The organism is Pseudomonas gingeri, assembly GCF_013385425.1.
Classification (GTDB): Bacteria; Pseudomonadota; Gammaproteobacteria; order Pseudomonadales; family Pseudomonadaceae; genus Aquipseudomonas; species Aquipseudomonas gingeri_D.
The window spans coordinates 56947-113712 of record NZ_JACAQA010000011.1 but is presented as its reverse complement, the minus strand read 5'-3'; the positions used below and the strand labels follow the sequence as shown (position 1 = coordinate 113712).

The 56766-nt window shown below is 62.9% G+C and carries 55 protein-coding genes and 1 pseudogene (2 of these 56 cut by a window edge); 35 read left to right on the top strand and 21 right to left on the bottom strand.

The genetic code is table 11. The features are described from left to right. Together HX830_RS16935 and HX830_RS16930 are read left to right on the top strand one after the other, a co-directional pair. A protein-coding gene (locus tag HX830_RS16935; protein WP_177101366.1) for a zinc-binding alcohol dehydrogenase family protein crosses the window boundary here: on the top strand, nucleotides 1-420 show its final stretch. 594 nt of this gene lie to the left of the window's left edge; only the last 420 of its 1014 coding nucleotides appear in the window; the start codon falls outside the window, past its left edge; the stop codon is at nucleotides 418-420. Between the two features lie 144 nt (nucleotides 421-564). Further along, on the top strand, nucleotides 565-744 hold the full coding sequence (locus HX830_RS16930; RefSeq protein WP_177101364.1) for a hypothetical protein: 180 nt from the start codon (nucleotides 565-567) through the stop codon (nucleotides 742-744). A gap of 15 nt (nucleotides 745-759) precedes the next feature. Here the strand turns inward: HX830_RS16930 and HX830_RS16925 are convergent, their stop codons facing one another. Beyond that, complete coding sequence (locus tag HX830_RS16925) at nucleotides 760-1947, bottom strand: multidrug effflux MFS transporter (protein ID WP_152741617.1); 1188 nt, start codon at nucleotides 1945-1947, stop codon at nucleotides 760-762. A 101-nt stretch (nucleotides 1948-2048) separates the two neighbouring features. After that, nucleotides 2049-2249: a heavy-metal-associated domain-containing protein gene (locus tag HX830_RS16920; protein ID WP_103496996.1), complete on the bottom strand. Its 201-nt coding sequence runs from the start codon at nucleotides 2247-2249 to the stop codon at nucleotides 2049-2051. A gap of 148 nt (nucleotides 2250-2397) precedes the next feature. Here HX830_RS16920 and HX830_RS16915 point away from each other — a divergent pair, with 148 nt between their 5' ends. From HX830_RS16915 to cueR, 3 genes are all read left to right on the top strand, one after another. Next, complete coding sequence (locus HX830_RS16915; RefSeq protein WP_103496997.1) at nucleotides 2398-2784, top strand: hypothetical protein; 387 nt, start codon at nucleotides 2398-2400, stop codon at nucleotides 2782-2784. A 63-nt stretch (nucleotides 2785-2847) separates the two neighbouring features. Continuing rightward, a complete protein-coding gene (locus HX830_RS16910; protein ID WP_177101362.1) occupies nucleotides 2848-5235 on the top strand; it encodes a heavy metal translocating P-type ATPase in 2388 nt (795 codons plus the stop codon). Nucleotides 5236-5245: 10 nt separating this feature from the next. After that, a complete protein-coding gene (gene cueR, locus HX830_RS16905) occupies nucleotides 5246-5647 on the top strand; it encodes a Cu(I)-responsive transcriptional regulator (protein WP_177101360.1) in 402 nt (133 codons plus the stop codon). Nucleotides 5648-5683: 36 nt separating this feature from the next. Here the strand turns inward: cueR and HX830_RS16900 are convergent, their stop codons facing one another. Further along, nucleotides 5684-6580 carry a PA4780 family RIO1-like protein kinase gene (locus tag HX830_RS16900; protein WP_100944321.1) on the bottom strand — a complete coding sequence of 299 codons (897 nt, stop codon included), beginning with the start codon at nucleotides 6578-6580 and terminating at the stop codon, nucleotides 5684-5686. Nucleotides 6581-7015: 435 nt separating this feature from the next. Here HX830_RS16900 and HX830_RS32540 point away from each other — a divergent pair. Both HX830_RS32540 and HX830_RS32535 read left to right on the top strand, forming a co-directional pair. Beyond that, nucleotides 7016-8104 (top strand): annotated as a pseudogene (locus tag HX830_RS32540) (cache domain-containing protein); the annotation flags it as partial. 90 nt (nucleotides 8105-8194) lie between these two features. Then, on the top strand, nucleotides 8195-8962 hold the full coding sequence (locus tag HX830_RS32535; protein WP_370868300.1) for a methyl-accepting chemotaxis protein: 768 nt from the start codon (nucleotides 8195-8197) through the stop codon (nucleotides 8960-8962). Nucleotides 8963-9094: 132 nt separating this feature from the next. Here HX830_RS32535 and HX830_RS16890 read toward each other — a convergent pair whose 3' ends face one another. Beyond that, on the bottom strand, nucleotides 9095-9886 hold the full coding sequence (locus HX830_RS16890; RefSeq protein ID WP_103497744.1) for an AraC family transcriptional regulator: 792 nt from the start codon (nucleotides 9884-9886) through the stop codon (nucleotides 9095-9097). Between the two features lie 202 nt (nucleotides 9887-10088). On the opposite strand from HX830_RS16890, the gene HX830_RS16885 reads away from it, so the two are divergent. Both HX830_RS16885 and HX830_RS16880 read left to right on the top strand, forming a co-directional pair. Further along, nucleotides 10089-10943, top strand: coding sequence for a MaoC family dehydratase (locus tag HX830_RS16885; RefSeq protein WP_152741612.1), 855 nt, complete (start codon nucleotides 10089-10091; stop codon nucleotides 10941-10943). A 400-nt stretch (nucleotides 10944-11343) separates the two neighbouring features. Continuing rightward, nucleotides 11344-11673 (top strand): hypothetical protein, encoded by a 330-nt coding sequence (locus HX830_RS16880; RefSeq protein ID WP_152741611.1) that lies wholly within the window; start codon nucleotides 11344-11346, stop codon nucleotides 11671-11673. Between the two features lie 173 nt (nucleotides 11674-11846). On the opposite strand, the gene HX830_RS16875 is transcribed toward HX830_RS16880, so the two are convergent. Next, entirely contained in the window at nucleotides 11847-12335 is a 489-nt protein-coding gene (locus tag HX830_RS16875; protein WP_177101356.1) for an Hcp family type VI secretion system effector, read from the bottom strand. 191 nt (nucleotides 12336-12526) lie between these two features. Between HX830_RS16875 and HX830_RS32735 the strand changes: the two genes are divergently transcribed. From HX830_RS32735 to HX830_RS16840, 7 genes are all read left to right on the top strand, one after another. Further along, nucleotides 12527-13438: an NAD synthetase gene (locus tag HX830_RS32735; protein WP_256350536.1), complete on the top strand. Its 912-nt coding sequence runs from the start codon at nucleotides 12527-12529 to the stop codon at nucleotides 13436-13438. Further along, on the top strand, nucleotides 13435-13893 hold the full coding sequence (locus tag HX830_RS16865; RefSeq protein WP_256350535.1) for a hypothetical protein: 459 nt from the start codon (nucleotides 13435-13437) through the stop codon (nucleotides 13891-13893). Before HX830_RS32735 ends, HX830_RS16865 begins: the two co-directional genes overlap by 4 nt. A gap of 132 nt (nucleotides 13894-14025) precedes the next feature. Next, nucleotides 14026-14331, top strand: a complete 306-nt coding sequence (locus tag HX830_RS16860) for a MazG-like family protein (protein WP_100944316.1) — start codon at nucleotides 14026-14028, stop codon at nucleotides 14329-14331. After that, nucleotides 14328-15077 (top strand): methyltransferase domain-containing protein, encoded by a 750-nt coding sequence (locus tag HX830_RS16855; RefSeq protein WP_152741607.1) that lies wholly within the window; start codon nucleotides 14328-14330, stop codon nucleotides 15075-15077. The genes HX830_RS16860 and HX830_RS16855 overlap by 4 nt, the downstream gene beginning before the upstream one ends. A gap of 14 nt (nucleotides 15078-15091) precedes the next feature. Continuing rightward, nucleotides 15092-15688 (top strand): DUF4136 domain-containing protein, encoded by a 597-nt coding sequence (locus tag HX830_RS16850; RefSeq protein WP_103497749.1) that lies wholly within the window; start codon nucleotides 15092-15094, stop codon nucleotides 15686-15688. Nucleotides 15689-15708: 20 nt separating this feature from the next. Next, a complete protein-coding gene (locus HX830_RS16845) occupies nucleotides 15709-16269 on the top strand; it encodes a DUF4136 domain-containing protein (RefSeq protein WP_177101352.1) in 561 nt (186 codons plus the stop codon). Between the two features lie 143 nt (nucleotides 16270-16412). Then, nucleotides 16413-18269: a pilus assembly protein TadG-related protein gene (locus HX830_RS16840; RefSeq protein ID WP_177101350.1), complete on the top strand. Its 1857-nt coding sequence runs from the start codon at nucleotides 16413-16415 to the stop codon at nucleotides 18267-18269. Here HX830_RS16840 and HX830_RS16835 read toward each other — a convergent pair. Next, entirely contained in the window at nucleotides 18177-21005 is a 2829-nt protein-coding gene (locus HX830_RS16835; RefSeq protein ID WP_177101348.1) for a PAS domain-containing sensor histidine kinase, read from the bottom strand. The genes HX830_RS16840 and HX830_RS16835 overlap by 93 nt on opposite strands. Beyond that, nucleotides 21002-21448, bottom strand: a complete 447-nt coding sequence (locus HX830_RS16830) for a TadE/TadG family type IV pilus assembly protein (RefSeq protein ID WP_103497756.1) — start codon at nucleotides 21446-21448, stop codon at nucleotides 21002-21004. Before HX830_RS16830 ends, HX830_RS16835 begins: the two co-directional genes overlap by 4 nt. 75 nt (nucleotides 21449-21523) lie before the next feature. Here HX830_RS16830 and HX830_RS16825 point away from each other — a divergent pair, with 75 nt between their 5' ends. Next, nucleotides 21524-21994: a prepilin peptidase gene (locus HX830_RS16825; RefSeq protein ID WP_177101346.1), complete on the top strand. Its 471-nt coding sequence runs from the start codon at nucleotides 21524-21526 to the stop codon at nucleotides 21992-21994. Nucleotides 21995-22111: 117 nt separating this feature from the next. Next, on the top strand, nucleotides 22112-22885 hold the full coding sequence (locus HX830_RS16820) for a response regulator transcription factor (protein WP_177101344.1): 774 nt from the start codon (nucleotides 22112-22114) through the stop codon (nucleotides 22883-22885). Nucleotides 22886-22973: 88 nt separating this feature from the next. On the opposite strand, the gene HX830_RS16815 is transcribed toward HX830_RS16820, so the two are convergent. Genes HX830_RS16815 through cpaB form a run of 8 tightly spaced genes read right to left on the bottom strand, consistent with a single transcriptional unit; the run spans nucleotide 22974 to nucleotide 30439 of the window. Then, nucleotides 22974-23240 (bottom strand): DUF3613 domain-containing protein, encoded by a 267-nt coding sequence (locus tag HX830_RS16815; protein ID WP_177101342.1) that lies wholly within the window; start codon nucleotides 23238-23240, stop codon nucleotides 22974-22976. A 21-nt stretch (nucleotides 23241-23261) separates the two neighbouring features. Next, a complete protein-coding gene (locus HX830_RS16810; RefSeq protein ID WP_177101340.1) occupies nucleotides 23262-23996 on the bottom strand; it encodes a tetratricopeptide repeat protein in 735 nt (244 codons plus the stop codon). Between the two features lie 11 nt (nucleotides 23997-24007). Continuing rightward, the gene (locus HX830_RS16805; RefSeq protein ID WP_177101338.1) at nucleotides 24008-24895 is read right to left on the bottom strand and encodes a type II secretion system F family protein; all 888 of its coding nucleotides are present in this window, start codon (nucleotides 24893-24895) and stop codon (nucleotides 24008-24010) included. A 1-nt stretch (nucleotide 24896) separates the two neighbouring features. After that, nucleotides 24897-25784 carry a type II secretion system F family protein gene (locus HX830_RS16800; protein ID WP_177101336.1) on the bottom strand — a complete coding sequence of 296 codons (888 nt, stop codon included), beginning with the start codon at nucleotides 25782-25784 and terminating at the stop codon, nucleotides 24897-24899. 12 nt (nucleotides 25785-25796) lie between these two features. Beyond that, nucleotides 25797-27068, bottom strand: a complete 1272-nt coding sequence (locus tag HX830_RS16795) for a CpaF family protein (RefSeq protein WP_177101334.1) — start codon at nucleotides 27066-27068, stop codon at nucleotides 25797-25799. Next, the gene (locus tag HX830_RS16790; RefSeq protein ID WP_177101332.1) at nucleotides 27068-28255 is read right to left on the bottom strand and encodes an AAA family ATPase; all 1188 of its coding nucleotides are present in this window, start codon (nucleotides 28253-28255) and stop codon (nucleotides 27068-27070) included. Before HX830_RS16790 ends, HX830_RS16795 begins: the two co-directional genes overlap by 1 nt. Further along, on the bottom strand, nucleotides 28252-29448 hold the full coding sequence (locus HX830_RS16785) for a type II and III secretion system protein family protein (RefSeq protein WP_248769329.1): 1197 nt from the start codon (nucleotides 29446-29448) through the stop codon (nucleotides 28252-28254). Before HX830_RS16785 ends, HX830_RS16790 begins: the two co-directional genes overlap by 4 nt. Nucleotides 29449-29500: 52 nt before the next feature. Continuing rightward, the gene (gene cpaB, locus HX830_RS16780) at nucleotides 29501-30439 is read right to left on the bottom strand and encodes a Flp pilus assembly protein CpaB (RefSeq protein WP_177101328.1); all 939 of its coding nucleotides are present in this window, start codon (nucleotides 30437-30439) and stop codon (nucleotides 29501-29503) included. Nucleotides 30440-30744: 305 nt separating this feature from the next. On the opposite strand from cpaB, the gene HX830_RS16775 reads away from it, so the two are divergent. From HX830_RS16775 to HX830_RS16760, 4 genes are all read left to right on the top strand, one after another. After that, on the top strand, nucleotides 30745-30936 hold the full coding sequence (locus HX830_RS16775; RefSeq protein ID WP_103497771.1) for a Flp family type IVb pilin: 192 nt from the start codon (nucleotides 30745-30747) through the stop codon (nucleotides 30934-30936). A gap of 71 nt (nucleotides 30937-31007) precedes the next feature. After that, nucleotides 31008-31424: a response regulator gene (locus tag HX830_RS16770; protein WP_100944299.1), complete on the top strand. Its 417-nt coding sequence runs from the start codon at nucleotides 31008-31010 to the stop codon at nucleotides 31422-31424. Between the two features lie 89 nt (nucleotides 31425-31513). Next, the gene (locus HX830_RS16765) at nucleotides 31514-31807 is read left to right on the top strand and encodes a hypothetical protein (protein WP_103497772.1); all 294 of its coding nucleotides are present in this window, start codon (nucleotides 31514-31516) and stop codon (nucleotides 31805-31807) included. Between the two features lie 33 nt (nucleotides 31808-31840). After that, nucleotides 31841-33190 carry an MATE family efflux transporter gene (locus HX830_RS16760; protein ID WP_103497773.1) on the top strand — a complete coding sequence of 450 codons (1350 nt, stop codon included), beginning with the start codon at nucleotides 31841-31843 and terminating at the stop codon, nucleotides 33188-33190. A 14-nt stretch (nucleotides 33191-33204) separates the two neighbouring features. Here the strand turns inward: HX830_RS16760 and HX830_RS16755 are convergent, their stop codons facing one another. The 6 genes from HX830_RS16755 to HX830_RS16730 form a co-directional block, all read right to left on the bottom strand. After that, a complete protein-coding gene (locus HX830_RS16755; RefSeq protein ID WP_177101326.1) occupies nucleotides 33205-33993 on the bottom strand; it encodes a DUF4123 domain-containing protein in 789 nt (262 codons plus the stop codon). Then, complete coding sequence (locus tag HX830_RS16750; RefSeq protein ID WP_177101324.1) at nucleotides 33990-35333, bottom strand: contractile injection system protein, VgrG/Pvc8 family; 1344 nt, start codon at nucleotides 35331-35333, stop codon at nucleotides 33990-33992. The genes HX830_RS16755 and HX830_RS16750 overlap by 4 nt, the downstream gene beginning before the upstream one ends. A gap of 246 nt (nucleotides 35334-35579) precedes the next feature. Then, the gene (speA, locus tag HX830_RS16745; protein ID WP_100944292.1) at nucleotides 35580-37493 is read right to left on the bottom strand and encodes an arginine decarboxylase; all 1914 of its coding nucleotides are present in this window, start codon (nucleotides 37491-37493) and stop codon (nucleotides 35580-35582) included. Between the two features lie 227 nt (nucleotides 37494-37720). After that, on the bottom strand, nucleotides 37721-38092 hold the full coding sequence (locus HX830_RS16740; protein WP_103497777.1) for a translation initiation factor Sui1: 372 nt from the start codon (nucleotides 38090-38092) through the stop codon (nucleotides 37721-37723). Nucleotides 38093-38297: 205 nt separating this feature from the next. Next, complete coding sequence (locus tag HX830_RS16735) at nucleotides 38298-38825, bottom strand: NUDIX hydrolase (RefSeq protein WP_103497778.1); 528 nt, start codon at nucleotides 38823-38825, stop codon at nucleotides 38298-38300. 3 nt (nucleotides 38826-38828) lie between these two features. Beyond that, a complete protein-coding gene (locus HX830_RS16730; protein ID WP_103497779.1) occupies nucleotides 38829-39896 on the bottom strand; it encodes a DUF2333 family protein in 1068 nt (355 codons plus the stop codon). Between the two features lie 306 nt (nucleotides 39897-40202). On the opposite strand from HX830_RS16730, the gene HX830_RS16725 reads away from it, so the two are divergent. From HX830_RS16725 to HX830_RS16665, 13 genes are all read left to right on the top strand, one after another. Next, nucleotides 40203-41864 carry a response regulator gene (locus tag HX830_RS16725; RefSeq protein WP_177101322.1) on the top strand — a complete coding sequence of 554 codons (1662 nt, stop codon included), beginning with the start codon at nucleotides 40203-40205 and terminating at the stop codon, nucleotides 41862-41864. A gap of 55 nt (nucleotides 41865-41919) precedes the next feature. Next, on the top strand, nucleotides 41920-43881 hold the full coding sequence (locus HX830_RS16720; RefSeq protein ID WP_177101320.1) for a methyl-accepting chemotaxis protein: 1962 nt from the start codon (nucleotides 41920-41922) through the stop codon (nucleotides 43879-43881). Between the two features lie 267 nt (nucleotides 43882-44148). Further along, a complete protein-coding gene (aroQ, locus tag HX830_RS16715; protein WP_103497785.1) occupies nucleotides 44149-44604 on the top strand; it encodes a type II 3-dehydroquinate dehydratase in 456 nt (151 codons plus the stop codon). Nucleotides 44605-44628: 24 nt separating this feature from the next. After that, nucleotides 44629-45087, top strand: coding sequence for an acetyl-CoA carboxylase biotin carboxyl carrier protein (gene accB / locus HX830_RS16710; RefSeq protein ID WP_100944285.1), 459 nt, complete (start codon nucleotides 44629-44631; stop codon nucleotides 45085-45087). 17 nt (nucleotides 45088-45104) lie between these two features. After that, on the top strand, nucleotides 45105-46463 hold the full coding sequence (accC, locus tag HX830_RS16705; RefSeq protein ID WP_177101318.1) for an acetyl-CoA carboxylase biotin carboxylase subunit: 1359 nt from the start codon (nucleotides 45105-45107) through the stop codon (nucleotides 46461-46463). Nucleotides 46464-46809: 346 nt separating this feature from the next. Next, a complete protein-coding gene (prmA, locus tag HX830_RS16700; RefSeq protein WP_177101316.1) occupies nucleotides 46810-47688 on the top strand; it encodes a 50S ribosomal protein L11 methyltransferase in 879 nt (292 codons plus the stop codon). A 30-nt stretch (nucleotides 47689-47718) separates the two neighbouring features. Continuing rightward, nucleotides 47719-49032, top strand: coding sequence for a DUF3426 domain-containing protein (locus tag HX830_RS16695; protein ID WP_177101314.1), 1314 nt, complete (start codon nucleotides 47719-47721; stop codon nucleotides 49030-49032). A 176-nt stretch (nucleotides 49033-49208) separates the two neighbouring features. After that, nucleotides 49209-50222: a tRNA dihydrouridine synthase DusB gene (gene dusB, locus HX830_RS16690; RefSeq protein WP_103497791.1), complete on the top strand. Its 1014-nt coding sequence runs from the start codon at nucleotides 49209-49211 to the stop codon at nucleotides 50220-50222. Next, complete coding sequence (gene fis, locus HX830_RS16685) at nucleotides 50219-50539, top strand: DNA-binding transcriptional regulator Fis (protein ID WP_003186237.1); 321 nt, start codon at nucleotides 50219-50221, stop codon at nucleotides 50537-50539. The genes dusB and fis overlap by 4 nt, the downstream gene beginning before the upstream one ends. Nucleotides 50540-50620: 81 nt before the next feature. Further along, nucleotides 50621-52228, top strand: coding sequence for a bifunctional phosphoribosylaminoimidazolecarboxamide formyltransferase/IMP cyclohydrolase (purH, locus tag HX830_RS16680; protein ID WP_103497792.1), 1608 nt, complete (start codon nucleotides 50621-50623; stop codon nucleotides 52226-52228). A gap of 152 nt (nucleotides 52229-52380) precedes the next feature. Continuing rightward, entirely contained in the window at nucleotides 52381-53676 is a 1296-nt protein-coding gene (gene purD / locus HX830_RS16675; protein WP_103497794.1) for a phosphoribosylamine--glycine ligase, read from the top strand. A 99-nt stretch (nucleotides 53677-53775) separates the two neighbouring features. After that, nucleotides 53776-56568, top strand: coding sequence for a response regulator (locus HX830_RS16670; protein WP_177101312.1), 2793 nt, complete (start codon nucleotides 53776-53778; stop codon nucleotides 56566-56568). 116 nt (nucleotides 56569-56684) lie between these two features. After that, a protein-coding gene (locus HX830_RS16665; protein ID WP_152741591.1) for a MarC family protein crosses the window boundary here: on the top strand, nucleotides 56685-56766 show its 5' portion. Its footprint extends 515 nt past the window's final position; the window shows 82 of its 597 coding nt (coding positions 1-82); it begins with the start codon at nucleotides 56685-56687; its stop codon lies beyond the right edge, outside the window.

Here is a 56766-nt window from a genome sequence, read left to right as displayed (position 1 = left end):
GTGATCGATCACAGCCTGCCGCTGAGCGAAGAACTCAAGGCCCATGGCCAGGTGCACGTGACCCACGTCGCCAGCCTGACCCAGACCGACAGCCACCTCGACCAGCTGGTCGAAGCCCTCAAGCCCCAGGGCAAGCTGGCGCTGATCGACGACCCGAAAAGCCTCGATATCAGCAAGCTCAAGCGCAAGAGCCTGTCGTTGCACTGGGAGTTCATGTACACCCGTTCGATGTTCGAGACAGACGACATGATCGAACAGCACAACCTGCTCAACCGCGTCGCCGAACTGATCGATGCCGGTGTGTTGAAAACCACGGTGGGCGAGCACTTCGGCCAGATCAATGCCGCCAACCTGCGCCGTGCCCATGGGGTTCTGGAAAGCGGCAAGGCCAAGGGCAAGATCGTGCTGGAAGGGTTCTGAGCAACCACCAGTCAGATGATTGAGCCTGGTCATCTAAAAGCAGGAAATCAGCGCTACACTCGTACCCTCACTGCTGTTTTGGTTTTATCGCAGTCATTTTCAAGCAACAGAGAATGAGCCGTTACCAACAGGAGGAAGTGCGCAATGAATATACTGCTTAAAGAACTGACCAGGCCCCACGGCAATCAATGGCAGGTCCGCCTGGACCAGCACGTGGTGACCTTCCGTAGCGAAGCTGAAGCCCGTGCCTTTGTCGCCACTCTGCAAAGCAGGCTGCTGGCCCCCCACGCTTTCCCCGAACACAGGCAACGCGCCGTCGGTTAATCCCGCGTCGGGAACCTAGCCCTGGATGACTCGTGCGTTGTGTACGCGGCGAGTCGACATGGCCAGCGTGACCACCAGCACACCGCACAAGCTGATGACCAGGGCCATCGGCACGGCGCTGCCATCGTGCAACACGCCGACCAATGAGGCGGCGGCGGCCGCCACGCCGAACTGCAGGCAACCCAGGGTTGCCGATGCGCTGCCGGCGCGCGCGCCCTGGCCGTTCATGGCACAGGCCGAAGCATTGGGCAAAATACAGCCCAGGCTGGAAATACAGATGAACAGCGGCACCAGCAACGGCCACAGCTGTTGCGGGTGCAGGCTGCTGATCGCCAGCAGCGTCAGGCCGGCCACCAGGTAGACCCACACCGCGCGGACCAGCAGAAAGGCCGGGCCACGCTTGGCCAGCAGGCGCGCATTGACCTGCGCGGTCAGGATGAAGCCCGCGGCGTTGGTGCCGAACAACCAGCCGTAGTGCTCGGCCGGTACGCCATAAAGCTTGATGAACACGAACGGCGAACCGGCGATATAGGCAAACATCCCGGCAATCGCGATGCCGCCGGTCAGGGCGTGGCCGAGGAACAGGCGGTCGCCCAGCAAGCGGCCGTATTGGCGCAGCGCCCCCGACAACGGCGGACGTGGCTGATTGGCCGGCAGGCTCTCGGGCAGGCCGAGAATCACAGCGATGGCCGCCAGGGCACTGAAGATCGTCAGGGCGACAAAAATCGAATGCCAGCCATAGAGGTTGACCAGCACGCCGCCGAGCATCGGCGCCAGGATCGGTGCCAGTCCCACCACCAGCATCAGCTGTGAGAAGACCTTGGCCGACCCCACCGCGTCGCATTTGTCGCTGACCACCGCCCGGGAAATCACCATCCCGGCGCAGCCGCCCAGGGCCTGGACGAAACGCGCGGCAATCAACCAGTCCAGGCTCGGGGCAAAGGAACAGGCCAGGGACGCGACGGTGAACAGCGCCACCCCCACCAGCAATGGCACCCGCCGACCGAAACGATCGGCTACTGGCCCGTAGGCCAACTGGCCGATGGAAAGGCCGAGGAAATACACCGCCAGGGTCAGCTGGATATGTTTTTCATCGGTCCCGAAGGCAGTAGCCATGGCCGGAAAGCCCGGCAGGTAGAAGTCGATGGCCAGGGGCGCGAAGGCGCTCAGGGCGCCAAGAATCAGGATGGTTCGCAGGTTCATCAGGTGTCCAGAGAGGATCGACGCGGGCGCCTAGTCTAGCGGCGCGAGGAGGCCTTGAACAATCTGATAGGTCGCTAACTATTAAAAAAACCGAATCCGCGTCAACCGGCCAGCTTCGCCTCATAACCTTCTTCGCTGATGGCGCTGAGCACTTCCTCCGCCGACAGCCGGCTGCTGACACCGACTTCCTTCGTCGCCAGGTCGACCCGCACCTCGGCCGCCGGATCGCGGGCCTGGACCGCCTGGGTAATGGCCCGTACACAGTGACCGCAGGACATACCCTGGACATTGAAGACTTGCATGACACAGCTCCTTTCATGGGGGAATATGGGCAGTCTCAAGCTTGCCACCGTGGCAAGGTCAAGTTCCTGACGACACTGCCGGGCTGGCATTTAACGCAAGCCTGCGCCAAGCTTCGGCATCGACGATCAAACCGTAGGAGATTCAGCCATGCGCTGGTCAGCATTCAGCCTGTTCGGCCTTCTCAGCATTTTCGGTGCGAGCCCTTTCGCCAGTGCGGCCGGAGAGAACTATGCCGTCCTGATCATTTCGCGCGAGCGCCTGGAAGTCTCCACTTCCTGCGAGATCGGCATCTATCTGCAGGATCAACTGTCCGGCCGTCTCTTCCAGGAGCAGTCCAGCTCCTTCAACCTGCCGCCAGGCAATGTCTCGATCCGCTTGAAATTCCTGCCCGGACAGACCCCAGGCTGCGAAGCCGGCATGCTGACCACCCCCGAGCAGGTGATCAAACTCAACGGCGGCGATGTGCGCAAGTTCTCCATCGTCGGCGGCCCGGAAGGCCTGCGCCTGAAACAGGCACCGCTGGGTTATCAATAAGGGCTTGACCTTGCCAAGGGGGCAAGGTTGATCCTTGGGGCAACTTCTCCAGGAGTATTGCCCATGCTCGCCTCCACCCTCTTCGACCTGCCGATCGCCGGCATGACCTGCGCCAGTTGCGCCGGCCGTGTCGAACGCGCCCTGAGCAAGGTCGCCGGCGCCAGTGCCGTCAGCGTCAACCTCGCCACCGAACAGGCCCGCGTCCAGGCCCCCGCCGATAGCCTGCCGGCGCTGCTGCGCGCCGTCGAGCAGGCCGGTTACAGCGTGCCCACCCACAGCCTGGAACTGGAGATCGGCGGTATGACCTGCGCTTCCTGCGCCGGCCGGGTCGAGCGGGCCTTGAGCAAGGTGTCCGGCGTGCAGAACGTGAGTGTCAACCTGGCCAGCGAACGGGCCCATCTGGATCTGCTGGGCCAAGTCGACTCCAGCGTGCTGATCGCCGCGGTCACCGGCGCCGGCTACCGCGCCAGCCTGCGGCAAAGCGAGGCCGCCGTCGCCCAGGACCAGCAACGACGCCTGCACCGCGAACGCCTGTCCCTGCTGCTGGCGATCGCCCTGGCCCTGCCGCTGGTGGTGCCGATGCTGGCCCAACCGCTGGGTTACCACTGGATGCTTCCGGCCTGGCTGCAATGGGCCCTGGCCACGCCGGTACAGTTCATCTTCGGCGCGCGCTTCTATGTCGCCGCCTGGAAAGCCGTCAAGGCCGGGGCCGGCAATATGGACCTGCTGGTCGCCCTCGGCACCAGCGCCGGTTATGGCCTGAGCCTGTATCAGTGGGCCAACGCCGCGCCCGGCAGCATGCCCCATCTGTACTTCGAAGCCTCGGCGGTGGTGATCGCCCTGGTGCTGCTCGGCAAATACCTGGAAAGCCGCGCCAAGCGCCAGACCGCCAGCGCCATCCGCGCCCTGGAAGCCTTGCGTCCGGAGCGGGCGATCCAGGTGATCGACGGCCGCGAGCAGGACGTGGCCATCAGTGCCCTGCGTCTCGATGACCTGGTACTGGTCAAACCCGGCGAACGCTTTCCGGTGGACGGCGAAGTGGTCGAGGGCCGCAGCCACGCCGATGAAGCCCTGATCAGCGGCGAAAGCCTGCCGGTGCCCAAGCAGCCCGGCGACCCGGTCACTGGCGGGGCCATCAACGGCGAAGGGCGGTTGCTGGTGAAAACCCGGGCGCTGGGTGCCGAGACCGTACTGGCGCGGATCATCCGCCTGGTGGAAGACGCCCAGGCCGGCAAGGCGCCGATCCAGAAACTGGTGGACAAGGTCAGCCAGGTGTTTGTCCCGACCGTTCTGTTGCTGGCCCTGGCGACGCTGATCGGCTGGTGGCTGCACGGCGCGCCGCTGGAGACCGCGCTGATCAATGCGGTGGCGGTGCTGGTGATTGCCTGCCCCTGCGCCCTGGGCCTGGCGACTCCGACGGCGATCATGGCCGGCACCGGCGTGGCCGCGCGCCATGGCATTCTGATCAAGGACGCCGAGGCCCTGGAGCGCGCCCATGAAGTCAGCGCCGTGGTCTTCGACAAGACCGGCACCCTGACTTCCGGCGCACCGCGCATCGCCCACCTGATCACCACGGCCGGTGACGACGACAACGCGTTGCAACTGGCCGGCGCCCTCCAGCGCGGCAGCGAGCATCCCCTGGCCAAGGCGGTGCTGGACGCTTGCGCGGAACGCGGCCTGGTCCTGGCGGATGTCAGTGACAGCCGGGCGCTGAGTGGACGCGGTATCGCCGGGCGCCTCGGCGAACGCGCCCTGGCCCTGGGCAATCAGCGCCTGCTGGATGAAAGCGGCCTGAACGCAGGCGCATTGGCCGAGTCCGCGAGCGCCTGGGAAGCCGAAGGTCGGACCTTGTCCTGGTTGATCGAACAAAGCCCGCAACCACGGGTGCTTGGCCTGTTCGCCTTCGGTGACACCCTCAAGCACGGCGCCCTGCAAGCCATCGCACAGCTCAAGGCCCGGCAGATCAGCTGCCACCTGCTGACCGGCGACAACCGTGGCAGCGCCAGGGTGGTCGCCGAGGCCCTGGGTATCGACGATGTTCACGCCCAGGTGCTGCCGGCGGACAAGGCCGCCATCGTCGCCGAGTTGAAGCGCAACGGTGTGGTGGCAATGGTCGGCGACGGCATCAACGACGCCCCGGCACTGGCCGCCGCCGATATCGGCATTGCCATGGGTGGCGGCACCGATGTCGCCATGCACGCGGCGGGCATCACCCTGATGCGCGGCGATCCGCGACTGGTGCCGGCTGCGCTGGAGATCAGCCGCAAGACCTATGGGAAAATCCGCCAGAATCTGTTCTGGGCCTTCGTCTATAACCTGATCGGCATTCCCCTGGCCGCCTTCGGCCTGCTCAATCCGGTACTGGCCGGTGCGGCCATGGCCTTGTCCAGTGTCAGCGTGGTAAGCAATGCCTTGCTGCTCAAGACCTGGAAACCCAAAGACCTCGACTGAAGGAGTTGTCATGAATATCGGCCAAGCAGCCCGCCAGAGCGGCCTGAGCGCGAAGATGATCCGTTATTACGAGTCCATCGGCCTGCTCAAGGCCGCCAGCCGCACGGACAGCGGCTACCGTGTGTACAGTGCGCAGGACTTGCACACCCTGGCCTTTATCAAACGTTCCCGGGACCTGGGTTTCTCCCTGGAGGAAGTCGGCAAGCTGCTGACCCTCTGGCAGGACCGCCAGCGCGCCAGTGCCGACGTCAAGGCCCTGGCCCGCCAGCATATCGAGGAATTGAGCCGCAAGATCGAAGAACTGGCCAGCCTGCGCGACACCTTGCAGGACCTGGTGGAGCACTGCCACGGCGACCAGCGGCCCGATTGCCCGATCCTCAAGGACCTGGCATCGGGCGGTTGCTGCCATTAAAAAATCCGGCCGAGGCCGGATTCTTCATTCAAGCGATCACTGCTGCATCCACGGCGGAGGCGGCTCTTCAGCCTTGCTCGGCGGTTTGTCATCCGCCGCGCGGATTGCCTGCCGGCGCTCCTCCTCGAAACGTGCCGCTTCGATCTCGCGCATCACGCTGCCGACATCCGCCAGTTCTTCCGGATCGTCGAACTCACCCGTCAGAATGCTGCCCGGATGCAAGGTGCCGGCTTCGAACAACGCCCACATTTCCTTGGCATAACGGGTGTCCCGCAGCTCCGGAGCGAAACGCCCGAAGTACGAGGCCATGTTGCCGACGTCCCGCTCCAGCATGCTGAAGGCGTGGTTGTTGCCCGCCGCATCCACCGCCTGGGGCAGGTCGATGATCACCGGGCCCTGTGGCGTCAACAGCACGTTGAACTCCGACAGGTCACCGTGCACCAGACCGGTACACAACATCAGGACGATCTGGGAAATCAGGAACGCGTGATACTCGCGCGCCTGATCCGGCTCCAGCACCACATCGTTGAGGCGCGGTGCGGCATCGCCGTACTCGTCCGCCACCAACTCCATCAGCAGCACGCCTTCCAGGAAGTCGAACGGCTTGGGCACCCGTACGCCAGCGCTGGCCAGACGGAACAACGCCGCCACTTCCGCGTTCTGCCAAGCGTCCTCGGTCTCCTTGCGACCGAACTTGGAGCCCTTGGCCATGGCGCGGGCCTGCCGGCTGTTACGCACCTTGCGGCCTTCCTGATACTCGGCCGCCTGACGAAAACTTCGTTTATTCGCCTCCTTGTAGACCTTGGCGCAACGTAGCTCGTTGCCACAGCGCACCACATAAACCGCTGCCTCTTTGCCACTCATGAGTGGGCGCAGCACCTCGTCGACCAGACCGTCCTCGATCAGGGGTTCAATGCGTTTTGGAGTCTTCATCAGCTTTTATTGTGGGTCCTTTATTGCCAAACACGCGAATGTCACTCGTTATACGGCAATCCTCTCACAGCGGGGAGAGGATGCCGACCTCGAATACTCTCCAATGCACTCAATGTGCCAGATTATTCCGACGAACCGGACAGATGAAAGCCGCGACTCCAAAGAATAGCTGACGATTATCAAGCTATTGTTCACGCAGCACCTTGCCTTTTCTGACCGAGGCCGACAGCCTGATGCTCAGAAAAAATCAGAATATTCGCCCTGTACCTCAACTTTTTTCCGCGCCGGCCGAAGCGCTCTAGGACAAAGGCGTTTTTGTCGGACAATCATTACGCCGCCAGCGAAACGGATTTTCGGCACCACTTTCACAGCTGCCCTATACCGACCACACGTGATCAGCACGTCTGGGGTCTACAAGAAAAATCTGGAGCGCGGATGAACATCAAGCAAAAGTTGACCTGGGCGTTTGCAATCGTCGCCTGTTTGCCGGTGGTGCTGGTTGCCACCCTGGTGGTACTGAACCTGCGCAGTGAAGCCCGCAGCAACTTTGTCGATGGCAGTGGCCGGGAGATCCGCCAGGTCAGCAACGCCATGCAGCTGTTTTTTGACGGCGTCAGCCAGAACGTCGAATACCTGACAACCCAGCCGCTGATAAAAAATTCCGATGGTGTGCTCAAGAGCTACATGAGCGCCGATGCAGCGCAAACGCCTCTCAACGAGCAGGACAAACAGATCTACGACCTGCTTGAGGGCATGAGACTGGCCCATCCGGCCTATTCCTATGTGTCCTACGGCGTTGGCAACGGCGGCTACGTCTCCACCCCAGCCGACCCGAAACTGGCCAGCTACGACCCACGTGTCCGTCCCTGGTACAAGACCGCGATCGCCAATCCCGGCAAGACCCTGCGGACCTCCGCCTACTACTGGGCTGCCGACGACGCCGTGATGATCGGTACCGTGCGCACCGTGGACAACAAGCTGGGCTCCCAGGGTGGTGTCATCGGTGTCGACGTGACCCTCAAGCAGCTCACCGAGATCGTCAAGCAGATCAAGCTCGGTGAAAGCGGCTACCTGATGCTGATGGAGAACAGTGGCAACCTGCTGGTGGACCCCAAGCAGCCTGAGCACAACTTCAAGGCCCTGGGCAGTCTCGGCAGCGGTTATGCGGACCTGGCCAAGGCCGGCAAGGGCCTGGTGGAAGTCGATATCAACGGCGAACACTACATGGCCAATGTCTGGCCGTCCGAGCAGTTGGGTTGGACCTTTATCGGTCTGATCAAACAAAGCGAAGTGATGGCCTCGGCCAACCAGTTGACCTGGCTGGTGGCAATCATCGCCGCCGTGCTCGCGGTGATCTTCGCCATTGTCGGCGCCAGCTTCGCCAGCCTTATCGTGCGGCCGATCCGCAGCGTGGCCAGCGGCCTGGAAGGCATCGCCCAGGGTGAAGGCGACCTGACCCAGAACCTGCAGATCCGTGGCAGCGACGAAACCGCGCAACTGGCGAACTGGTTCAACCAGTTCCTTGGTGCGATCCGCAGCCTGATCCAGCACATCGGTCAGTCGGCGAACAAGATTCTCGATTCGTCGCGTAATTCCACCCGGGTCTCCGGGGACATGGCCGACGCCGCCGGGCGCCAGCGCGAAGCGGTGGATATGGTGTCGACCGCCTTCCACGAGATGGTCGCCACCGCCAACGAAGTCGCCCGCTCCTGCAGCCAGGCCGCCGAATCGGCCGACAGCGGCCAGCGCCAGGCCCGCGAAGGCCAGCAACAGATCGATGCGGCGGTGAGCAGCGTCGACCAGTTGAGCCATGAAATTTCCCAGTCGGCCCAGTCGATGCAGCAATTGGAGACCGACAGCAACAATATCCAGTCGATTCTCGGCACCATCCGCTCGATCGCCGAGCAGACCAACCTGCTGGCACTCAACGCCGCCATCGAAGCGGCCCGGGCCGGTGAGCAAGGCCGTGGTTTTGCGGTGGTCGCCGACGAAGTGCGGGCCCTGGCCAAGCGCACCGCCGACTCCACGGCGGAGATCGACGGCCTGCTGGGCAATCTGGCCAAGCGCACCAGTCAGGTCGCCCAACAGATGCACGCCAGCCTTGAGGTATCGCAGGAATCGGTGAACCGTATCGGCCTGGCACGCACCAGTTTCGGGCAGATCCGCGAGTCGGTGGACGTGATCCGCGACATGAACACCCAGATCGCCACGGCGGCGGAAGAACAGCACCACGTGGCCGAAGACATCAACCGGCATATCAGCCAGATCCATGGCGATGCGCAGTTGGTGGCGGAACTGGCGAACTCAGCGCGGCTCGATTCCCAGGGTCTGGCGGGGCTGTCCAGTGAGCTGGATGCGTTGGTCAAGCGCTTCCGGACCTGATCAGATCTTGAGCACGCCGCATAACCTGTAGGAGCCTGGCTTGCCAGCGAAGAGGCCCTTGAGGCCGCCAAAAGCTTCGCGGGCAAGCCCTGCTCCTACAGGTGGGTGGTGTTCTTGAGTCTGTTGCGGTACTCAGTGGCGGAACAGTTCTCCCGGCGTATAACCGAACAAGCCCTTGAACGCGGCGATAAACGCCGACGTCGAGTCATAACCACAGGACAGCGCGGCCCGGGTCACGCTGTCCCCCGCCTCCAACGTCCCCAGCGACGAGAGCAATCGGGCACGCTGGCGCCAGCCCCGAAAACTCAAGCCGGTCTCACGCTGAAACAACCGCATCAAGGTTTTTTCCGACATGCCCAGGCGCTCGGCCCACTGCCCCAGGGTCACCCCCAGCTCCGGGTTTTCAATCAACTCGTTGCACAAGTCGAGCAAGCGCGAATGACGCGGCAGCGGTAGCGAAAACCCCACCTCCGGCAGCCCCGCCAACTGATCCAGCAACACCTGCACCAAACGCCCCTCGCTGCCGCCCTGCTCGGGATAATCGGCCGGCAACAGGCAGAAACTCTTGATCAGCTCCCGGGCCAGCGGCGTGACCTCCAGCACCCGGCAACGCGACGGTGCCCACTGGCAATCCTCGCGGCGCACATACAGGCTGCGCATTTCCGCGCGCATCGAGGTCACCACCTCATGCTCCAGCCCCGCCGGAATCCAGACACCCCATTGCGGCGGCGCAAAGAAGCTGCCCTCGGCGGTATGCACCCCCAGCACCCCGCTGATGGCATAGGAAAACTGCACCCAGTCATGCCGGTGACGTGGCGTCCACGACCCGGCACTCAGGCTCTCGGCCCGGGCATACAACGGGCGCGGCAGGGACGCCAGCTGCGGAATCTGTCGTTGGGGACCACGTTGTCCGTTAGTCGGCATGAATAGACCTTGTATCGCAAGACAGCTTTCAGGCTGCGACCTTAGGCCAAGCCATCGTTTCTGACAATGCCGCGGGCCATCAGCGCCCGACAGCGGTTCGCTTCTAGCACCAAAGCAACACGGCGCAACGAATAAACCCTATTCTGTGCGAGATACAGCCTATAAACATGAAAGTTTTTTCCCACAAACAAAGCGACTGCTCATGCCCGTGAACTGGCAATACCTGACCGCCGCGCCGAGCTTGCCCGCGCTGTACCTGCGCGCCGCGACACGACGCATCATCGCGGGCCAACACTTGCCTGACCAGGGGCTACGCAGTTGGGTGACCGTCGATGAACGGCGCCTGGCCGCTTATCGCCGGGTCTGCGGCTTTGCCGAGGGCAGCCCGATGCCGGCGACCTATCCCCATGTGCTGGCCTTGCCCCTGCAACTGCAGTTGCTGACGGCCAAGGAGTTTCCCTTTCCGCTGCCGGGCCTGGTTCACCTGAACAACCGTATCCGCCTGCTGCGGCCCCTGGGCGGCATGGGCAATCTGCGGATCGGTGTGCAGGTGCGTAACCTGCAGCCTCATGTCCAGGGCGCGACCTTCGATCTGCTCACCGAGATCGACGATGCCCTCGGGCCGCTTTGGGAGGCCGAAAGCCGGCTGCTCTGCCGGGGCGTCACCCTGGACGCCAAGCCACCACGGAAAACCAAGGCCCCGGTCCCGCCCTTGACCGAGCTGACGCACTGGCAGGTTCCGGTGGATATCGGTCGGCGCTACGCCAGGGTTTCCGGCGACTACAACCCGATCCACCTGACGGCCCTGAGCGCCCGCCTGTTCGGTTTCCCCCGGCCCATTGCCCATGGCCTGTGGAACAAGGCCCGGATCCTCGCGGCCCTGCGCGAGCACCTGCCGAGCGCCAATATCGAGATCGAGGTGGCGTTCAGAAGACCGGTACGCCTGCCCGGCGAAGTCGGCCTGTGGGTCAGTGCACCGGGCTCGAACGGCGCGTTCAAATTGTCCGGTGCCAAGGGACTGGAACATCTGAGCGGTCGTTGGCGACCTATCACCTGACAGACCGCTCTCATCGGAACGTCGCATCCCCTACCCTCGTTTTTTTCTTCGTATCTCTATTCTTCCTGATCTGCCCCCCTTACTGACCGACGGACATCTGAAGATACAACCCCCTGCTTGAGGGGCGGTTGCGCTTTGCCCGCCCTGACGTCTATGATCGGATCGTCGTTGCCAATTCAACGACTAGACCTTGGCCGGTCGATGAGAAAAGGCGCACAGGCGCCCACCATCCGAATTGCAGGCGCCTTTTTTGTGCCCGCACATTCGTGTAATGGCGGCTGTGCGTGGGACACCTTCGGGTGTGCCGGGTCCTTTTCCCCGGTCGGCCAACCCGCGTACAGCTGCCACCCGTCTTCGCTTGGCCGCGAAAGGTGTCAGCGCCACCGAGAAGGAATTTCAGATGGGCTACCTACCGCTAACTCCGACCTGCACTAACCGTCATATTCTCTTCATCAACACCCACGCTTCGATCGTGGATTTGCATGCCTATGGCAGCGAGCGCATGCGCGCCGGCAAGGACATGATCGATAGTCTGTCCTGCATGTCCCTCAGAAAAATCGACGACGAAGACTTGAGCCATTTCATTCAGGGCGCTGCCTTGCTGCTGCGTGATGGATATGACATTTGGAAAGTGGTCGAGACGAGGACAATGGAGGCTGTGCGCAATGGTAGATTGACCTCTATCGCTCCAGGTGGAGACTCTAATACCGGAGTAGAGACCGTTGTCTAAATGACTGTAAAGTCAATTCAGCACGGTAACCTGAGTCATGTTGCCGTGCTGAAACTGTTGAGTTGTAGGTAGAGCTATGTGAGAAGTCAGGCCCATCCACTGCATCTGAAAATGAGATCGGTGATCAGGAATTCGGCTCTCCCAAAGATGCCCTGCAACGTGGCCAACAGCTGTTAAATCTTTACGTTCTCACGAATATTCCAGCCGTACTTGATAGCGCCGCCGTCCTTGCCGCCATCGGCTTTTTGCGGCTGATAGCTGACCTCGACCTTGGCGAAATTCAGCGATACATCCTCATGCAAGGTGTCTGCGCCCTGGTCGCCGCCGGTAGAGTAGGACGCCACCATGACTTCCTTCAGTGTGATCACCAGATATTCAACCGGGTTGGTGCCACCGGCCTTGCGTACGGTGAGCGTCGCCTCGGGATAGTGCTTTCCGCTGGAGCAGGCCGCCATCAGGTTGGGCGACGATTTATCCATGGACTTGCCGAAAGACAGATTGTTGATACTGACCTTACCCGAGCCGCCGCCGCTACCGGTGTGCATGGAGCCGGACTGGTTCATGCCCCATTGAATCGATTTTATGTCGATCTCATCCCGATGTTGCTGGTCTTTGGATTCACCTTTGATATCACCCAGCTTTAAAAACATATCGGTTGCCATACCCACTCCCTGTCATTGATTCACGCCGGATTGGCGCCGGAAGGCACTTTCTTCGTAAGCGCGTGCCTTGAGCAAGGTGTTGAGTAGTGAAAGGGAAATGACCTGCTTTATTAACTCGCAAGTCCTACATTTTCGGATGATTGAGCTGCTTATGCTCCCTGATCGTGATAACAGGTCAGGGAGGGGCCGGGATGATTTCCGAATTTTTAAAAAGCGGTGTGCCCAACGCGCACAACAATGCTCGTCAACGTGTGGAGAGCAAAGTCGATTTGCCACGACTGTTCCGAGCCATTGATATGGATCCGACGATTGCCGGTGCTGGCGTGGTGTACATCGAAAGTGACTTCACGGTGGTGACGCTGCGGGAGTTCCGGGTGATTTGCAGCATCGTGCCGAAGAAGGTCGTATTGCGTGAGGCGCCCAGGCATATAGCACCGTTGGAGTTTGTCCGGTCGCTGGAGACGCAGCCACGGGAGTCGCGACTGGTGATGGAGGTGATCAATACCTCTTTGTCGTGTGCCGGCGCCATTCTTGGATGGACTGCGGCGTTTAGTGGGACCGTCGCAGTTCCGTTTACCGCGGGCGCGAGTCTGGCAGTTGCCAGTATTGGTGCGACAGCCGCCACTGCCAGTACTGTGCAATGCGTGGTGGGTGTTGCGAGGACCTATTACGAACTCAACGACCCTGCTGCTAACGATGCCATGGATAATGAGGAATGGTATCGCTACGCAATGCCAGTATTGGATGCCGCCTCCTTGCTGGGAGCAGGTGCTTCTACCCTGACAACACTGAGGTTGTTGCAGGCCAGAAAGGCGTCGACCGGCAGAAGTTGGTACGAGTTGTCAAAAGGTCTGACTCGCCAACAGAGAAGCGCACTGACTAAAGAACTGCTCAGTCTGAAAGACCCTCGTTTGAGTAATAAGCTGTTGAAGCTTCGCCAGCGTTCAGGGGCGTTGGTCAAACGCTATACAGCGACCGAGATCAATCACGCCACAGTGACTCAAATTCGTGACGCCTTGGGCGCAACCATGGGTTTTACAAGCAGTGCCTTGTCCGGAAATATACGAACGCTCGCGCTTGGCTTGTATGAGGGCCTTGAATGATGGACCACCAAGACTCATTGAGTGCGTTTTTGGCTCGTTATTTTCCAACGTTTATCTGTGCTTTTTTTCTCGCTTGCTTTTCGCTTGGCGGCGCCATTTCATTGGTGTCCAGTAGTTACTTTCGCGGTGACCCCGAGCGGGCTCGCTATGCTTTTCTGGCCGCACTGGTTCTGGGATTGCTTTTGGCGTTTAGCCACTTTGCCATGATCAGAGGGCGCAAGTGGGGCATTTCTATCATCGTGGGATTCTATCTGCTTGGCTTTCTTGCAGTCCTTTCTACCTTCGGCTACAGGCCGCATTTGGGCGCCTATGTGAGCGCTTTGCTGTTGCCGTTACTGGGACTTTTGCTAGTCAACAGCAAGCGCCACCGCGAAATGCGCGGTGTGCTCGTCACGATCCGTCAGCAACGAGAAGAACTTCATCGGCTCCACAAACGTCGTGGAAGGCGCCGCTGATCGCGGCTAAGCAGCGCTCGCCTGGCCGACCTGACGAATATTTCATCGGCTCCTGGTGTTATCCCTACAGCAAGGCCCTTGCTTCCCGTTCTTATCCACCGGAAGCTAGACGCCTTGAAGGAGAACACCCGCATGAACCTCGACGAACTGACCCAACGCCTGCACGGCATCCGCGATCGCAACGACTGGAAAACTTTCCACAGCCCGAAAAACCTGGCCATGGCCGCCAGCGTGGAGATGGCCGAACTGGTGGAGATTTTCCAATGGCTCAGCGAGGATCAATCGCGCCAGTTGCCACCGGAAAAGCTCGCCCATGCCGGACAGGAAGTCGGCGATATCGTCCTCTACCTGCTCCTGCTGTGCAGCGAACTGGGGTTGGACATGAACGAAGTGGTCCGCGCCAAGCTGGCCGACAGCGAACGGCGCTTCGCCCAATGAGCGACCGTCATTTCGACCAGTTGGCGACCCGTTTCGCCGAAAAAATCTACGGCGGGGCCAAGGGCGCGATCCGCCTCGCCGTGCTCCAGGCCGACCTGACCGAGAGCCTGCCGCAGCGCCCGTTGCGGGTGCTGGATATCGGCGCGGGCCTGGGCCATATGTCATTGTGGCTGGCCGAACGCGGTCATCAGGTGACCCTCGCCGAACCCGCCGAACCGATGCTCGAGGGCGCACGCCTGCGCTTTGCCGAGGCCGGACAAAACGCGACCTTTATCCAGGCACCGTGGCAGGAACTGCTCGGCCAGCTCACCGAACCCTATGACCTGGTGCTCTGCCACGCCGTGCTTGAATGGCTGGCCGAACCCCATGCAATCCTGCCGGTGCTGCACCAGCTGTGCAAGCCCGATGGCTGGCTGTCCCTGGCCTTCTACAACCGCGATGCACTGATCTATCGCAACTTGCTCAAGGGCCATTTCCGCAAGATGCGCAAGAACGACATGGCCGGCGAAAAGCAGAGCCTGACCCCGCAACAACCCCTTGATCCACGGGAATTGGCGGCGCAACTTGAAGGTCTGTGGCGGATCGAAACCCAGAGCGGCGTGCGGGTTTTCCACGACTACATGCCGGTTGAATTCCAGGCCCGCGCCACCCTGGCGGACCTGCTGGAAATGGAACTGGCCCACCGTCGCCATCCCGGTTTTGCCGGACTGGGACGTTACCTGCACTGGATCTGCCGTCCGGTCTGAATACGGAGGATGCAATGAGTCGCCGTTTTTGTCTGCTAGCGCTGTGCCTGGGGATGGCTGCCTGCCAGAGCAACAACCCCTACACCAGCAGTTCCATGCCCCTGCCGCCGGCCCCGGCGCAGGTCGCCCATGGCCCGGACCTGAGCGCCTACCCGGCGCCACCACGCGACTATGGACGCTACCGAACCTGGGCCTGGAGCAATGACCGGCTGCCCGCCGGCACCACCTGGGCCGATCCGGCGCAGTTGGCCGAAGTGGTCGGCAATGCCCTCGAACAGCAGGGCTTGCGGCCACGCCGCGATACGGCACCGCCGGACCTGCGGGTCAGCGCCGACCTGCATGTGGAGAAACGCCTGCGCCAGGTCCAGGAAGACTACGGTTATGCCGGCGGCCCTTATGGCTACCGCTATGGCATGTACCCCAGCGCCCCGATCGTGCGCACCTACGAGGTGCAAGTGCTCGTGGTGCGTATCAGCCTGTTCGACGCCGGCACCGGCCAACCGGTCTGGAGCGCCAGCGCCGAAACCGGCACCCAGGGCAATCAGCTCGAACGCGCGGATGCCTTGCGCGAGGCCGTGAGCAAAGCCCTGGCCAGCTATCCACCCAGCTAGACCCCCTCCGGAGAAAAATCATGTTCCGCCGTCTCGCTTTAGTGGTTTTTGCCGTGCTGCTCAGCGCCTGCGAAACCACCCGGGTCAACCATGACTTCGACGCCAGTCGCGACTTCGCCGGCTACCGCAGCTGGAGCTGGAAAGAACCCGCGTTGCAGTACCGACCCGACGATCCGCGAATCAAGAGCGACCTCACCGAACAGCGGATTCGCCAGGCGGTCGGCGAGCAGTTGGACCAGCGCGGCTTGCGCCCGGTCATGGCCGGCGGCAAGGCCGATGTGAAGGTCCAGGCGTACCTGATCGTCGACAACCGCCAGCAGCAGGTGAGCACCAGCTACGGCGGCGGTTGGGGTGGCCCTTGGCAAGGCGGTTTCTGGGGCGGCCCGGGCTACACCGAAACCCGTAGCGTCGACTATCAGGTCGCGACGATCCAGATCGACCTGCTCGATGGCAAGGACGGCAAGCTGGTCTGGCGTGGAAGCGCCGAACAGATGGTCAACAACGGTTCGACACCCGCCGAGCGCAGCGCGGCGATCAACCAGGCGGTGGCCAAGTTGATGAGCGCGTATCCGCCGAAATAGTCGTTCGCCGCAACATTCCCGCCCCTGTAGCGCGTCGACCGACGGCGCCTGCAGGGGCCCTATCGAATCGCCTAACCTTGGCTACACTGGCAGACAACACTGGAAAGTAAGCGCTCGGCCAGCGGCCGGCAAGGGAGTGCTCGATGTCTTTCCCCGGTCGCGTCGTCGGTTTTCGTGGCCCGTCCGGGCAACGCGGGGCGATTGGCCTGATGGCGGCCCTTACCCTCGGCCTGGCCCTGCTCCTGATGGTGGTGGTGGTCGATACCGGCCGGCTCTACCTCGAACAACGCAAATTGCAACGGATCGCCGACGGTTCGGCGCTGGAAGCGGTGAGCCGCGCGGGGACCTGCCTGCCCGGCCTGAGCGCCGCCAGCTACGCGACCCAAAGCGCCAGCCGCAACGCCTTCACGGTCGGCACCGGCAACACCTTGACCACGACCTGCGGCACCCTGGTGACCGGGGCCAATAACCTGCGCACCTTTGCCGTGGATGCCACGCAATCCTCGGCCATCAAGGTAGTCGCCACCCATGCCGTGCCCACCAGCATCGCTGCCGGGATCTACTCCCTGGTGTCGCCCGGCACCTTCAATCCGAATACCCAATTGACTGCAACGGCGGTGGCCGCGACGCCCTTGCCGCCCACCGCGCAATTGAGCATCCGCAGCACCGTCGCCAATGTGAACCTGCTCAACGGGGTCATGGGGCCCTTGCTCGGCGGTTCGATCAATATCACCGCGGCCGGCTGGAACGGCCTGCTCAGCACCAACATCAGCCTGCTCGGCTACCTGCAGCAACTGGCCATCGACCTTAACGTGACAGCCGGTAACTACACCCAATTGCTCGCCACCAATGCCACCGTCACGCAGTTGATCCAGACCGCTATCACCGTCTCCCAGGCCAATGGCGCGAGCGCCGACGTGCTGACCGCGCTGGGTAACCTGAAAGTCGCCGCGCAAACGGCCGGAAGCATCAAACTGGGGAGTTTTCTCAACCTGTCGACGCTCACGCCGACCTCGGTACTGAATGCCAATCTGCAGCTGTTCCAACTGCTCCAGGCGATTGTCGAGGTGGCCAATAACCAGAACGGCCTGGCGGTGAATCTGCCCGTCAGCCTGCTGGGCTTGGGAGTGGGGGCGACGGTGCAGACCAAGGTGATTCAAGCACCGCAGTTCTCCGCGATCGGCAACCCGGCCCTCGCCGCGCTCAACCCGACAGGCCCCAATGGCATCTATGTGCGCACGGCACAGATCCGCACACTGGTGACCCTTGATCTGTCATTGGTGACCAATTTATTGAGTGTAGTGACAGGGCTGCTTTCAGCCGGTACCGGACTGCTGGGACTGACTCTGCATGTACTTCCCAATCCAACCCTGGACATCAGCCTTGAAGCCGGTGGCGGCAGCAGCTATGTCACGGGCTACACCTGCGCCAGCGACACCAATAAAAGCCTGTCCATCAGCGCCACCACCGATACCGCCTACCTGCGGGTGGGCAATATCAATTCGGACTGGGCGACCAACACCACACCGCTGACCGTAACACCCTTCACGTTGGTATCCATCGGCACGGCAACGGCACCTTTTTCCGCCGGCGGCGCATCCCTGATGATCAGCAGCCCGGCGCTGCAAACAACCGGCACCAATACCTTTATCAATCCACCCGATGTCAATGTGACGCCAACGCCCGCCTATCCGCCCTACACCCTGTCGATGTCCAATCCCATCGCCAGCCTGGCTCAATCCGTCAATGGCATACAGCTGACGACCTATCCACCGACTTACACCGCCCCAACGCTCCTGACAGCGGTTTTCACGCTCCTCACGACGACCCTCAACGGCGTGATCAGCACTCTGGCCTCAACCCTGAGCGGCCTGCTCAGCCCCCTGCTGGACAGCCTGATCAACACGCTATTGGCGGGGCTGGGGATCACTGTCGGACAGATTTCCGTCGACGGCCACCTCACCTGCGGCCAGACCGGCAAGGCCTACCTGGTGATCTGAAGCGATCGGCAGTTCCACACAGAACCGCGCCCCGGCCTCGCCATTGCGTACGCTGAGGCGCCCGCCCATGTTCTCGACAATCCCGTAGCTCACCGACAAGCCCAACCCGGTGCCGACGCCTATCGGCTTGGTGGTGAAGAAGGGTTCGAAGATCCGCTCCAGCAACCGCGGATCGATGCCGCCGCCGTTATCCTCGACAAACAAACGCACCGCCCGCTCATCACGTTCGGCGGTCAGCGCAATCCAGGGCTCGAAATCGCGGTTCTTCTCACGCTTGCTCAACAAGGCATCCCGGGCATTGACCATCAGGTTGATCAGCACCTGCTCCAACTGGTCGACAAAACCCCGCACCTGCACCTCGAACCCGATGGGCGCCACCCGCAGCTCCACGCCCTTGCCCTTCATTCCCTCGCTGAGCAACGACAAGGTGCCTTCCACCGCCTGCGCCGGATTGAACGGCGCCTGCTCGATTTCCGAACGGCGGCCGAACACCCGCATATGATCGACCACCCGCGCCGCCCTCTGGACCTGGGCGTCGATGCGATTGAGCTTGTCCTGCAAATAGTCGACCTGCACATCGCCATTGCCCAGGCGCTTGAGCACATTGACGATGGCCATGCGCATGACGTTCAGCGGCTGGTTGATCTCATGGGCCAGGCCGGTAGCCATTTCCCCCAGGGTGGCCATCTTCGCGCTCTGGGTCAGTTGCTGCTGGGAACGCCGCACCTCGGTGTTATCACGTCCCACCGCCTGCACCTCGACCAGTCGGCCTTGCGCGTCAAACACCCCGCGATCCGACCAGACCCACCAGGCATGCTCGCGTCCGGGCAATTGCAGGCTGATTTCCGCCGTACTCACCGGGAACTCCGGAGTCAGCAAGGACAGACGCTGGACAAACGCCGCGCGCTGCTCGGGCGACAGCCATTTGCCCAGGTTGGCCCCCGGCAATTGCTCGGGCGAACACTCCAGATAGACCGCGAGCGGCTTGTTGCCGAAGGTCAGGGTCAGGTCCGGGCGGTAACGACAGATCATCGCCGGCGAATCTTCCACCAGGATGCGATAGCGCTCCTCGCTCTTCTCGATCTGCTCGGCGGCCAGGGTCGCTTCCGTGATGTCCAGCCACAGCCCCACCGCTTCCACCGGCAAGCCGAGGTCATCACGCAACAGCCGGGCCTCATCCAGCATCCAGTGATAGACACCGCCCTTGTCCCGGAGCCGATAACGGCAACTGACGTTGCTTTCACGCAGCAACTGGCGGGTACGCTCGAAATAACGGTCGCGATCCTCGGGATGAATCCACTGCGCCAGGCTGCCATCGGCACAGTCGGCCAGGGTCCAGCCCAGCAGCGGCAACAGGCTGTCGCTGAAGAACACCGGCTGCAAGGCACCCTCGACATAACGCTGTACATAGATCACCGCCGGCGAGCTGGCAATCAGGTTGTCCAGCCGAGCATGGGCGGCGGCGGCGGCCTGCTCCTGATTCTTGACGTCACTGATGTCGAGCATGAAACCAATGATCCGCAAGCTGTCACCAACACCCAGCACCTGACCCTGCAGGCGATACCACTGAGGGGCCTGCTGCGGGTCCTCGGCATGCCGGCGGACACAGAGCAGCAGCGCCTTGCCCTGCTGCAAGTCGTACATGCGGCTGGACAGTTCCTGGCGGTCGGCGGCGTGGAACAACCCCAGCCAACCTTCCAGCGACACCACCCCGTGCAACGCTTCAAGCCCCAACTCCTGCACCAGTTGCGGGGCCAGTTGCAGTTCGTCGAGGGACGGCGTCCACTCCCACCAGCCGGTGCCCAACAAACCTTGCAGCACCTCCAGGCGCTCCAGTTGATGGTGATGAACCTGCTGGCGCAAGCGCGCCAGCAACGGCGCCGCCAGGGCCGCTGCCAGTTGCAGCCAGTCACGGTCGTCCAACTGCGTTGCGCGCTGACGGGCCGGGTAAAAACCGGCGAGCAACCACGCCGCCACCCCATGGTCATCACAAAAAGGAATAAGCAAGCCATCGGCGTTGCCCATCACCCCTTGCAGACGCAGATGCTCACTGAGGCCTTGTTGCGCGTTGAAGTACAGCGGCACCATGCCGCTGAGGCTGTCCAGGCCACTGCCCAGGGCCTGGCCGGTCTGCCACAGGGCCGGAGCGTCATGGGCCCGATACTGACTGTGCACCGTCCACTGCTGTTGATGTTCGTCAAGCAGCGCCAGGGCAACACAGGGAATCCGCCAGCGCTGGGACAGGCCCTGCAACTGCTCGTTCAGCACCTGGGGCAGACGTGCCAGGCTGCACAGGCGCAATTGTTCGCTCATCTGCCCGGCGACCTGCTGCAGCTGCTCACGCAACGATGAGCGCAGGTTGTGCTCAAGCAGGTCGCCGATGTCCAGGGCCTGCAACCACCAGCCGGGATTGCCGGGCTGGACCCAGGCGCGGGTATGCAGGACTTGCCCGGCCGGTCCACTGAAGTCCAGGTCGAGGCTCTGGCCGAGCCAATCCGCCGGCACGCCTTCGACAGACAAGCGACTGGAGAGCAGCAACAGGTTACGCAACTCACAGCCTGCCGCCTGCGGCGCCAGGTCATGACGCAAGGGACCGTCGACGCTCAAGACCCGGCCCTCGTCATCGAGCCGCAGCAGCAAGCCGAAGGCCGGGGCGGGCAAGTGGCGCATGGGCTCGGGCGGCGACTCACTGCCGCGCCCCAGCAAGCGCCCGAACAGCTTGTCCCCTGCGCTCAAAATTGCAGACTCGAGATGACCGTCAGGTTCGCGGGAAGGCTGGGCACCGTGCCGATGCCAGGTAACACCAGAAACGGCAGGACATTACGCAGTTGGGATGTCGGGTACGTGATGGTGACCGTCAGGATACCGCCCGAGTAGAGCGCCGTAATATTGTTGGCGGCGGTGAAGTTGAAGCTGCTGGGAATCCAGGTCAACCGGTTGGCGGCCGCCTGGACGGCGGTGGTCTGGACCAGAGCGGTATAGCCACTTCCGGCCGCCACCGGGTCGACCGCCACGCTACTGCGCAAGGCCTCGGCCGTCGCTTCATGGAACGACTGCACCATCAGCAGCGGCAGGCAGTAGCTGACCATGCCATAGAACACCGCGAAAAAAATCAGGAACACGAGGGCGAACTCGATGGCGGCGGCGCCTTTTTGCTTTCGGGGGAGGCTGGGGCTCATGGCAAGGTCTACCCTGACAACTGCACGTTGCTATCAGCATAGAATCATTCGCCGGGAAGAGACGTTTTTTAGCCCATGCACAGCCTTGTCCTAGCGGCCTGGTTCGCACTCTGTGCCACCCAGGACCTGCGCCACCGGCAAATCGCCAACGGCCTGACCCTCGGCAGCGCGGTGCTTGCCCTGATCTATCTGCTCTGGACCGGCAGCACCTGGCTGGGAGCGCCTGCCGCCCAGGGCGGCATCGCCTTGCTCCTGGCCCTGCTGCTGACCTTGCCCGGCTACGCCACCCGACGCATGGGTGCCGCAGACGTCAAGCTGTTGTCGGCGCTGGCACTGGCCAGCGAGCCGTCGACCCTGCTCGGCACCTTTATCGGCGCCGGCGCCGCGATGCTGCTCTGGCACTGGCTGGCCCCCCGAGTGTGGCCATTACTGGGGCAAGGAACGCAGGCAAGCCTGCACCACCTGGCCCCGGAAACCTTGGGCAAACGCCCTTTCGCGCCATTCCTGCTGATTGGCCTGCTTGGCATGTCGATCAACTCCCTTTAGTAGTAGCACTATGTACAGAGTGGCAAAGTGCGTCTACTTTTGAGGAACAAGCCCTGCGAAACTGCGCGCGTGGGCAAGGAGCTCGTAGTCATTGGCTGGTAGAGCATGGAGTCGCGCGTGAACAAGCTTGTCTCACAAGTAAAAGTACTGGTGGTGGATGACCAACCACCGATCGTCGAAGAAATCTGCGAGTTTCTCGAAAGCAACGGCTACCGTTGCGTCCCTTGCCTGTCCAGTCGGCAGGCGCTTGAAGGTTTCAGCGAAGACAGCGAGATCGGCCTGGTGCTCTGCGACCTGCAGATGCCGGAGCTGGACGGCATCGAACTGGTGCGCCGGCTGCAACAGATCGCCGGGAAACATCGGGCTTTCGAGGCCATCATGCTCACCGGACGGGCCGACAAGCAGGACGTGATCAAGGCGTTGCGCGCCGGTATCGCCGACTACTACCAGAAGCCCGTGGATCTGCACGAACTGCTCGAGGGCATCCATCGCCAGGACAAGGCACTCGCCGAGCGCAAACGCACCGACAGCCTCGGGCATCTGAACCAGAAGCTGCAGTTCCTCGCCGAATCCATCGACGACCTGTACCAGGACCTGAACAGAATCCGGAGCGGTTCGCCTGCCGACAGCAGCGAGGAAGCCGATCCCGACTCGGTACAGATCCTGCCCGAAATCGTCAGCCAGCTATCGCCGCGCCAACTGGACGTCGCGCGGCTGGTGGGCAAGGGCCAGACCAACTACCAGATCGCCTGTGAGCTGGGCATTACCGAAAACACGGTGAAACTCTATGTGTCCCAGGTGCTGCGCCTGACCCATATGCACAACCGCACCCAACTGGCACTGGCCTTGTCGCCCGCCAGGGTCGGCCACAGAGGGATCACCGAGCACTGATCCCGCCAGGCATCCGCTTGCCAGCGATAACGATGTTGTATTCACCGCCGCCATCGCCACCAAGCCCTGCTGCTTGCATCCTGTCCGCTTAATTGCTCTTCAACGACCCGCCGGCATCCTGCTTGAAAAATTCCGGAATCGGATGTTTGTAGCTGTCCAGCCAGCGTTGCAGGCTTTGCTCGCGTTCGCTCGGCGTGGCGACCTGGGGCGTCGAGCTCTGCTGCTTTCCCGCCACCTGTAGCTGCAACCAGTTTTCCGTCTCCTTCTGATAGGGCGAAGACGGTCTCTGCTCTACCGCCTGGACCGCCAACGACAGTAGCAGGCACCCCACGCCACAGAGTTTGTATGGTTTCATCCCGACCTCCTTGATGTCGATTCAACGCACGCTTGCCGCAGCGGCAGGCGCCTCTTCCCTTGCCGCCACCCGGTCACTGGCGGGCCGGCTACCCGCTCCGCCGCCGCTCTTGAGCTGCTGCGCCCGGGCCTGGGCCTCGCTGAACTGCCCGGGGCTCAGGTTCATCCGGGTGACCAGCTCAGCGGCCTGGCTCCAGTTGTCCTGATAAAGCAACAAGCTCACCAGGTTCACCGACGCCAAGGGATCGGACTGCTTGAGTTCGATGGCGGTAAGAAACTCGAAACGGGCATCCTCCAGTCGCAATTGGTTGAGATAGACCACCCCCAGGTCGTTGCGGATCTTCTCGTCGGTCGGCGCCAGGCGCGCCGCCCGCTGCAAATGCGCCATGGCCTGACCGTTGTCGTTGCGCGCCGCCGCCAGTTGCCCGAGGCCATGCTCACCTTCGGCCGCGAGGCAAGTCCCGAGCAGGCTGCGATACAGCGGCTCGGCTTCGCTACGGCCCAACTGCCGATAGACCCGGGCCTTGCGCAAGCGCACGGCGTCGAGGCTTTCCGGCAGGTTCTGCAGGTTGGCCAGGCTGGCGTGCAGCTTGCCCTCATTGGCCATGTCATCGGCCAGGTTCAGGGACAACTCCTGGTCGGCGTCCGGTTTGGCGCAACTGCCCCCGGTCCCCATCAGTGCGGTCCAGGGCGCACGACCATCCCCGGCACAACCGGCCAGCGTCAGAAACGCCACCGCGGCAATCAATACCTTCATCCAACCACTCCCTAGGATGCGCCAAACGCCTTGGCCAGGGCGGTAAAACCCGGCCCCGCCAGGACAATCAACAATGCTGGAAACAGAAACACCATCATCACCACGGACATCTTTGCCGACAGTTTGGAGATGTACTCCTGCTGACGGGTCAAGCGCCGGTCATCGAGCAATTGCTTGAGGGCCAGCAACGACTTCATCGCCCCACCGCCCTGGTGGATCAACTGATGGAGGATCACGCAGATATCGTCGAACTCGTCCACCTCCAACAGGCCGGCCACCTTGTTCAACTCCTCTCCCAACTCCAGCCCCGAATCGACCCGCGCCAGTACCAGGCGCAGCTCCCCGGTCACCACCGGCAGCAGCTCCCGGCCCTCCTGGGAGAGCACCCGCAAGGCCTGTTCCACCGCCATGCCCGACTCGAACAGGATGCGCAGCAACGGAATGAAGGTCGATATCTCCTGGACCACCTGCTTCTGCCGACGCCGAGCCAGCACCACCAACAGTCGCTTGGGAAACAGATAGCCACCGGCCAGGGCCAGGAAAGGCGCGATCCAGGGCGAGGTGGTGTCAGGGAAGAGCACCCCTTCCAGCAGTGACACTATTCCCAGCGCCAGCACCGGAGTGGCGATCTGGCTGGCGGCAAACAACGAACGCTGGCTGGCCTTGCGCCAACCCACACGATTGAGCAGCACCAGGGTTTCGTTATCCATGCTGATCAAGTGCTGGCCGAAACGGGATTCGCCCAAACGACGCAGCAGGTTGCCGAAACGGTTGTCGCGACTCATATGACCTTGCAGACGCCGGGTCACGGCACGCTTGCACCGACGTCGCTGCATCCATTGGCCAGCCGCCAGGGTCAAGGCGGCGAAGAGCAGCAGGGCACTGGCCAGGATCGTCATCTCACACGCTCCGCAACATGCGCCAAAGCGCCAGGCAACCGAACACCTGTAACCCGAAGGCCATCAGCAGCATATGCTGGCCACTGTTGTCCTCCCACATGTGCATCAGGTAGCCCGGGTTGGAGACCAGGAAGAAGCCCGCCATGCCCACTGGCAGCAACGCCAGCACCACGGCGGTCATGCGGGTTTCCCCGGTCATCGCCCGCAGTTGCCGGTCACCCTGCTCGCGTTCGCGAATCAGCTTGATCAGGTTTTCCAGCAACTCGCTGGCGTTGCCGCCATACCGGTGGTTGACCTTCAAGCCCAGGGCCAGGAAACGGAACTCGTCGCGCTCATAGAATTGGGCAAAGTCGTGCACGGCGTCCGACAGGCTGACCCCCAGCTCGACATTGCGTCGTACCCGCCCCATGGCCTCGCGCAGCGGATCGGTTGAGGCCTCGACACCGCCCATAAGCGCATCGGCCAGGGTTCGCCCCGACTTGAGACTGCGCACGGCGTGATCAAGCGCCGAAGGCAGTTGCTCGACCATCCGCCGCAAACGACGCCGATAGCGCCAGGCCAGATACAGACGCAAGGCCAGGGGCGGCAGTACCAGCATCAGCAACAGCCCCATGCCAGCGGCCTGCACAGCGCCGAGCACCACCAGCAGCGCCCAGATCCCCAGCCACAAGCCTTGCCGCTCGCCGGGGCGATTCAGGCCGGCGCGCACAAACAGCCGATCCAGGTGGTTCTTCGTGGTGTGGGTCGTCGGCGCCAGGACCGGCTGCCCTTGGCCCAGGCGGCTCAGTACCCGTTCATGACCGGTCTTGCGCAGGCTGATGTAGAACAAACGCATCGACAGCCCCAGCAATACCAGGCTGATCAACCAGAGCAACAGGGGAATTAACATCGGCGCCCCTCCTCAACCGAAGGACAAGGGCGAGTCACGGCGCAGCTTCTCACCGCCCGGGTTCACCGCCTCGCGCAGGAAACCAAAGCCGTTGCGCCGATCCAGGCGAAACAGGGTATTGGTGACATAGATGTCCTCGCGCACATCCAGCACCTCCACCACTTCGCTGACACAACGACGGCCGTCGGGCAGGCGGGTCAACTGGATCACTACATCGAGTGCCGCGCAGATCATCTGGCGCAGGGTCTTTTCGCCGATCTGCCGTCCCGTCAGACCCACCAGGGTTTCCAGGCGCAGCAAGGCATCCTGGGCGTTGTTCGCATGCACGGTGCTCATTGAGCCGTCGTGGCCGGTGTTCATCGCCGTCAGCACGTCGAGCACCTCCACACCACGAATCTCACCGAGGATGATCCGGTCGGGACGCATCCGCAGGGCGTTGCGGATCAGGTCGCTGGACTTCACTTCGCCATGCCCCTCGGCATTCGGCGGTCGGGTTTCCAGGCGCACGACATGGGGGTGATTGAGTTGCAGCTCGGCCACATCCTCGATGGTGACCAGTCGCTCATGGGGGTTGATCAACTGGCTGAGGATATTCAGCAGGGTGGTCTTGCCGGTGCCGGTACCACCGCTGATCAGGATATTGCAGCGCTTGCCCACGGCCAGCTGGAGAAACTCGAAAATCGACTGGTCGATGGTCTGCATCGCCATCAGGTCGCTGCTCTTGAGCATGTCCTTGCGAAATTTCCGTACCGACAGGCACGGACCGTCGAGGGCGATCGGCGGAATAATGGCATTGACCCGGCTGCCATCGGGCATCCGCGCATCGACCATCGGCGAGGACTCGTCCAGGCGCCGACCCAGGGGCGCGAGAATCCGCTGGATAACCCGCTCCACGTGATGATCGTCGATAAACCGCAGGTCGCTCTGGTACAGGACACCGTCGCGTTCGATAAACACCCGGTGCGGGCCGTTGACCAGGATCTCGGTCACCGAACTGTCGCGCAGCAGGACCTCCAGCGGCCCGAAACCGGTAAGCTCGTCGACGATCTCCTCCGCCAGCCGTTCCATCTCATACCGCGACACTGCCAGGTGCAGCCGCGAGACATACTCGCCGACCTTGTCGATGACAAACTGTGCCAGGGCCTGGCGCGAGCCTTCCAGCAGGTTTTTCCCCGACTCCTCGATGGCATCGATGATGTAGCGGTGCAGCACCAGTTTCAGGCCGTCATGATCGCTATTGCCAGTCCCGCCGCGGGACTGCCCGCCGAACAGTTTCTCCGCCATTACTTATGCCCCCAGAGGCGATTGAACCAGCCTTCGGAGGTCTTGGTCAGGCCCTGGGAACGTTTCGCCAGGCGTTCGCCGAGGGCTTTCAGGCCCTGGGTCAGGGCTTCCCGGGGCGACAGCTCGAACAGCGTCTGGCCCTGGTTCTTCGCATTCAGGCGAACGTCCGGGTTGTAGGGCAGCACGGCAATCACTTCCAGGCCGAACGTCTTGCTCAGGGTTTCCGAGTCGGGCGAAACACCGCGCAGGTAGCGGTCGACCAGCAATCGGGCGTGATCGAGCTTCATGCCTTTTTCCCGCCAGAGATTGAGCACCGCGAGGCTGCGCCGGCAATCGAGCACATTCTGATCGGTATACCAGAGCAACTTGTCGCAGTGGCTGACAAAGGTCCGCAAGGCCTCACTGTCGGGCTGCCCCACCAGGTTGACGACGATATACTGGAAATGTTGGCGCAGGGCACTGAGCAGCATGTACAACTCCGCCGCACTGGTGCGTTTGAGGGGTTCGTCGGTGCTGGAGTAGGCGAGGATGCGCAGGCCCCCTTCAGCACTGGTAAAGGCGCTGTCCATCAGGGTCGCGTCGAGGCGGCGCAGATGGCGCAGGGCATCGCCGAAATGGAACGAACTTTCCAGGCCCAGTAGCGCCAGGCTGTCGCCCCGGGGCAGGCCCAGGTCCAGCAACAGGGTCTGCTGGCCGCTCTTCTGCACCACCAGCGCCAGATGGCTGGCGAGCAAGGCGCCCTCGGCATTGCCCTGGGCGCCATACAACACGGTGAAACCACCCAGTTCCGCACTTGGGGTCACCGCCGGCAGGCGTTTACTCAGACGCCGCACCAGGCCGGCCACTTCGCTGGAGCGCGAACCGTAGGCAACAAAATCCCGCGCACCGGCGCGCATCGCATTGAGTACCAACTGGTTATCCATGCCGTCGCCGAGGGCGACGATCGCCAGCATCGGCTTGGCTTCCAGTACCCCTTCGATCAAGGCGCTCTGGGCCACCAGGCTTTCCCGGTCCAGGCCGACAAAGATCAGGCTGGCAAAGGTGACATCCACCAGCGAGAGCAACTCGTCGAGGCTGCCGCCGGCGCTGACCACCTGCCCCAGGGGCGCCAGCGCGCCCTGCAGCCACTCCAGATCAGTGCTGTTGCGGGTGATTGCCAGAAAGGTCTGGCTCAGGCTCTGGCTCATTTTGATAACCCGCTGCGGCGATCGTAGTTGCCGTTATCGAGGAAGAACAGGCGGAACCAGTTCGGATCGTATTCGCGCAATTTTTCCCCCGGCAGGCTGGGCAACCGGGCATCCGCCGCCAGGGGCTGGACCAGGTGCGGCGTGACGATCATCAACAGCTCCTGCTCCTCGCGCTTCATGCTCGAGTTGCGAAAAAACGCCCCCAGCACTGGAATGTCGCCCAGGCCCGGCAGCTTGTTGATCTGCGAACTGTTGCTGGTGCTGATCAGGCCGCTGATGACAAAACTCTCGCCATCGGCCAGGGAAATGCTGGTGTCGGTGCGGCGGATCGTCAATGCGGGTACCGGCGTACCGGAAATGGTCACGGCGTTGCTGTAGTCCAGCGCACTGACCTCGGGCGCCACTTTCAGGGCGATACGGTTGCGAGCGATCACCGTCGGGGTCAGGGTCAGGCGAATACCGAACTCCTTGTACTCGATCGAGACAGTGTTGCTGCCAGAACTCGGCACCGGAATCGGGATCTCGCCGCCGGCGAGGAAACTCGCGCTCTGCCCGCTCAAGGCCACCAGGCTCGGACGCGCCAGGGTGTAGGCGAAGCCGCTGCCTTCCAGGGCATTGATCAAGGCCTTGACTCGCCCGCCGCCGAAACCGATGTTGAAGCTGGTGTTGTCCGGTGACAGTCCACCGGAGACCGCGCCGGTGCTGGCATTGGTCAGTACCGTGCCCGGGGAGCCGAACAGGTAGTTGCCACCCTGACCAAAAATCGCTGTCCCCGCCTCCTTGAGCTTGGTCCGATTGACTTCGACAAAACGAATATCGGTCTGCACCTGGATCGGCAGGGACGGGTCCATCGAGGGCGACAAGGATGTCGCGGTCAAGCTCGCCGTGGCCTTGCCCTGGACGAACACCATGCTCTGGCGCGGCTCGCTGGCGCAGGCGGTCCAGACCATCAGGCTGGTGGCGCCGGGGGCCATGCCGGTGAGCAGGAACGCATTGTTGCCGTTGGGGTGCACATCGGCGATTTTCGCATCGCCCACCGCCAGGCGGGTGATCGCGACTGGCGAGCGCAGTTCCTGTTGCAGGCCTTCACCGACTTCCAGCACCGCGGGCAACGGGCCCAGGCCGGCACAACCGCTCGACGCCGCCAGGGCGACATTCCAGCCCAAGCTCCCCACTAGCAGGGCCCCGATCATGGGTTTGAATCTCGGCACACATCGGCTCATCCGCGACTTCCTTGCTGACAGATCAGGGCGTTTGTTGGCTGACTTGATTACCGCGGATCACTTCGACGCCCCGGCTTTTCGCCGCACCGGGAGCCGCCGTTGCCTGGGCCCTGGGCACACCAGCCAGGGCCAACTGGTTGAACTGGAACAGGCTGTGATTGGTGCTTTCGACGCTGGCGGCGGCGCTCTCTCCGGCCCAGTAGCGCGGCAGCAGATGCTCGTCGGCGCTACGCACCGCCAGGCGCAACGTACCGACCTGGGTGGCAAGCATCAGGCGGCTGAGCAGCACTTGCGGCACGGCCAGCACCACCGTACGGGCGTTGCCGGGGCTCGGGGAGTGGTGCAGGCGTTCGTCGGCAGCGGACGACGGCGTGGCCGGCAAACCATCGTTGGTCAGCCCGAGTTGGTCGCCGACACTGAGCAGGCGCATCGCCGGTATCACCACCTGGGCCGACTGCTGCGGGTTGCCGGCGTCCTGGCGCAGGAACAGCAGCACATCGACGTAATCCCCCGGGGTCAACTGACCGCCGACGCCGATGACCTCATCCACCGCCACCGCCAGGGCGCGCTCATCGGGACGGATCATCCGCGCCAGGGGGCCGCCGGCCTCGAAACTCTCGTCGCTGAGCCAGGTGCCGGCCTTCAAGGGCCGCCAGGGTATGCGGTCCATGGCTTGTTGCAGCGAGCTCAGACTGCCGGCCGGCGCGGTACGCAGCCGCTCGACGGTGAGATCGGCCGCCGTCAGGGGCACAAAAGGGGGAACATCGTGGGCCAACACCACCACCGGCTGGCGCAGCGCGTCCTCGGCCCCCCCCGCGTTTTTTTCCACAGGCGCGACTACCGCTGCATCGGCAGGCGCCACGGGGACCGGCTGACGACTCAGCCTCAACCCCCAGTAACCGACCACAATGGCTGCGACCAAAAACAGGGCGGCCAACCCTATGGTAACGCGACTGTTCACGACGGCTCTCCCTTTCCTGCCAGACCCGAGGCCATGACCCATTCGCAATCAGGCAGCGATGAACATCAACTATTTCGCTATTGGACGGTAGCGCAGCTAGGACAAAACGCCATTACCGAGCGCCAAATATCCCCTCGTTCGGATGGATAAATTCTGAGCGTTCAACGCCAGGCCAAAAACTAATTCTTTGTGATTAATCCGTTCTTACAGTTGTAGAGGGCGGTTTTGTTGACAATGCTTTGAAGGTAGGCAAATCACGCCGCACGACCGCTGCACAGCGCTTTTCGGGCGCAAGGAGAAGCCAGATGTTGCTGAATATCGTCCTCAGGCTGTTCATAAAAGCCCAGTTGTTTGCCGAAGACAAAGAAGCCGCCTCGGGTATCGAATACGCGATTGTCGCGGCCATGGTGGCGGCGGTGATCGGGATTTTCATGGACCCTATCAGCACCAAGGTGAAGTCGATCTTCACCGCAATTCAAACCGGTATAGGGACTTGACGAACTTCCCCCTCCAGAGTCTCTAATAGGGAGCTAGAGTTTCAAGACGACTCAACGACAGGTATGGTCCCATGAACGCCTCTTCCCCCCCACGGCAACAGCTCCTTCTAGTGGACGACGAAGAGGACGCCCTGCTCGAACTGGCCGAATTGCTGGAGGGCGAAGGCTTTTGCTGCTTCACCGCCACCTCCGTCAAGCTGGCGCTCTCGCACCTGACCCATCATCCGGATATCGCCCTGGTGATCACCGACCTGCGCATGCCGGAAGAAAGCGGCATGTCGCTGATCAAACGTCTGCGTGAACACACCTCGCGCCAGCACCTGCCCGTCATCGTCACGTCCGGCCACGCCGACATGGACGATGTCAGCGATATGCTCAGGCTCCAGGTGCTGGACCTGTTCCGTAAGCCCATCTATCACGTGCGCTTGCTGGAAACCCTCAACAACCTGTTTCCACAGCCCAGGATGCATCTGGTCAACCCCTCTTGATGCACCGTCTGGACAACCTCAGGCGGGGCCTGTAAAACCTGCTCCCTGCGAGTGCGGCGCATCAGTCGGCATATTCATCAGGGGTAGCTATGCAGGTAGAAAGTTTTTTTGAATGGCTGGGCCAGGCGCTAGGCTCGGTGATTCGTTTTATCATTGATGGCCTCAGCGGCTTCTTCCACGCGTTGACCCATGCCGGCGGCAACTTTATCGACGGCTTCGCCCGCTCCCTGGGCATGAGCCCCTCGTTCTTCAGCATCCTGATCCTGATCCTCGGCCTGATGCTGCTCTACTCGGCGGTCCGCGCCTTTATGCGGGCCTCGATCATCCTCGGCATCATCTGGCTGGTGCTCGGGCTCTGGCTGTTGAGCTGGGTGGTCCACTAATCGCTACAATGCCCGCTCTTTCAAGGAGCCCGCATGTCCCCCCTGATCGCTGACTGGCGAGACCGCCCGACCCACCGCCGGGTCTGGGCACTCGCCGCACCCATGATCCTGTCGAATATTTCCGTGCCCCTGGTGGCGCTGGTCGACAGCAGCGTGATCGGCCACCTGCCCCACGCCCACCAGCTCGGTGCGGTGGCGGTCGGCGCCAGCCTGTATATCTTTCTCGCCTGGGCCATGGGCTTCCTGCGTATGGGCTCCACCGGTTTTGCCGCCCAGGCCGCCGGACGAGGAGACGGCGCGGCCTTGCGCCAGGTGCTCGTCCAAGGTTTGCTGCTGAGCCTGGTGCTGGCGCTGTTCCTGGGGGCGATCGCCGTGCCGTTCAGCCAACTGGCGCTGACCTTCATGCAACCCTCGCCCGAATTGCACGAATTGACCCTGGACTTCTTCCACATCCGGCTCTTCGGGCTGCCGGCGGCGCTGGCCAGCTATGCCCTGGTCGGCTGGTTCCTCGGCACCCAGAACGCCCGCGCACCACTGGCCATTTTGCTGACCACCAACCTGGTGAATATTGCCCTGAACCTGTGGTTCGTCCTCGGGCTGGACTGGGGCGTGGTCGGTTCGGCCCGGGCCTCGGTGATCGCCGAATGGACCGGCGCCCTGCTCGGCCTGAGCCTGACCGGCAAGGCCCTGCGCGCCTACCCCGGGCAGATCGCCTGGGCGGCACTGCGGCGCTGGCAGAGCTGGCGCCCGTTGCTGACGGTGAACCGCGATATCTTCATTCGCAGCATGGCGCTGCAATCGGTGTTTTTCTTGATCACCGTCCAGGGCGCACGCCTGGGCGATGCCACCGTCGCGGCCAACGCACTGCTGCTCAACGGCTTGCTGCTCACCGCCCACGCCCTGGACGGCCTCGCCCACGCCGTGGAGGCGCTCTGTGGTCATGCCATCGGTGCCCGTGATCGCGATACCCTGCGGCGTTCCCTGGTGGTCGCGGCCGGTTGGTCGCTGCTGGCGAGCCTGGGCTTCGCATTGCTGTTCCTGCTCGGCGGGCACCTGTTCGTCAGCCTGCAGACCGATATCCCCAGCGTGCGCGAGATTGCCTTCGGCTACCTGCCTTACCTGGCGCTGTTGCCACTGATCGCGGTCTGGAGCTACCTGCTCGACGGCCTGTTCATTGGTGCCACCCGCGCCCGGGAGATGCGCGACAGCATGCTGCTCAGCGTGCTCCTCAGTCTGCCCTGTGCCTGGTTCCTGAGCCGCTTTGGCAATCACGGCCTGTGGATAAGTTTCCTGCTGTTCATGGCCCTGCGCAGCCTGACCCTGGGGCTCTACGCCGTGAAACTGCGGCGCAACGACGGCTGGTTCGGCCAGGCCGCGCACTGAGCCACACCCTAGGCTCAATCAGGGCTACTGCTCCAGACCTGGCGCAGGTTTTCCAGGCGCTCGCCGGGAGAGTCTCCCGCCAGGCCGGCCGGAACGGACGCCGCCGGATACTCCGCACGCAGATGTAGCCAGCCATCGAGCAGGCCGTACTCGCGAAAGCCCTGGGCGATGCCCTCCTGCATGTGACACCAGGTCCGGTCGTATTCATGTCCGCTACAGCGGCTCCACTGGTAGGCGTGGCGCTCCAGCAGGCAGGTCTGCAGGCGGCGCTGCTGGTGGCTGCTCAGGACCGGTGGCGCACCGAGATCGGCCACCTCGAGCCCGGGGTTGAACAGTTGCTGCCAGCCGACGCCGCCAATGGCCCGGTCCGCCCAGGTCCCACCATACCAGTACAGACAGCGGATGGGGCCGAGCCAGCCGCTCAGTTCGCGCGGGTCCGATGAGTCGAAGAAATAGCTGGCGGTCTGCGGGTTGTAGTAGCTGAGCAAGCCCCGATGCTGTTCGTCGAAACCCACCACCAGTATCTGTCGCAGGTGGGTCAGCAACGCCTGCACCGGCGCCCGGGTGTGCAGGAACAAACCGGGCCAGAGACTCGGGTTGGCCTGGCTGAGGCGGCTCAACGGGCAACCTTCGGCCAGTTGCAGCAGGCGCGGGGCGACTTCGCCCTGGCCCTGAAACGGCGAGCCCTCAAACAGGTTGTAAGCCAGATAGTGCGCGTAACCTTCCTTCAGCGCCTCGAGCACCTCCGGCGCACCGGGCACATCCAGCAGCAACCACTGGCTGCAATCGTCCGTCGCCTTCATGGCAGGCCCCTTCGCGGGAGTGCGCCCCGACAGACGCAATCCCGCACCGCGCAGTGACGCTCGCCGCCGCCCATGGGTTGCCCACACAACAGCACCAGCGGATAACCGGCGTGCAGAGATTCGAGAATCGGGTCCCGGTGCAGACGTTGCGCGCCAGCGGGCAGCGGCCTCGGCAACTGGACATCGCCACGCATGACAATTCGCGGCGCTTGCGCATCGCCGTCCTGAAAACGCACCCACACCGCCGTCCCCACGGTCAGCTCTTCGCACTCATATTGCAGAGAGCGAGCCAACGGCAGCCAGCAAGGCACCGCTGGCGCAGCGCAGCCCTGGGAAAAGGCGTCGATGCACACCGCCACCCGTCCTGCTTGGTCGCGAAAGGTCCCCTGCTCGTCGGCGTCGACCACCTGAGCCCGGAACAGCCCCGATAACACCGGGCTGGGCCAGCGCCGCCAGGAACGAAACGCCACCTCCCAGGAAGTCGCCGCAAAGGCATTGCCATAACGCAGCCGAGGCCCGCCGTCCGCGGCCCCACCGGGCAGGCTGTCGCCACGGTGGCGAAGCCGGGTGACCAGCCACAACCGGTTCCACGCCGCGCAAGGGTGGCCGGAAACGGGCAGATACGCGCCACTGGCCAGACCGGGCAGATCGCTTTCGCCCTCCGCCACCTGGGCCCCACGGCCGCCACGCCGACGACTGCCATCGGCCAGCGTGACGAAAAAATCCAGCACGCCCGGACCCGTCTCATGGGCGAAGCGCGCCCGCGGGGTACGCCGAAACGCCCCCTGGTGATCGGCAAAGACCAGCAAGTGCAGGTCCCGGCTGTGCTGGAAATGATAGTGGATGCCCTCTTCCGCGCAGAGCCGCTGCACAAATGCCAGGTTCGACTCTTCGTACTGCACGCAATAGGCACGCCGGGCATAGTGGCCCTTGAGCGAGAAACGCACGACATCGTCGCCCAGGCCATGCTCCTCAAGCACCCGGGCGATGATCGCCGGAACCGAGCAGTGCTGGAACAGACGCCGGCTCACACGCTGCGCCAGGCAACCCAGGCGCGGCCCCAGGGACAGGCGACAATGGCCCCGCGGCAACCCCCGGAGCGTCAGGTTGACGCCCTGTATCTGCCCGTGAAACCCGGCGTTTTCAGTCCCCAGCGCCAGGTAGCAACTGCGGTACATCAACCCGGCCAGGTCCAGTTCGCCTTCCTCGTCGAGAACATCCAGCTCGAAGGCAAACAGTTCGTCGATCGCCTCCACGCCGCTAAAGGCCGTGACAATCAGGGGATGGGACAAGCCCGCTACATCCAGCCGAAAAAACGGCTCGCTGACTGGATCGAACATTGGCTTTCCTCATACGTGGCACCGACCTGGGATTCTCGCCGAGAGACAAGGCCGAGTAGAGGGCTGAAGTAGTGTTAGAGAAAAGACCTACGCAAAACACGGAACAGAGGAAGCCATCATCTTGACTTCAGCGCATAAAAAACCCACCGCGAAGGGTGGGTTTTTCATAAAAGGACATTGCCTACAAGATCACAGGAAAAAACCAATCTCAAACAAGGCAATTTCCTGGGAACTATTGGCGTCGCCTTATGAGGACAGGTACGAAGAGCGGGTCAACCCCAGACGCAGGGCATCCAGGTACTGGGTACGCTCCTTGACACTGATGTTCGCGCTGGCGACTTTGTCGCGGTAGTGCGTCATCAGTTCTTCCGGCGACAAGTGCACATAACGCAGCATGTCCTCGATGGTGTCATGGGTTTCGATACCGGCGTGGTAGACGCTGCCATCCGGGTTCTGGTAGATGTTCACCGAGTCGGTGTCACCGAACAGGTTGTGCATGTCACCAAGAATTTCCTGATAGGCGCCCACCAGGAAGATCCCCAGCAGGTAGTCCTCGCCCTCGTTCAGGGCGTGCACCGGCAGGCTGGTTTCGATGCTCTGCTCGTCGACGTATTGCTTGATCTTGCCGTCGGAGTCGCAGGTCAGGTCTTGCAGCACGGCGCGGCGCAGCGGTTCTTCGTCGAGACGGTGCAGCGGCAGGATCGGCAGGACCTGGCCGATGGCCCAGGTGTCCGGCAGGCTCTGGAACACCGAGAAGTTGCAGATGTACTTGTCGGCCAGCTTGTCGTTGAGTTCGTCGAGCACCTGGCGGTGCGAACGCTGGCGGGCCTTCAACGAGTTGTGCAGACGCCGGCACACAGCGAAATAGCATTGCTCGGCCAGGGCTTTCTCGGCCAGGGTCAGCTTGCCGTCGGCGTATTGAGTCGCCACGTCGCTCATGTAGTGGGTGGCGCGCCAGTAGGTTTCGGTGACCATCTCGATATCGGTCGGCCCCAGCAGTTCCACCAGCCACTGCACGGTTTCCGGCAGGTTCTCGGGGTTGTCGATGTGTGGCACGTCGTCGTTGTGTTTCTCGACGTCGGTCACCTGCACCACCAGCATGGCGTGGTGGGCGGTCAGCGAACGGCCGCTTTCGGAGAAGATGTTCGGATGCGGCAGGTTCTGCGCATCGCAGAATTCCTTGAGCATGCCGACCACGACACCGGCGTAGTCATCCATGTCGTAGTTGATCGAGCTGGCGTTGCGCGAGTGGGTACCGTCGTAGTCCACCCCCAGGCCACCGCCGACGTCGATATGGTCCACCGGCAGGCCGAGGTTGCGCAGTTCGCCGTAGTAGCGGATCGCTTCCTTGAAACCGTACTGGTAGTCCGCCAGGTTGGCGATCTGCGACCCCATATGGAAGTGCAGCAGGCGAATGCCCTGGTCCAGGCCCGCGTCGCGGAAGCGCTCGACCACCGACAGCAACTGCGCCGCCGAGAGACCGAACTTGGACTTCTCGCCGCCGGTATCGGCCCACTTGCTCGAGGCCAGGGATGACAGGCGCACCCGCAGGCCGATCCGTGGCTTGACCTTGAGGGCCGCGGCCTCTTCGATCACCAGTTCAACCTCGGACTCTTTCTCGATCACGATAAAGACCGTGTGACCGAGCTTCTGGCCCATCAGCGCCAGGCGGATGAACTCACGGTCCTTGTAGCCGTTGCAGACGATGGTGCCGCCCTTCGGCGCCAGGGCCAGCACCGCCAGCAGCTCCGGCTTGGAGCCGGCTTCCAGGCCGATGGAGACGTTCTGGGTGGCGATGATGTTCTCGATCACCGCTTCCTGCTGGTTGACCTTGATCGGGTACAGCGCGGTGTACTTGCTCTGGTATTCCAGGCGCTCGATGTTGGCGTCAAAGGCCCCGGTCAGTTGACGGACGCGGTCCTGCAGGATATCCGGGAAGCGCACCAGCAACGGCAAGGACAAACCGCTCTTGCGCAGTTCGTCGACCTGCTCGAAGAGGTCGATGGGCGAACTGCTCGGGCCGTTCGGACGAACCTCGACGCGACCGGCGTCATTGATCGCGAAATACCCGGCCCCCCAATGGCGAATCCCATAAACACTGCGGCTGTCCGCAACTGTCCATTGGCTGCCATCGTCTTTGCGTGTGCGTCGTACGGACATCGAAGTCCCCTATAAAGAAGTCAAATAGCGCCACCTGGGTCCAGGCTGCGCGCAGTCTAAAGAATGAAAATGACGATTCGCCTGCATACAAGGGGGTAAGACCCTGGATCCAGCACCGAGTTTAGAAACTGTTCGGGAACAGGCTCTGTGAAAACCATGGGGACGACAGCCCGGCTTCGTTTATCCGGGCCGGCGGGTCAACTTCACGGTGGTTTTCACAGAGGCTGCTAACCGCCGGACTTCTTCGCCTTGAAACCGTGTTTTTCCAGCTCGGCCAGCAGCAACTCGACGTGATCGCCCTGGATCTCGATCACCCCGTCCTTCAAGGCGCCACCGGTTCCACAGCGTTTTTTCAACGCGGTCGCCAGGTCCTTGAGGGCGTCTTCGGCCAAGGGCACGCCGGTGACGGTGGTCACCGTCTTGCCGCCACGGCCCTTGCTTTCGCGACGCACGCGGGCAATACCGTCACCGGCGGGGAGCACATTTTGTTTGCAGATACAGGACGCCACCGGCTGGCTACAGTCCGGGCAATGTCGACCTGCGTCGGTGGAAAACACCAGGCCACCGAGGGCGGCGAAGGATGCGGCTTTTTTGGCCACCGGCAATCCTCTTGGGAGGACTAAAGACTGGTCACACCCCCGGGAGGGGCCTGCGACCGCGAAGCCCCACTCAGGCAGGGGCAGCGCAACTGCGGCGGGCAACGCCGCCGCAGCTTTGAAAGTCGCGCAGTGTAACGGCAAAAAGCCCCCGGCCCAATAGCCAAACAGCGCCAATTGATGAAGCTTTTGCGACGTCGCTACGGTGTTATTGCAGATAACGCTTCAAGGCTGCCAGGGAGTCCGGGCAATAGGGCTTTTCAAGGGTTTCGCGCAGGGCCTGGTCCACCGGGACAAAACGCGCCTCGAGGACCTCTTCCGGCTGCAGCCGCAGCGGCCCGTCCCAGACCGCGCTGAACACCGCGCACCAGAGGCGGTTACCCGGCTGGTCGAAGAAAAAGTGCTCGTGTTCGGTCAGCGGCACGCCACTGACCCCCAGCTCCTCTTCCAGCTCACGGGCGGCGGACTCGGCGTAACTTTCGTCGGCCTGGACCATGCCGCCGGCGGCCACATCCCAGTAACCCGGGTAGATGGCCTTGCTCAAGGTACGCCGGTGCACACACAGCTCACCGGCGGAGTTGAACAGCAGGATATAGGTGCCGCGCCCGATCAGGCCGCGCTCGCGCAACTCGATTCGGGCCAGGGCGCCGAGCAATTGGTCATCGGCGTCGACCCAGGCGATCTGCTCGGCATCGGAGGCGGCGCGATGCAGGGCCTCCTTCGAAGCGTTATCCATGGTTCAACCCTGGTTCAGCAGTTGACGCAAATCGATCACCGCCGCGTTGGCCCGGGAAATATAGTTGGCCATCACCAGCGAGTGGTTCGCCAGAATGCCAAAGCCGCTGCCATTGAGGATCATCGGGCTCCAGACCGGCTGCTGGGAGGCCTCCAGTTCACGAATGATCTGACGCACGCTGACCGTGGCGTTCTTCTTCGCCAACACGTCGGCGAAGTCGACTTCGATGGCCCGCAGCAGGTGCGACAGCGCCCAGGCCTGGCCACGGGCCTCATAGAACACGTCGTCGATCTGCAACCACGGGGTTTCGACGATTTCCTCGTCGACCTGCGGCACCTGCCCCGGGACCACGCTTTCGGTTTTCAGCGCGGTGTTGAGCTTGACCCGTCCGACACTGGCCGACAGGCGCTGGGACAACGAACCGAGGCGGGTAGCCACATCACCGAGCCAGTTGTTCAGGTTGTCGGCGCGGGCATAGAACAGCGCGTTGCTCTGGTTCGGATCGGACAAACGGGCCTGATAGCGGCTCAGGGAGTTGATCCCTTCCTGATATTCCGATTCGCTGGACGGCAGCATCCAGCTCTTGTTGTCGAAGTTGAAACGCGGCTCGGCCTTCGCCAGGTCGGCATCTTCAGCCGATTGCGACTGGGAGCGGGCGAAGTCCTTGCGCAGGGCGCGGGTCAGGTCGCGAACCTGGACCAGCACGCCGTATTCCCAGTGGGGAATATTGTCCAGCCAGATACCCGGCGGAAAGCGGTCGTTGGACAGGTAGCCACCGGGCTTGTGGAGCAAGGTGCCGGCCACGGTCTTGAGGGTTTCCACCGTGGTGTAGCCCACCACCATCTTGCGGCCTTCCTTCTCGGCGGCCATCTGTGCGTTCTGCTGCACCGGAAACAGCGCCGGCTCCTGGCTCCAGTACCAACCGATCAAGATCGTGGTCAGCAGGTACAAGCCCAGCAGGGTCGCCAGTGCTCGACTGAACAGCATCCCGCGAAAATAACCGCGGGTCGCCGACTTGGGTTCGGCGGCGCGCTCCGGCGCGCTGTCTTGGCGTTTTTTCCAGTCCAGCATGGCTCTATCCTTTTCCTGAATTCATCGGTTCGACCACAACCCTGCTCCATCGTGCCTTTCCTGTCATTGCGCAAGGTCAAGGGCACGGCAGCGTTGCCATCCGTGCGAGCACTATAAATCAAGCCCCGGCAGGACGCCTCCTCGATACGACCTCTCCGGTCTTGTTGTGGGATCCGAAACAGCGAAACCCATGGGTCACCAAATGAATCAGCTTAATTGACAGATGACACCGCCATTGACGAAAAGAGCTGCTAGCATAGAGCCATCAGTCGACCCCAGCCGTTCCCCTCACTAAGTAGTCAGGACATGACCGAGCCAGAAGACCCCAGCCGCGAGCGCCTCAAGCAGCACTTTGCCCAGCGGGTCATCCACCAGGCCCGGCAAATCCTTGAGATCTGGCAACGCCTGCAACGCAGCGAATGGTCGAGCATCGACATGTCCGAACTGAGCGAAGCCAACCTGCGCCTGCTGCGCTTCGCCGAACGCTTCGAACAACCCGAACATACCCAGTTGGCCCGCCATATCAGCGAATCCCTGGTCGCCGTCGAGGCCAACCGCGGACGTCTGAGCAGCGGCCTGATCAGCGAACTCAATCGTCTGATGCAGCGCCTGTCGCGCACCGGCCTGCGCCATGGCGACCAGCTCGAACAGACCTTCCTGCCGCCACTGCGCAAACCGGTCTACGTGATGCTGCAGGACCACGACCGCGGCGAGCGCCTGGCCAAGCAGCTGGAATTCTTCGGTCTCAGCGCCCAGTCGCTGGACAGTGTCGCGGCGTTCCGTTCGTCGATGGCCGAGCGCCTGCCTTCGGCCATTGTCATGGACGTCGACTTCAGCGGCGCCGGCATGGGCCTGCACCTGGCCGCCGAAGCGCAGCTGGGTCTGGAGCAGAAACTGCCGTTGCTGTTCTTCAGCCTCCACGAAACCGACACCCCGACCCGCCTGGCCGCCGTGCGCGCCGGCGGCCAGGAGTTCCTCACCGGAACCCTGGAAGCCTCCAGCCTGCTGGAGAAAATCGAGGTCCTCACCTGCGTCGCCCAATACGACCCGTACAAGGTGTTGATCATCGACGACTCGCGGGCCCAGGCGCTGCACACCGAACGCCTGCTCAACAGCGCCGGGATCGTCACCCGCACGCTGATCGATCCGATCCAGGCCATGGCCGAACTGGCGGACTTCCAGCCCGACCTGATCATCCTCGACATGTACATGCCGGCCTGCACCGGCACGGAACTGGCCAAGGTGATCCGCCACAACGACCGTTATGTCAGCGTACCGATCATCTACCTGTCGGCCGAGGACGACTTGGACAAGCAGCTCGACGCCATGAGCGAGGGCGGCGACGACTTCCTGACCAAGCCGATCAAGCCGCGCCACCTGATCACCACCGTGCGCAACCGCGCCGCCCGCGCCCGCAACCTCAAGGCGCGGATGGTCCGCGACAGCCTGACCGGCCTGTACAACCACACCCATATCCTGCAACTGCTCGAAGACTGCAGCTTCCGCGCCCGCCGCGAATGCAAGCCGCTGAGCTTCGCAATGCTCGATATCGACCACTTCAAGCGGGTCAACGACAGCCACGGCCACCCCATGGGCGACCGGGTGATCAAGAGCCTGGCGCTGTTTCTCAAACAACGCCTGCGCAAGACCGACTTTATCGGCCGTTATGGCGGCGAAGAGTTCGCCATCGTCATGCCCGATACCGATATCGAGTCGGCCTATAAAGTGCTGGATGAAATTCGCCAGCGCTTCGCCGAAATCCACTACCCGGCGCAACCGCAGGATCTGTGGTGCACCTTCAGCGCCGGGGTGGTGGAACTGCAGGCCGACTCCGACAGCCTGATGATGGCCGGCCAGGCCGACGAAGCGCTCTACCGCGCCAAACATGCCGGCCGCAATCGCGTGCAAGCGGCAAGGCAAAGTGCCAGCTTTTCATCGGACGCCACCGATTCAGTCATGACCCTGTAACAAAACAGCAATAACTTCAGGTACTTACCACTTTTTGTCGTGGATAGAATCCTGAATGCGCCTGAAACTGCTGACCAACCTCAACACCCTGCTGCTCGTCGCCGTCTGCCTGGCGCTCGGAGCCACGCTCTGGTGGTCGCAACAGGCGCTGGAACGTCCCTACCAACTGATGGAGCGTTACCTCAGCCTGTCGCAACAGTTCCAGAACCAGGCGGCGCGCAATATCGAAGATTACCTGGGCAGCGGCGACGCCTTGCGCCTGAGCAGCGCGGGCCAGGCCATCGAGCAGCTGGGAAAGCAGCTCGATGCCCTGCCACCGGACCTGAGCGCGACCCTGCGCCCGAGCCTGGCCGCCCTGAACGACTTCAGCAAGACCGACCTGCTCGCCGCCGGCAAGCTGGCCGGCGACCCCCAGGCCCTGCTGCTCCAGGCCGAACGCGAGCTGGGCGGCAACCTCGATCAACTGAGCCAATACGCCACCCAGGCCAAGACGCCAGAAGCCGCCGCCTACCTGCCCCTGTTGCTGACCGCTTCATCGCACCTGGCCAAATTGAGCCTGGCGCGGGACAAGCTGGTCAGCAGCGGACGCAGCGAACTGGCCGCCGATGTCGAACGCGAACTGGCGAGCATCCGCGGCCAGGCCGAGCAGCTCGAAGCCCTGCCCTTGCTCGGCGTGACCGCCAGCAGTGAGTCCAGCACCGACGATTTCAGCGCCATGATGGGCCTGGAAAACACCGAAAAGGCCGTGGTCCAGGACACCGGCGTCGACCTCAAGCGCGAACTGCACAGCCTGCTGACCCGTTACCCGGCGGAATTGAACCGCACCCGCGAGCAGATCCAGAAACGCTCGGACCTGGCGGCGGCGACCCACCTCAAGATCAGCGCCGTACAGCAGGCGATTGCCGGGCTGGAGCCGGAAGTCCGCGCCCAGCATGGCAAGATCCAGGGCGACGTGCGGATGATGCAGGGCCTGATGATCGGTCTGATCCTGCTGATCGCCCTGTTGATCGACACCCTGCAACGCAAGCTGTCGCGGGTATTGACCAACCTCGCGCCGGCGCTCTCGACCTGGGCCGAAGGCGATTTCAGCCGGGATATCCAGTTGGGCAAGACCAACCGCGAACTGCACGATATCGAAGCCTCGTTGAACCGCCTGCGCGCCTACCTGGTGGATCTGGTGGGCACTATCCGGCAGAACGCCGAGGAAGTCGCCGGCAGCAGTCGCGCCCTCGCCGACCTCAGCGGCGGCCTGCACAGCGGCGCCGAGCGCCAGGCCGGCGATACCGCGCAGATCCGCGACGCCCTGGGCGAACTGGAAGCCACCATCCAGCAAGTCGCCGGCGACGCCAGCCAGGCCGCCGATGCCAGCCGCAGCGCCGGCAGTGCGGTCGAACATGGGCAAAAAGTCATCGGCCTGAGCCTCACCGGTTTGCACGCACTGGTGGGGGAAGTCCAGGGCAATGCGCAGATGATCGAGAAACTCGCCGAGGAGTCGGCGACCATCGGCGGCGTGCTCACGGTGATTCGCTCGATTGCCGACCAGACCAACCTGCTGGCCCTCAACGCCGCCATCGAAGCCGCTCGCGCAGGGGAAATGGGCCGTGGTTTCGCCGTGGTCGCCGAAGAGGTGCGCAGCCTGGCGCAACGCACGGCCGGGGCCACGGGCGAGATCCAGACCCTGATCGCCGGCCTGCAGAACGCCGCGCGGCAATCGGTGGAAGGCATGCGTGCGCAGGTCGAACATGCCGAGGCCACGGCCGGCCAGGCCCAGGCGGCGGACGGCGCACTGGACAAGATCGTCGGCGCGATCCAGACCATCGCCGAGACCGCGGTGCGCATCGCCGATGTCACCGCCCAGCAAAGCGGCGCCGTCAGCGAAATCCGCGATCACAGCGAACGTATTCACCAGTTGGGCGGCGACAACCTGCTGCGCATCGGCGAAGGCCGCAGCCAGGGCGAACACCTGCTGGTGCTGGGCGGACAGCTGCGTACCGCCGTGCAGGCCTTCCGCGTCTGACCGGGCGCCACACACCGCGCCTCCCCCCTGTGCCCTCACCCGCGACAGCGGCAAAATCGCCACTGCGGGGGGCATCGGCGAAACCGCTGCGGCGAACTTCGTCGAACCTGTTGCCGCGACGAATGACCAGATCCGACAAATCAGTCATAAACTTCGCGCGAACATCGGACATCGTGCTGGCTATTGCAGGTAACTGGACAGTCGCCAAAGCTTTCCGGCATAGTCGGCCCGCACCGACAACTGCACGTGAATAACAAGGAACAACCGATGGCGACCCTACTGGTTCTGCACGGACCCAACCTGAACCTGCTCGGCACCCGCGAGCCGGGTGTCTACGGCGCGGTGACACTGGCCGAGATCAACCAGGACCTGGAGCGCCGGGCCCGCGAGGCCGGGCACCATCTGCTGTACCTGCAAAGCAACGCCGAGTACGAACTGATCGACCGGATCCACGCGGCCCGTGGCGAAGGCGTGGACTTCATACTGATCAATCCGGCGGCTTTTACACACACAAGTGTCGCATTACGTGACGCGTTGCTGGCGGTGAGCATCCCATTCATCGAAGTGCATTTGTCGAACGTGCACAAACGCGAACCTTTCCGCCATCACTCCTACTTTTCAGATGTTGCTGTGGGAGTGATCTGCGGCCTTGGCGCCAGCGGTTACCGACTGGCCCTGGAGGCCGCCCTGGAACAGCTTGAATCACAGGCTAAACACCCCTGACCGACCCTTGGGAGTTGACGATTAATGGATATCCGTAAAGTTAAGAAACTGATCGAATTGCTGGAAGAATCCGGTATCGACGAGCTCGAGATCAAGGAAGGCGAAGAGTCCGTACGCATCAGCCGCCACAGCAAGACCCCGGCGCAGCAGTACTACGCTCCGGCACCGATGCCAGCACCGGTCGCCGCCGCTCCGGCTGCCGCCCCAGTGGCAGCGGCCCCGGTCGCTGCAGCCGCCCCGGCGCTGAACGGCACCGTAGCCCGTTCGCCGATGGTCGGTACCTTCTATCGCAAATCCTCGCCGGCCGCCCCGTCGTTTGTCGAAGTCGGCCAGAGCGTGAAGAAAGGCGACACCCTGTGCATCGTCGAAGCCATGAAGATGATGAACCACATCGAAGCTGAAACCAGCGGTGTGATCGAGTCCATCCTCGTCGAAGACGGCCAGCCGGTTGAGTACGACCAACCGCTGTTCACCATCGTTTGAAGCGCGGAGAGCCAACGATGTCGAATCCTGCGAAGTTGGAAAAAGTCCTGATCGCCAACCGCGGTGAAATTGCACTGCGGATCCTGCGCGCGTGCAAGGAGCTGGGGATCAAGACCGTCGCCGTCTACTCCAAGGCCGACAAGGAGCTGATGCACCTGGGCCTGGCGGACGAATCCGTGTGCATCGGCCCGGCGCCTGCCGCCCAGTCCTACCTGCACATCCCGGCCATCATCGCGGCCGCGGAAGTCACCGGTGCCACGGCGATCCACCCGGGCTACGGCTTCCTCGCGGAAAACGCCGACTTCGCCGAACAGGTCGAGAAATCCGGTTTCGCCTTCATCGGCCCGCAAGCCGACACCATTCGCCTGATGGGTGACAAGGTTTCGGCCAAGCACGCCATGATCAAGGCCGGCGTCCCCACCGTTCCCGGTTCCGACGGCCCGCTGCCGGAAGACGAGGAAGAAGCCCTGCGCATCGGCCGTGAAGTCGGCTACCCGGTGATCATCAAGGCCGCCGGTGGCGGTGGTGGTCGCGGCATGCGCGTGGTGCACAAGGAAGAAGACCTGATCTCCTCGGCCAAACTGACCCGCACCGAAGCCGGTGCAGCGTTCGGCAACCCGATGGTGTACCTGGAAAAATTCCTCACCAACCCGCGTCACGTGGAAGTCCAGGTACTGTCCGACGGCCAGGGCCACGCCATTCACCTGGGTGACCGCGACTGCTCGCTGCAGCGTCGCCACCAGAAGGTACTGGAAGAAGCACCGGCCCCGGGCATCGATGAGAAATCCCGCCAGGAAGTCTTCGCCCGCTGCGTCAAGGCGTGCATCGACATCAACTACCGTGGCGCCGGCACCTTCGAGTTCCTCTACGAGAACGGCAGCTTCTACTTCATCGAGATGAACACTCGCGTGCAGGTGGAGCACCCGGTATCGGAAATGGTCACGGGCATCGACATCGTCAAGGAGATGCTCAGCATCGCCGCCGGTAACCCGTTGTCCTACACCCAGGACGACGTGGTGATCCGCGGTCACGCCCTGGAGTGCCGGATCAACGCCGAGGACCCGAAGAAGTTCATTCCGAGCCCGGGCACCGTCAAGCACTTCCACGCACCGGGCGGCAACGGCGTTCGCGTCGACTCGCACCTGTACAGTGGTTATGCGGTACCGCCGAACTATGACTCGTTGATCGGCAAGCTGATCACCTATGGCAAGGACCGTGACGAAGCCCTGGCGCGCATGCGCAACGCCCTGGACGAAATCGTGGTGGACGGGATCAAGACCAATATCCCGCTGCACCGCGACCTGGTTCGCGACGAAGGCTTCTGCAAGGGTGGTGTGAACATTCACTACCTGGAACACAAGCTCGCCAACCAGTGAGTGCGTGATCCCATCGACAAGGCCGCTTGATTGCGGCCTTGTTGTTTCTGGCATAAGCCACCGTGCCAGGCGACCTTGAGGGCCTCTTCGCGGGCAAGCCACGCTCCTACAGGGCTACGTCGTTCACGATCTTTTCGTACAACATAAACCTGTAGGAGCAGGGCTTGCCCGCGAAGCTCTTGACGATTTCGAGGGCCCCTTCGCGGGCAAGCCACGCTCCTACAGGGGATTGCGCCAGACTCAGGTTCGCTTTTTTGAATACCGCCCAAGGCGCTGCTCAAGTAGACTTGCGCGTTTCTCGCAGCCCCCGCGGTTGCACACTCCATTTTTGCAAAGGTGCCCCGCCATGCCTTGGCTGCAAGTACGCCTGGCCATCAGCCCGGAACAAGCCGAAACCTACGAAGACGCCTTCCTCGAAGTCGGCGCCGTTTCGGTCACCTTCATGGATGCCGAAGATCAACCGATCTTCGAACCGGAACTCAACACCACCCCGCTGTGGTCACACACCCACCTGCTGGCGCTGTTCGAAGGCGGCACCGAGGCGGCCAGCGTGCTCGCGCACCTGGAACTGCTGACCGGCGCACCACTGCCCGAGTACCACAGCGAAGTGATCGAGGACCAGGACTGGGAACGCAGCTGGATGGACAACTTCGAGCCGATGCGCTTCGGCCGCCGCCTGTGGATCGTCCCGAGCTGGCACGCCGCGCCGGAACCGGAAGCGGTCAACCTGCTGCTCGACCCGGGCCTGGCCTTCGGCACCGGCACCCACCCGACCACCGCACTGTGCCTGGAATGGCTCGACGGCCAGGACCTCAAGGACTGCAACGTCCTGGACTTCGGCTGCGGCTCGGGGATCCTGGCGATTGCCGCCCTGCTGCTGGGCGCCAAGGAAGCGGTCGGTACCGATATCGACGTCCAGGCCCTGGAAGCCTCCCGCGATAACGCCGGGCGCAACCATATCGACGAGGCGCTGTTCCCGCTGTACCTGCCGCAAGACCTGCCCCAGGTCCCGGCCGACGTGCTGGTGGCCAATATCCTCGCCGGCCCGCTGGTGTCCCTGGCACCGCAACTGTCCACCCTGGTCAAGCCCGGCGGTCGCCTGGCGCTCTCGGGGATCCTCGCCGAACAGGGCGCGCAAGTCGCTGCTGCTTATGCCCAGGACTTCGATCTCGACCCGATTGCCGATCGCGATGGCTGGGTGCGCATCAGTGGTCGTCGGCGCTAGAATGGGCGCCTGCATGAACCGGATCGCCGCATGACCGACAGCTTCGTCACCCAGTGCCCGCATTGCCAGACCAGTTTCCGCGTCAGCCACGCTCAATTGAGCGTGGCCCGTGGTGTGGTTCGTTGCGGCTCCTGCCTGCAGGTGTTCAACGCTGCGCGACAACTGCTCGAACAACGCGCAGCCCGGGAAGCGGCGAGCGCCGCCGGTGTTGCCGCGCCAGCGCCGAAGCCGGTGCCGGCGCCAGTACCACCCGCACCGCCGCCACCGCCTCCAGAACCGCCGCAACAGCCACGGGCCATCAGCCAGCGACAATGGTCGGCCGAAGAGCTGGACCTGGACAACCTCGACCTGGACGAGGAACTGGCGCGCCTGGAACAGCGGGAAATCCAGCCGACCAAGGCGTTCGGCCAGGACCGCGGCGGCAAGGGCGAGTCCCTCAGCGCCCGCCGCGACGGCCCGGACACGGAAGAAGAGCAATGGCCCGACAGCCTGTTCAGCGAACCGCCGGGCAAGCCTGTCGGAGCCACTTCGGCCGACGAGGGCGAAACGGCCCCGGCCAAGGCGCCGGAAAAGAAGCCAGAACAACCCAAGTCAGCGCGCACCGAGCCTTCGCTGTCCTTCGATCTCGCCGATCTGGACGACGAACCACCAGTCCCGCGCCTGCAGCTTGAGCACGATGAGCTGGAAGACGACACCTTCCATGCCCCACCGGCCCCTGAACCGGCCGACGATGCGCCCGCCGAAGAAGAACACAGGAAACCCAAGGCCAAGCGCGAGCGCAACGAGCCCGGCCTGCACGACGACGTGCTGCTGGACCTGGTCGACGACCCGATCCAGCTCGACTGGCAACGCCGCCGCTCGCCCTGGGGCCGGCGCCTGCTCTGGCTGCTGCTGGTGCTGCTGGCCGCCGGCGCCCTGGTCGGCCAATACGTCGGTTATCACTTCGACGAACTGGCGCGCCAGGACCAGTACCGCCCCTGGTTCCAGCAACTGTGCCCGGAAATCGGCTGCAAGGTGCCGTCAAAAGTCGATATCGCCCGAATCAAGAGCAGCAACCTGGTGGTCCGTAGCCACCCGGACTTCGCCGGCGCCCTGGTGGTGGATGCGATCATCTACAACCGCGCGCCGTTCTCCCAGCCCTTTCCGCTGCTGGAGCTGCGCTTCGCCGATCTCAACGGCCATCTGATCGCCAGCCGCCGCTTCAAACCCGCCGAGTACCTGAGCGGCGACCTGGCCGGCCAGGGTGAAATGCCACCACAGACACCGATCCATATCGCCCTGGACATCCTCGACCCGGGTGCCAAGGCCGTGAACTACAGCTTGAGCTTCCACTCGCCCGAGTAACCCGGCACTCATTGCCCGGCGGGGCGGCAGTTTTCTGGCGGCAACCAAACCGCCAGCGATAAGCGAATAACTGTTCAGATTTTATCCAATTTTGCCTTTATCCAGTCATCGAGAGCGGGTATCATGCCAACCCTTTTTCGAACTCTCATGATCCGGCCCCACACCAGGGAAGTCCTATGTCGGCGGTACGCATCGGCCCATATACATTGCAGAACGGCTTGATTCTCGCCCCCATGGCGGGCGTCACCGACCAGCCCTTTCGTCAGTTGTGCCGACGCCTGGGCGCGGGTCTTGTAGTCTCGGAAATGGTCACCAGCGACATGAGCTTGTGGAACAGCCGCAAATCGCGTCTGCGCATGATCCACGAAGGCGATCCCGAGCCCCGCTCGGTACAGATCGCCGGTGGCGACGCACAGATGCTGGCGGAGGCGGCCCGGGCCAATGTCGAGCTGGGGGCACAGATTATCGATATCAACATGGGCTGCCCGGCCAAGAAGGTCTGCAACAAGGCCGCCGGCTCCGCGTTACTGAAAGACGAAGCACTGGTGAGCGAGATCCTCCACGCCGTGGTCGCGGCGGTGGACGTCCCGGTCACCCTGAAGATCCGCACCGGTTGGGACCGGGCGAACAAGAACGGCCTGACGGTGGCAAAAATTGCCGAACAGGCGGGAATCACGGCACTGGCGGTGCACGGGCGAACCCGTGCCGACCTGTATACCGGTGAAGCCGAGTACGACACCATTGCCGCGATCAAGCAGGCGGTGTCGATCCCGGTCTTCGCCAACGGCGACATCGATTCGGCCGAGAAAGCCCGGCACGTGCTGCACGCGACCGGTGCCGATGGCCTGTTGATCGGCCGGGCCGCCCAGGGGCGGCCATGGATTTTTCGTGAAATCGAGCATTTTCTGCGTACCGGCGAAACCCTCCCGGCACCGGAGCTGTTCGAGGTGGAACGTATTCTGCTAGAGCATCTGGCCGCGTTGCATGCCTTCTATGGGGAGGTGATGGGTGTACGTATCGCCCGCAAGCACGTCGGCTGGTATCTCGCAACCTTGCCGGGCGCCAAGGAGTTTCGCGCCCACTTCAATCGTGTGGAAGAAACGGAAGCACAGTGCGCCAACGTTCGTCAGTTTTTCGCCGAGCGTTACAAGAGCCTGGTAACAGGGGAAGGGAGAGGGGTGGCCGCATGACGATGATGACCGAGACTTTAGTGAGTGGAACAACGCCCGTGAGCGACAACGTCAATTTGAAACAGCACCTCAACACGCCGAGCGAAGAAGGCCAGACCCTTCGCGGGAGTGTCGAGAAGGCGCTGCACAATTATTTCGCCCACCTTGAGGGCGCGGCCGTCACGGACGTGTACAACCTGGTGCTCTCGGAAGTCGAAGCGCCCTTGCTCGAAAGCGTGATGAACTACGTCAAGGGCAACCAGACCAAGGCCAGCGAGCTGCTCGGGCTGAACCGCGGCACCCTGCGCAAGAAACTCAAACAGTACGATTTGCTGTAAGCATTCAATCAAACCAGAAAGGCGCCCGCGTAGAACCGGTCGCCTTTTTTGCTGACTCCTTTGCTTTTGATGGAAATTGAGATGACCGACCAGACCACCCGCCTGCCGATCCGCCGTGCCTTGATCAGTGTTTCCGACAAGACCGGGATCCTCGAATTCGCCAAGGAACTGGAAGCCCTGGGCGTGGAGATCCTCTCCACCGGCGGGACCTTCAAGCTGCTGCGGGACAACGGCGTAGCCGCAGTGGAAGTCGCGGATTACACCGGTTTCGCGGAAATGATGGACGGCCGGGTGAAAACCCTGCACCCGAAAATCCACGGCGGTATCCTCGGTCGTCGCGGCATCGACGACGCCATCATGAACGAGCACGGCATCAAGCCGATCGACCTGGTGGCCGTCAACCTCTACCCGTTCGAAGCCACCATCAACAAACCTGGCTGTGACCTGCCGACCGCCATCGAAAACATCGATATCGGCGGCCCGACCATGGTCCGCTCGGCGGCCAAGAACCACAAGGACGTGGCCATCGTGGTCAACGCCAGCGACTACTCCCAGGTCCTGGAAAGCCTCAAGGCCGGTGGACTGACCTACGCCCAGCGTTTCGACCTGATGCTCAAGGCGTTCGAACACACCGCCGCCTACGACGGCATGATCGCCAACTACATGGGCACCGTGAACCAGGCCGCCGAGACCCTGAGCACAGAAGGCCGCAGCGAATTCCCGCGGACCTTCAACAGCCAGTTCATCAAGGCCCAGGAAATGCGCTACGGCGAGAACCCGCACCAGAGCGCGGCGTTCTACGTGGAAGCCAAGCCCGCCGAAGTCGGCATCGCCACCGCCACCCAGCTGCAAGGCAAGGAACTCTCCTACAACAACGTGGCCGATACCGATGCCGCGCTGGAGTGCGTGAAGAGCTTCGTCAAGCCGGCCTGCGTTATCGTCAAGCACGCCAACCCGTGCGGCGTGGCGGTCAGCCCGGACGCCGAAGGCGGTATTCGCCAGGCCTACGAACTGGCCTACGCCACCGACACTGAATCGGCCTTCGGCGGCATCATCGCCTTCAACCGCGAACTGGATGCCGAAACCGCCAAGGCCATCGTCGAGCGTCAGTTCGTCGAAGTGATCATCGCCCCCTCCGTGAGCGAAGAAGCCCGCGCCATTGTGGCCGCCAAGGTCAATGTGCGCCTGCTGGTCTGCGGCCAATGGGACGCCAACCGCGCCCCGGCCTGGGACTACAAGCGCGTCAACGGTGGCCTGCTGGTGCAGAGCCGCGATATCGGCATGATCGGCAGCGACGACCTGAAAGTCGTGACCCAGCGCGCACCGACCGAGCAAGAGATCCACGACCTGATCTTCGCCTGGAAAGTCGCCAAGTACGTCAAGTCCAACGCTATCGTCTACGCCAAGAACCGCCAGACCATCGGTGTCGGCGCCGGCCAGATGAGCCGCGTCAACTCCGCTCGTATTGCTGCAATCAAGGCCGAGCATGCTGGCCTGCAGGTACAGGGCTCGGTCATGGCTTCGGACGCGTTCTTCCCGTTCCGCGACGGTCTCGACAATGCGGCCAAGGCCGGTGTCACCGCGGTGATCCAGCCGGGCGGCTCGATGCGTGACAATGAAGTGATTGCTGCCGCTGATGAAGCCGGTATCGCGATGGTGTTCACCGGCATGCGCCACTTCCGTCACTAAAGACAAGTGTGTAAACGCCGCTCACCTGTAGGAGCAGGGCTTGCCCGCGAAGCCTTTGGCGACCTCAAGGTCCCCTTCGCGAGCAAGCTCTGCTCCTACAGAACGGCGGCGTCGCAGTTCTCCCAGAATTCAGCGTCATCGAGGTTTTTGAAATGAATGTTTTGATCATCGGCAGCGGTGGCCGTGAACACGCCCTGGCCTGGAAAGTGGCGCAGGACCCGCGTGTCGAGAAAGTCTTCGTTGCCCCGGGCAACGCCGGCACCGCCATCGAGGCCAAGTGCGAGAACGTCGCCATCGACGTCCTGGCCCTTGAGCAGTTGGCGGACTTTGCCGAGAAAAACGTTTCCCTGACCATCGTCGGTCCGGAAGTGCCGCTGGTGGCCGGCGTGGTCGACCTGTTCCGTGCCCGTGGCCTGGACTGCTTCGGCCCGACCGCCGGTGCCGCCCAGCTCGAAGGTTCCAAGGCTTTCACCAAGGACTTCCTGGCGCGCCACAAGATCCCTACCGCCGACTACCAGAACTTCACCGAGATCGAGCCGGCCCTGGCCTATCTGCGTGAAAAAGGCGCACCGATCGTGATCAAGGCCGACGGCCTGGCCGCCGGCAAAGGCGTGATCGTCGCCATGACCCTGGGTGAAGCCGAAGATGCCGTACGCGACATGCTCGCCGGCAATGCTTTCGGTGAAGCCGGTTCGCGGGTGGTCATCGAGGAGTTCCTCGACGGCGAAGAAGCCAGCTTCATTGTCATGGTCGACGGCAAGAACGTCCTGCCCATGGCCACCAGCCAGGACCACAAGCGCGTCGGCGACGGCGACAGCGGCCCGAACACCGGCGGCATGGGCGCTTACTCGCCGGCGCCAGTGGTCACCGCCGAAGTGCATCAGCGGGTCATGGACCAGGTGATCTGGCCCACCGTGCGCGGCATGGCGGCCGAAGGCAACGTCTACACTGGCTTCCTGTATGCAGGGCTGATGATCGACCAGGCCGGCAACCCGAAAGTCATCGAGTTCAACTGCCGCTTCGGCGACCCGGAAACCCAACCGGTGATGCTGCGCCTGCAATCGAGCCTGATCCTGCTGATCGAAGCCGCACTGGCCCAGGCCCTGGACAAGATCGAAGCACAATGGGACCCGCGTCCGAGCCTGGGCATCGTCCTCGCGGCCGGCGGTTACCCTGGCGATTACGCCAAGGGCGCAGTGATCAACGGCCTGGATGCGGCCGCAGGCCTGGAAGGCAAAGTCTTTCACGCCGGTACCGCACTGAAGGACGGCCAGGTAGTAACCTCCGGCGGTCGGGTGCTCTGCGCCACCGCCCTGGGCAACAGCGTTGACGCCGCACAGCAGCAAGCTTACAAGCTCGCAGCTAAGATTGATTGGGACGGCTGCTTCTACCGTAGCGACATCGGCTATCGTGCAATTGCACGCGAACGCGCAGACTCAAAGGAATAAACTATCCGAAGGGATAGGCAAGGGCCGTCAGCCCTTGCCGAACTATTCCAGCCCTGCGCATAGTTATCACCGGGCATCAACCTACGAAGGGATTTCGCCGTGCGCTGGCTCAGGATCGCCATAGGTTTCACTGTCAGCTTGCTGACCCTGCTCTGCCTTGCTCCGGCCCAGGCCTCGCAAGGCATTGGCTGGGCGTCATTGCTTGACGACCAGGCCGACCTGCAATTGAGCGATATCCGCTCTTCACGCTTCACCAACCAATTCAGTCCGGTCGAGCTCGAACGCTTGACTGCCGCCCAGCCCGAGGGTGCCTTGTGGCTGCGCTTTCGCCTGCAACCGGGCAGTCATGAACAAGTCCTGCGGGTCTTCGCCCCCGACCTGGCGCGCCTCGACCTCTATACCCTCGACGGCGACAACCTGATCGCCCAGGTGCGCACCGGCAACGACCTGCCCCAGGCCGAACGCCCGCTGCCCAGCAGTGACTTCATGCTGCCACTGGTGCAAAGCACCCGGCCGCTGGATATCTATCTCCGGCTGGTCTCCAAGCACGAGCTTCGCCCGCACATCACCCTGGAGCCGGCTATCGCGGTCGCCGCCGACCAGAACCAATCACTGCTCTATGGCCTGCTGTTCGGCTGCCTGACGATGCTGATCCTGCACAACCTGATCCGCTTCGCCTATACCCGTTCGCGCAGCAGCCTGTGGCTGGCGGCCTGCGAAGGCTTCCTGCTGCTCAGCGCGCTGTTCCTGCTGAACCTGATCGGTCCCTGGATGCCTGACTGGCATGGCGCGCAGACCCCCGCCTCCTATGTGGCGCTGCTGCTGACCGCGCCCTGCGGACTGATGTTCACCTACTCGTTCTTTTCCCAGCTGGGCCCGCACCCACTGAACAAGCTGCTGCTGGGCGATATCCTGGTCATCAGCCTCGGCGGCCTGTTGCTGTTGTTCGTCGACACCCTGCCCCTGAACATCATGACCTACGGCCTGGTGGGCCTGGCGAGCCTGAGCATCCTGCTGGTGTCCGCCTATCACTGGCAGAAGGGCTACCGTCCGGCGCGGCTGTTCGTGGTGGCCATGGTGATCTTCAACATCGGCACGCTGGTGATCCTGCCCGCGCTGCTGGGGCTGACCCTGGTGGCACCGCAAGGCCTGATCATCGCGCTGCTGGTGTTTATCTGCATCAGCGGCCTGCTGATGAGCGTGGCCCTGGGCGAACGCCGTCGCAGCATCACCGAAGACCAGTTCAGCCTCAGCCGCGACCTGGCCGCGAGCAACGCGGAAATCGCCGCCAAGGCCGAGTTCCTGGCGAAGATCAGCCACGAGATCCGTACGCCGATGAACGGCGTGCTGGGCATGACCGAACTGCTCCTCGGCACGCCGTTGTCGGTCAAGCAGCGCGACTATGTGCAGACCATCCACAGCGCCGGCAACGAGCTGCTGACCCTGATCAACGAGATCCTCGACATCTCCAAGCTGGAGTCCGGGCAGATCGAACTGGATGATGTGCAGTTCGACCTCAATGCCCTGATCGATGACTGCCTGAGTATTTTCCGGGCCCGGGCCGAGCAGCAGAATGTCGAGCTGATCAGCTTTATCCAACCGCAAGTGCCGCGGGTGATCAGCGGTGACCCGACGCGCCTGCGCCAGACCCTGCTCAGCCTGCTGGAACACGCCCTGAAGAAAACCGACGAAGGCGAGATCCTGATTGTCGTCGCCCTCGACGAACGCAGCGGCCAGCCGCGCCTGCGCATCGCGGTCCAGGACAGCGGCGTACCGATGGGCGACGAAGAACGCGATGCCCTGCTCCACGCCGAACTGCAGAGCAAGAACTTCCTCGCCGCCACCCGCCTGGGGGGCAACCTCGGATTGGTGATCGCCCGCCAGCTGGTGCAACTGATGCAAGGCGAATTCGGCATCAAGAGCGGCACCCACCAGGGCAGCACCCTGTGGCTGACCCTGCCGCTGGACCCGCTGCACCTGGAGAACCCGACCTCCGACCTCGACGGTCCGCTGCGCGGTGCGCGGGTCCTGGTGGTCGACGACAACGACACCTGCCGCAAGGTGCTGGTGCAGCAATGCAGCGCCTGGGGCCTGAATGTCAGTGCCGTGCCGTCGGGCAAGGAAGCCCTGGCACTGCTGCGGACCAAGGCCCACCTGCGCGACTACTTCGACGCGGTGCTGCTGGACCAGAACATGCCCGGCATGACCGGCATGCAGCTGGCGGCGAAGATCAAGGAAGACCCGAGCCTGAACCACGACATCCTGCTGATCATGCTCACCGGCATCAGCAACGCGCCGAGCAAGATCATCGCGCGCAATGCCGGGGTCAAGCGCATCCTCGCCAAACCGGTGGCCGGCTACACCCTCAAGACCACCCTGGCCGACGAGCTGGCCCAACGCGACAAAGGGCCAGGACACGGGCACGGGCCGGCACCGACGCCAACAGCAAGTCCCGAGCCGGTGGAACCGATCACCGTACCGAGCGACTTCCGTATCCTGGTGGCCGAGGACAACAGCATTTCCACCAAAGTGATCCGCGGCATGCTCGGCAAGCTCAACCTCAAGCCCGACACCGCGAGCAACGGCGAAGAGGCCCTGCGGGCGATGAAAGCCCAGCGCTATGACCTGGTGCTGATGGACTGCGAGATGCCGATCCTCGACGGTTTTTCCGCCACCCAGCAGCTACGTGCCTGGGAAGTCGGCAACCAGCGGGTACGCACTCCGGTGGTGGCGCTGACCGCGCACATTCTCACCGAACACAAGGAACGCGCGCGCCAGGCCGGGATGGACGGGCACATGGCCAAGCCGGTGGAACTGTCGCAGTTGCGTGAGCTGGTGGAGCACTGGGTGGCCGAACGTGCGCAGCAGCAGGCCCAGGTTCCGACGCCCTGACATCGGGACAGAAAACCGCCCCGTGAGAATCCGCCCGGCCCGTTCCCGGACAAAGCCGACAGCGTACGCAACCCCTGATAGACTGCCGTCGCCCTCCTCCGTTGCGAGCCCACACCATGCTCCACGTGTTATTCAGCGTTTACCTGAAGATGCTGGTGCTCTACAGCCCGTTCTTCGTCCTGTCCTGCTTTATCAGCC

Coding starts and splice junctions, on each gene's coding strand:
- HX830_RS16880 (WP_152741611.1), top strand. CDS start 11,344: ATGGGCTACCTACCGCTAACTCCGACCTGCACTAACCGTCATATTCTC.
- HX830_RS16795 (WP_177101334.1), bottom strand. CDS start 27,068: ATGGCGGAGAAACTGTTCGGCGGGCAGTCCCGCGGCGGGACTGGCAAT.
- HX830_RS16830 (WP_103497756.1), bottom strand. CDS start 21,448: ATGAGCCCCAGCCTCCCCCGAAAGCAAAAAGGCGCCGCCGCCATCGAG.
- HX830_RS16730 (WP_103497779.1), bottom strand. CDS start 39,896: ATGCTGGACTGGAAAAAACGCCAAGACAGCGCGCCGGAGCGCGCCGCC.
- HX830_RS16800 (WP_177101336.1), bottom strand. CDS start 25,784: ATGTTAATTCCCCTGTTGCTCTGGTTGATCAGCCTGGTATTGCTGGGG.
- purD (WP_103497794.1), top strand. CDS start 52,381: ATGAATGTTTTGATCATCGGCAGCGGTGGCCGTGAACACGCCCTGGCC.
- HX830_RS16910 (WP_177101362.1), top strand. CDS start 2,848: ATGCTCGCCTCCACCCTCTTCGACCTGCCGATCGCCGGCATGACCTGC.
- prmA (WP_177101316.1), top strand. CDS start 46,810: ATGCCTTGGCTGCAAGTACGCCTGGCCATCAGCCCGGAACAAGCCGAA.
- HX830_RS16735 (WP_103497778.1), bottom strand. CDS start 38,825: ATGGATAACGCTTCGAAGGAGGCCCTGCATCGCGCCGCCTCCGATGCC.
- HX830_RS16930 (WP_177101364.1), top strand. CDS start 565: ATGAATATACTGCTTAAAGAACTGACCAGGCCCCACGGCAATCAATGG.
- HX830_RS16920 (WP_103496996.1), bottom strand. CDS start 2,249: ATGCAAGTCTTCAATGTCCAGGGTATGTCCTGCGGTCACTGTGTACGG.
- HX830_RS16900 (WP_100944321.1), bottom strand. CDS start 6,580: ATGAAGACTCCAAAACGCATTGAACCCCTGATCGAGGACGGTCTGGTC.
- HX830_RS16890 (WP_103497744.1), bottom strand. CDS start 9,886: ATGCCGACTAACGGACAACGTGGTCCCCAACGACAGATTCCGCAGCTG.
- HX830_RS16775 (WP_103497771.1), top strand. CDS start 30,745: ATGTTGCTGAATATCGTCCTCAGGCTGTTCATAAAAGCCCAGTTGTTT.
- speA (WP_100944292.1), bottom strand. CDS start 37,493: ATGTCCGTACGACGCACACGCAAAGACGATGGCAGCCAATGGACAGTT.
- accC (WP_177101318.1), top strand. CDS start 45,105: ATGTCGAATCCTGCGAAGTTGGAAAAAGTCCTGATCGCCAACCGCGGT.
- fis (WP_003186237.1), top strand. CDS start 50,219: ATGACGATGATGACCGAGACTTTAGTGAGTGGAACAACGCCCGTGAGC.
- HX830_RS16765 (WP_103497772.1), top strand. CDS start 31,514: ATGCAGGTAGAAAGTTTTTTTGAATGGCTGGGCCAGGCGCTAGGCTCG.
- HX830_RS16790 (WP_177101332.1), bottom strand. CDS start 28,255: ATGAGCCAGAGCCTGAGCCAGACCTTTCTGGCAATCACCCGCAACAGC.
- HX830_RS16805 (WP_177101338.1), bottom strand. CDS start 24,895: ATGACGATCCTGGCCAGTGCCCTGCTGCTCTTCGCCGCCTTGACCCTG.
- HX830_RS16855 (WP_152741607.1), top strand. CDS start 14,328: ATGAGCGACCGTCATTTCGACCAGTTGGCGACCCGTTTCGCCGAAAAA.
- dusB (WP_103497791.1), top strand. CDS start 49,209: ATGTCGGCGGTACGCATCGGCCCATATACATTGCAGAACGGCTTGATT.
- HX830_RS16860 (WP_100944316.1), top strand. CDS start 14,026: ATGAACCTCGACGAACTGACCCAACGCCTGCACGGCATCCGCGATCGC.
- HX830_RS16770 (WP_100944299.1), top strand. CDS start 31,008: ATGAACGCCTCTTCCCCCCCACGGCAACAGCTCCTTCTAGTGGACGAC.
- cueR (WP_177101360.1), top strand. CDS start 5,246: ATGAATATCGGCCAAGCAGCCCGCCAGAGCGGCCTGAGCGCGAAGATG.
- HX830_RS16755 (WP_177101326.1), bottom strand. CDS start 33,993: ATGAAGGCGACGGACGATTGCAGCCAGTGGTTGCTGCTGGATGTGCCC.
- HX830_RS16725 (WP_177101322.1), top strand. CDS start 40,203: ATGACCGAGCCAGAAGACCCCAGCCGCGAGCGCCTCAAGCAGCACTTT.
- HX830_RS16865 (WP_256350535.1), top strand. CDS start 13,435: ATGATGGACCACCAAGACTCATTGAGTGCGTTTTTGGCTCGTTATTTT.
- HX830_RS16845 (WP_177101352.1), top strand. CDS start 15,709: ATGTTCCGCCGTCTCGCTTTAGTGGTTTTTGCCGTGCTGCTCAGCGCC.
- HX830_RS16750 (WP_177101324.1), bottom strand. CDS start 35,333: ATGTTCGATCCAGTCAGCGAGCCGTTTTTTCGGCTGGATGTAGCGGGC.
- HX830_RS16850 (WP_103497749.1), top strand. CDS start 15,092: ATGAGTCGCCGTTTTTGTCTGCTAGCGCTGTGCCTGGGGATGGCTGCC.
- aroQ (WP_103497785.1), top strand. CDS start 44,149: ATGGCGACCCTACTGGTTCTGCACGGACCCAACCTGAACCTGCTCGGC.
- HX830_RS32535 (WP_370868300.1), top strand. CDS start 8,195: ATGGCCGACGCCGCCGGGCGCCAGCGCGAAGCGGTGGATATGGTGTCG.
- purH (WP_103497792.1), top strand. CDS start 50,621: ATGACCGACCAGACCACCCGCCTGCCGATCCGCCGTGCCTTGATCAGT.
- HX830_RS16915 (WP_103496997.1), top strand. CDS start 2,398: ATGCGCTGGTCAGCATTCAGCCTGTTCGGCCTTCTCAGCATTTTCGGT.
- HX830_RS16785 (WP_248769329.1), bottom strand. CDS start 29,448: ATGATCGGGGCCCTGCTAGTGGGGAGCTTGGGCTGGAATGTCGCCCTG.
- HX830_RS16840 (WP_177101350.1), top strand. CDS start 16,413: ATGTCTTTCCCCGGTCGCGTCGTCGGTTTTCGTGGCCCGTCCGGGCAA.
- HX830_RS16875 (WP_177101356.1), bottom strand. CDS start 12,335: ATGGCAACCGATATGTTTTTAAAGCTGGGTGATATCAAAGGTGAATCC.
- HX830_RS16925 (WP_152741617.1), bottom strand. CDS start 1,947: ATGAACCTGCGAACCATCCTGATTCTTGGCGCCCTGAGCGCCTTCGCG.
- HX830_RS16720 (WP_177101320.1), top strand. CDS start 41,920: ATGCGCCTGAAACTGCTGACCAACCTCAACACCCTGCTGCTCGTCGCC.
- HX830_RS16815 (WP_177101342.1), bottom strand. CDS start 23,240: ATGAAACCATACAAACTCTGTGGCGTGGGGTGCCTGCTACTGTCGTTG.
- HX830_RS32735 (WP_256350536.1), top strand. CDS start 12,527: ATGATTTCCGAATTTTTAAAAAGCGGTGTGCCCAACGCGCACAACAAT.
- HX830_RS16695 (WP_177101314.1), top strand. CDS start 47,719: ATGACCGACAGCTTCGTCACCCAGTGCCCGCATTGCCAGACCAGTTTC.
- HX830_RS16825 (WP_177101346.1), top strand. CDS start 21,524: ATGCACAGCCTTGTCCTAGCGGCCTGGTTCGCACTCTGTGCCACCCAG.
- HX830_RS16885 (WP_152741612.1), top strand. CDS start 10,089: ATGCCCGTGAACTGGCAATACCTGACCGCCGCGCCGAGCTTGCCCGCG.
- accB (WP_100944285.1), top strand. CDS start 44,629: ATGGATATCCGTAAAGTTAAGAAACTGATCGAATTGCTGGAAGAATCC.
- HX830_RS16760 (WP_103497773.1), top strand. CDS start 31,841: ATGTCCCCCCTGATCGCTGACTGGCGAGACCGCCCGACCCACCGCCGG.
- HX830_RS16810 (WP_177101340.1), bottom strand. CDS start 23,996: ATGAAGGTATTGATTGCCGCGGTGGCGTTTCTGACGCTGGCCGGTTGT.